This is a genomic window from Oceanobacillus damuensis, from assembly GCF_001618145.1.
Lineage (GTDB): Bacteria > Bacillota > Bacilli > Bacillales > Amphibacillaceae > Oceanobacillus > Oceanobacillus damuensis.
Map to the genome: position 1 here is coordinate 57,672 of NZ_LQNF01000006.1, position 57,671 is coordinate 115,342.

The following is a 57,671-nucleotide window of genomic DNA, read 5'->3' on the forward strand; positions in this document are numbered from 1 at the left end:
AACCCTTATGATTAAAGGCCATAACGCGTACGGCTATTTAAAAGCTGAGAAGGGTGTACACCGACTTGTACGTATTTCACCATTTGATTCATCAGGTCGCAGGCATACATCATTTGTATCCTGTGACGTAACACCGGAAATGACGGATGATGTTGATATTGAAGTGAAGACAGAAGATATAAAAGTGGATACTTACCGTGCAAGTGGTGCAGGAGGTCAGCATGTCAATACGACAGATTCTGCTGTCCGAATTACACATATACCGACAAACACGGTTGTTACTTGTCAAAATGAACGATCACAAATCAAAAATAGAGAAGCTGCAATGAAAATGCTAAAGTCTAAACTTTATCAATTTGAGATTGAGCGTCAGCAAAGCGAACTGGATGAAATTCGAGGAGAACAAAAGGAGATTGGCTGGGGCAGTCAAATCCGTTCCTATGTTTTCCATCCTTATTCCATGGTTAAAGATCATCGGACAAACACTGAAACCGGAAATACACAGTCAGTGATGGATGGTGACATCAATTTATTTATTGATGCCTACCTTAGATCACAAATCAAATAACTTTAACTAAGGGAGGGCTTCTATATGGATGGGAGCCCCTTTTTAGTGTAACTGAGGATATCACACTAATTTCATAAATTTGCCATAATTCACCAAAGGCGTTGATGGGTCTGTGTTTTGCCATCCTTTGTATAGTGTATCCGCTTAACGGCAAAGTTTTAATATTTTTTTAAAAGGTTATAATATAACCAGTAACCTTTATTAAAATCGACGTTTAGGAATGGGGGATTTATTAATGAAGAAATGGTTAATTGCGGTATTATTCGGTACAGTATTAACACTTGGAGCTTGTGGTGGCGATACTGACGAAGGTGGAACAGATGAAACGGGCACGGGTGACACAGGAACAGAAGAATCAACGGATGGTGGTGCAGTTGATACTGCAGAAGCCGAAGAAGTATATCAGGCAAACTGTGCTGCATGTCATGGGGCAGACCTTTCAGGTGGAGCTGGTCCAGAATTGGCACAGATAGGATCCAAATATTCTGCAGACGAAATTGCAGACATCATTACTAATGGGATAGGAAGTATGCCAGCACAGGATGTAACCGGAGAAGACCTTGATACATTATCGAACTGGCTGGCGGAACAACAATAATAAAAAAAGGCGAACACAGCTCTTATGCAGATCGATTTTCTGCATAGAGCTTTTTTTATGTCTTTTTTACGAATGATTTACGCTCTGCAATACAACTGTAATAATTTTATGTCTAAATTTGGTGTAGAAAAATGTTATAATAAGTTAGTATTCTTGGAAGCGTGACGGTAACGTTGTTGTATTGCGCTTTTAAGACAGATTATGCAACTGGAAAGTCAACAAAAAACTAAAAAGGTGATACAACTATGATATTAATGAAAGATATATATAAAACGTACGCCAATGGAGTTACAGCCCTCAATGGTGTCAATGTTGACATAAAGCAAGGTGAATTTGTATATATTATTGGTCCCAGCGGCGCCGGTAAGTCGACCTTTATCAAACTAATGTACCGTGAGGTCAAACCGACAAAGGGAAAAATACTCATTGGTGATATGGATTTAAGCGAAATTAAAGAGCGGAAAGTTCCATATTTGCGAAGAAATATTGGCGTGGTTTTCCAGGACTTTAAACTGCTGCCAAAACTATCTGTCTATGAAAATATCGCTTTCGCACTAGAAGTTATTGAAGAATCTCCGAAAAACATCCGCAAACAGGTGATGGATGTACTTGAAATGGTTGGCTTAAAAAACAAAGCCCGTTTTCTTCCAAATGAATTGTCCGGAGGGGAACAGCAAAGAGTATCCATTGCTCGTGCCATCGTTAACCACCCAAAAATAGTAATTGCTGATGAGCCTACAGGAAACCTTGACCCGGAAACCTCGTGGGAAATCATGAAAACATTCGAAGAAATAAATGCCAAAGGGACGACAATTATCATGGCCACTCATAGTAAGGAAATTGTTAACACAATCAAAAAACGTGTTATTGCTATTGAAGACGGGGTAATTTTCAGAGATGAGCACAGAGGTGATTACGGCTATGAAATTTAGAACATTTTCACGCCACCTGCGGGAAGGGTCAAAAAATATAGTCCGTAACGGGTGGATGACGATTGCATCGGTTGGCGCTGTCACAACCACATTAATACTTGTCGCGGTATTTCTGGCATTGGTACTTAATCTAAACGAGATGGCAAAAAACATTGAAAATGATGTTCAGATAAACACAATGATTGATATAACAGCTACAGAAGATGAAATAATTGACCTTGGCAATGAAATAGAACAGATTGACGGAGTGGAATCTGTTGCATTTTCATCCAATGATGATGAATTGCAGAAGTTAATCGAGAGTATGGGTGAAGAAGGGGAATCTTGGAAGCTTTTTGAACAGGATAATCCATTAAATCACGTATATATCGTCAGAGCCGCCGTACCTGAAGATACTGAACGTATCGCATCCGAGGTCGCAGCTCTAAATAGCGTTGAAAGTGTCGTTTTCGGTCAGGATGTGGTCGAGCAGCTATTCGAATTTAACACATACGCTCGAACAATTGGACTGGGCTTAATCATTGCCCTGGTTTTTACTGCAATATTCCTGATTTCCAACACGATAAAAATTACAATTATGGCGCGCAGCACCGAAATCGGGATACAGAAACTGGTTGGAGCAACGAATGGGTTCATCCGATGGCCGTTCTTCATCGAAGGATTGCTGCTCGGAGTTCTCGGTTCAATTATTCCAATATCCGTAATTTTGGGTGGATATTATTACCTGGATACGAACTTCAGTGAAACCATATCATTCAGTTTCGTTGAACTTCTGCCATTTAACCCATTTGCATGGCAGTTGTCTCTCATGGTACTGGCAACCGGAGCAATTATCGGTGTTTGGGGCAGTGTGATGAGTGTCCGTAAATTCCTGAAAGTCTAAATAGATAGACAACAAAGAAAAGCAACAGAAAATTTTAATTTAGTGAAAAGGGGAAATACGATTGAAAAAGCTAGCATCGGTTATTTTAATTGCTGTTTTAATATTGACAACCTTACCTGCTGGAATGGGCTCCGTTTCAGCTCAATCAATTAGTGATCTTGAAAAGAAGATTCAAGAGCAGGAAGAAGAGAGAAGAAAAGTAGAAAACGAGAAAAACAAACTTGAAGATTCAAAAAAAGATACTGACAGCAAACTAGGGGAAAACGAAAAACAGCAGAGTACCGTTGAGTCGGAAATAAACTCAATTGACGAGGAACTCTCAAAAACCACAAATGATATCAGTGCAAAAGAAAATGCAATTACGGAAACAAATAATGAAATTGATGAATTGACAAATAAAATAAACGAGTTAAATGATAGAATTGAAGAATTGAAAGAAGAAATCGAAATCCTCGAAGATAGAATCGCAAAGCGAGATGAATTGCTTAAAGAGAGACTTCGTGCAATACAGCAAAGTGGCGGAGACATGAAATATATCGAGGTAATCTTTGGTGCAAACAGCTTTGGTGATTTTATCAGCAGAACCACTGCAGTAAACACGATTATGGATCAGGATAAAACAATCATGGAAGCACAGACTGCAGATAAGATAGCTCTGGAAGGAAACAAAGAAGAAGTAGAGGCAAGCAAAACAGAAGTTGAAACTAAAAAGGTTGCAGTGGAAGATAAGAAGAGATCACTGGAAAACCAAAAACAAGAGCTTCTTGCACTGAAAGATAAACTGGATGAGCAGATGGCTCAGAAAGAAACGTTAATGGCTCAGCTGGAAGTAGAACATGGTGAGCTGGAGGAATACAAACTGAGTGTGGAAGAAGAACAGCAAGTTTTAAGCGATCAGGAAGCAGCGATTAAAGTTGCCATGCAGCAATATGAAGCTAAAAAAGGTAATCTGGAGCAGTTAGCAAGGGAAGAAGCGGCTCGGGAAAAGGCAGCACAAGAAAAAGCTGCGAGAGAAGCAGCAGAAAAAGAAGCTGCAGCAGCTTCAAGCTCAAGCTCCAATTCAACTGCAAGTGCAGGAAGTACTGCTTCTGCACCAGCCGGGAACGCAAAGTTTATCAGACCTACAAGTGGTCCAACAACATCTTCTTTCAATCCGAACCGTCTGCATCCAGTACATAATGTGGTAAAACCGCATAATGGAATGGATTTTGGGACAAGAGGTCCTGCTGATTCAGTAATTAAAGCATCAGCAAGTGGAGTGGTTTCTACTGCGACTACAATGAGTGGTTTCGGTAAAACAGTAATGATCACGCATGTGATTGATGGAAAGACATATACGACTTTATACGCACACCTTAACAGCATTTCGGTTTCATCTGGACAGACTGTAAGCCAGGGACAGCAGATTGGAATCATGGGATCTACTGGTACGTCGACAGCAACCCATCTGCATTTCGAAATACACCCGGGCGGTTATAAAAATCCGGTTAACCCAGCGAATTATATAAACTAATTATAATAAAGGCATTACCCATCGCGGTATGCCTTTTCTTTTATCTATTCTTTCACCTAATAAATCGCATAGGATAAAACCATGGTCATTGCTAAAATATAATGTTATCCTTTTGTTATAAGTTTTTTTCAAAAAGCAGAAAAGATAATGAGTCGATATGCTTGCTTACTATTCGTAAACTTTTTGATTGGATCATATACTCATACATAGCATCAGAAAATAGAGGTGGAAAAATGAATCTAAAAAAGTCACAAATTATATTAATCCTGGTCGCTTCCCTGTTTTTGGGGTTTATCGGAGCATATTCCGGAATACAAATTGCTCAACCAGATCAGCCGAATACAGTACAGAAGCCGGAATCGTTACAGAGTAATGCAGATACCAGTGGCGGAGAAGAAGTTTCCGACCTTTCTGGTGACTTGAATAAAGTCTCTCAAGCATACGGTTTAATTAAACAAAATTATCTGGAAGAAGTCGACGATAGTCAACTAATAGAAGGAGCCATTGAAGGGATGCTTTCTACACTGGAAGATCCGCATACTTCCTATATGGATCTTGAAACCGTAGACCAGTTCAATGACCAGATTGAATCGTCTTTTGAAGGCATTGGTGCTGAAGTGAGCATGGTTAATGGTTTGGTAACCATTGTTACACCGATCAAAGATTCACCTGCAGAAAAGGCGGGATTACGTCCAAATGACCAAGTATTGTCAGTTGACGGGGAAAGTTTGGAAGGATTGAATCTAAATGAAGCAGTTGCCAAGATTCGCGGAGAAAAAGGATCGGAAGTAGTACTGCAAATTCAGCGTTCAGGGGTAAGCGGTCCATTTGATGTGACGATTGTTCGTGATGAAATACCGGTAGAAACGGTATATAGCAGGACGGAAACGGTAGATGGCAAATCAACAGGAATTCTGGAAGTCACTAATTTTTCCGAGAATACGTTCAATGAATTCAATGAACAGCTAACAAAAATGGAAAGTGAAGGCATTGAAGGACTTGTAATAGATGTCAGAGGTAATCCTGGTGGACTGCTGAATGTTGCAGAGGAAATACTTTCATTGTTTGTTCCGGAAAATATTCCATATATCCAAATTGAAGACGGTAATGGAGAGAAGGTCGAATATTACTCAGAGTTACCTGAGGAAAAGGATTATCCAGTAAGTGTTCTGATTAATGAAGGCAGTGCATCAGCTTCCGAGATACTCGCGGTTGCCCTTAAGGAACTTGGTTATGATATTGTAGGCGAAACAAGCTATGGAAAGGGTACCGTTCAGCAGGCCGTCCCACTTGGTGATGGCAGTTCGATTAAGCTGACAACCTATAGATGGCTTTCTCCGAGTGGTGAGTGGATCAATGAGACAGGTGTCGAGCCAACCGTTGAAGTAAAGCAACCGGAGTATTATTACACATATCCGATTCAGGCTGAAGAACCTTTCGCTTACGATCAGACTGGTGAGGATATTGCAAACATGCAAATAATGCTTTCAGGTTTAGGTTATGACACAGGACGCACAGACGGTTACTTCAGTGATAAGACGGAAGAAGCAGTAAAATCATTCCAATCGGATAATGATTTGTCTGCTACCGGTGAAGTGGATCAGGAAACTGCTGGGTTAATTGAAACGCAATTAATTGAAAAAATCCGTAACGGGGATGATGATCGGCAGATGGATAAAGCTTTGGAAGAGCTATATCAATAACAGCAACAAGCTTTGAAATGTATGCAAAGCTCATATACTAGAATCCACGGGTACTGCCCGTGGATTTTGATTTAGTTTTTTGGCGGTTGAAAGTAAAGATTTAGAAAGTGGAAATCAAGGCTAGGCGATAAGACAAATCTTCTAATAGAAAAAGCAGGAAAATAACAGATAACTATCGAATATTATACTGGATGGTCATCAGATAACAAAGAAGGTGAATGGTTTGGCAGAAGCGTGGCTAATCGAACTTGCAAAAGGGATAGGAAGATTCTTTTTAAACCCTTTAGTGTATTGGACAATCCTGCTAGTAGTCATAGCAGGCTACAGACGGATAAAGCTGGAAAGGCTTGATTTCGGATCCAAAGTATTTGATTTATTTTCAGAATGGAAAAACACATGGGGCATATCGTTGATTTCAGGGCTGATCATTTCGATTGTCAGTATAGCGGCAGGAATGGTCTTCACTTATGAAATGATAGCTATGCTGGCTATCATTATGTTTCTTTTGAGCATTACATTTCGCTTTACCTTGCTCTCCCCAAGCTATACGGTAGGAATAACTTTTCTACTGCTTTTCTTCTTACCGTTTCTTTTGGAAAATCAAACGATTATCGATATAAATCTTACTTTGAACTTTGATTTTAACGTACTGGCGAGTTTGTCCATATTCGTTGGTTTTATGCTCATTGTGGAATCAATCCTGATCGGCAGCGTGAAACGGAATGAAACATATCCAGGAATTGCACGAAGTGACCGTGGGATTTGGGTAGGTCAGCACCGAATCAGGAAGTTAAGCATGATTCCAATCTTCGTCCTTGTTCCAGGCGGATTAATTACATCGTTTGCACCTTGGTGGCCCTATTTTTCAATAGGGGAATCTTCGTTTAGCATCGTACTCGTTCCTTTTTTGATTGGCTTTGATTACTTGGCAAAAGGGCATTCCCCAATGCAGGCAACCCGAAAGATTTCAAAGTTTAATGGTCTGTTGGGGGCTGGAATCATTCTTATAGCTGCCGGTAGCATATATCTTCCCATTCTATCCGTTGTAGCAATTGTTTTGGCGGTTATAGGGAAAGAGTACCTGAATTATAAATACCGTGTCGGGGACAGGCTGCGCAGACCCTTTTTCCAACCGTTGGGAGTGGGTATAAAAGTGATAGGGATACTTCCAGCATCGCCTGCTGCAAGATTGGAGATTTTCCCTGGAGAAACGATTACTAAGGTGAATGGCAAAAAGGTTTCGTCAGAGGCAGAATTCTATCGAGCGCTGCAGGGCAGTGGAGCTTTCTTTAAGCTGGAAGTACTCGATGATCAACAAGAAGTCCGTTTTGTCCAAGGAGCTTTTTATGAGGGAGATCATCATGAATTGGGGCTATTATTCTCAAGACCTCCTTACCGACAGAAAAAATCCAAAAGAGAAACAGGCTGAGCAACCATATCGATGGTTGCTTTTGGCTTTTTACCTGGGGACTCTATGAAAAGGGGATATGATTTTCTCTGGTGATTTATGGGTATTATAGGAAAGAGATATTAGAAAACTTAGTTGTCACCAAGCCTTTCGGTGATAGCCTTAGTTCAAACCTATGCAGGGTGGGAAGTTTATACATTCCTGTCTGTCAAAACATAAAAACGAATACTTGTTCGTTTTTATGTTAACATATATAATTAGAGATAGTAGAATCACGATTGAAAGGAACGGAGGCAGTTTCTGTGAAAAATAAATTTGAATTGGTTTCACAATATGAACCTGCAGGCGATCAGCCTAATGCGATAAAGGACATTACAGAAAAGGTTCTTGCAGGTCAGCGGCACCAGACATTGCTGGGAGCAACTGGTACAGGAAAAACATTTACGATGTCCAATGTTATTAAAGAGATCAACCGTCCGACATTGGTCATTGCCCACAATAAAACATTGGCAGGTCAGTTGTATAGTGAGTTTAAAGAGTTTTTCCCGAATAATGCTGTCGAGTATTTTGTCAGCTATTATGATTACTACCAGCCGGAAGCATATGTGCCGTCAACGGATACGTTTATCGAAAAGGATGCAAGCATCAACGATGAAATCGATAAACTGCGTCACTCGGCAACATCTGCACTATTCGAAAGGAATGATGTTTTAATCGTTGCGAGTGTTTCCTGTATATATGGTTTGGGTAATCCGGAAGAATATCGCAATCAGGTGCTTTCACTTCGGATGGGTATGGAAAAGGACCGGGATCAATTGCTACGCGACCTTGTGGACATCCAATATGCAAGAAATGATATTAACTTTCAACGGGGTACCTTTCGCGTTCGGGGAGATTCTGTAGAAATCATACCTGCTTCAAGGGAAGAACGCTGTATTCGGGTGGAGTTTTTTGGAGATGAGATTGACCGAATACGGGAAGTTGATGCTTTGACCGGTGAAATCATCGGCGATCGTGAGCATGTTGCTATTTTCCCTGCATCCCACTTCGTAACCGGTGAGGAAAAGATGAAAATAGCGATTAACAACATAGAGAAGGAACTGGAGGAAAGATTGAAGGAATTACGTGGGAATAATAAGCTTTTGGAAGCACAACGTCTGGAACAGCGTACAAACTATGATTTGGAAATGATGCGTGAAATGGGATTTTGTTCAGGCATTGAAAATTACTCCAGACATTTGACGCTTCGGGAAGCAGGAGCGACGCCCTATACTTTGATTGATTTCTTTCCGGAGGATTTTCTTGTCGTGATCGATGAATCCCATGTTACGCTTCCACAAATCAGGGGAATGTACAATGGAGACCAGGCAAGAAAACAAGTTCTCGTGGATCATGGCTTTAGACTTCCTTCAGCGATGGACAACCGTCCATTGAAATTTGCGGAATTTGAAGAGAAAACGAAGCAGCTTGTTTATGTGTCAGCAACTCCGGGACCATATGAGCTGGAACATAATCCGGAAATGACGGAGCAGATCATCAGGCCTACCGGATTGCTTGATCCCGAAATTGAAGTTCGTCCGATTGATGGTCAGATTGATAATCTAATAGAAGAAATCAATAAACGTACTGATCGGAATGAGCGGGTGCTGGTGACGACGCTGACGAAGAAAATGTCTGAAGATCTTACCGATTACCTGAAGGAAATTGGCATAAAGGTTGCTTATTTGCATTCAGAAATAAAAACACTGGAGCGTATTGAAGTAATTCGCGATCTCCGTGTCGGAAAATTCGACGTGCTGATTGGAATTAACCTGCTTCGTGAAGGTCTGGACATTCCGGAAGTGTCGCTTGTTGCAATCCTTGATGCAGATAAAGAAGGGTTCTTAAGGTCTGAACGTTCCTTGATCCAAACAATGGGCAGGGCAGCAAGGAATGAAAATGGAAGAGTTATCATGTATGCAGATAAAATCACCAACTCGATGCAGTTGGCAATAGATGAGACATTAAGGAGAAGATCCATTCAAAAGGCTTACAATGAAAAGCATGGCATTACCCCGAAAACGATTCGTAAAGAAGTCCGAGATGTCATCAAAGCAACCATTGCAGCGGAAGAAGAGGAAAAGTATGAAGGTAAATCAAAGAGTCTGAAGAAGATGACGAAGAAGGAAAAGGAAAAATTAATCGAACAGATGGAGAAAGAAATGAAGGGTGCTGCAAAGTCGCTTGATTTTGAAAAAGCAGCAGAACTTCGCGATGTCATATTTGAATTAAAAGCGGAAGGATGAACTTTGTATGCCCAGTAAATCAATCAGTATAAAGGGTGCGCGAGCCCATAATCTCAAAAATGTAGATATTGAAATACCGAAAAACAAGCTTGTCGTGCTTACAGGCTTATCTGGTTCCGGAAAATCCTCCCTTGCATTTGATACGATTTATGCAGAAGGGCAGCGCCGCTATGTGGAGTCTCTTTCCGCCTATGCAAGGCAGTTTCTTGGTCAGATGGACAAACCGGATGTAGATGTGATTGAAGGTCTGTCGCCAGCTATTTCAATTGATCAGAAAACGACGAGTAAAAATCCGCGGTCAACAGTGGGAACAGTTACGGAAATATATGATTACCTCCGTTTATTATATGCACGAATTGGACATCCCACATGTCCGAAGCATGGGATCGAAATCAGTTCCCAAACCGTTCAGCAAATGGTTGACCGTATACTTGAATATCCGGAAAGAACAAAGCTGCAGATTCTTGCACCTGTTATTTCTGGTAAAAAAGGCGAGCATGTTAAACTAATTGAGAAATTGAGACAGGAAGGCTATATTCGTATTCGCGTTGACAATGAAATGCGTGAGGTATCCGAAGAAATTAAGCTTGAGAAGAACAAAAAGCATTCAATTGAGGTTGTCATTGATCGTGTCGTCGTCAAGGAAGGTATTGCCGGACGGTTGAGTGACTCAATGGAAACAGCACTGCAATTAGGAAAGGGAAAAATCATTGTAGATATCATTGGTCAGGAAGAGCTGACTTTCAGTGAAAATCATGCGTGTCCGATATGCGGTTTCTCCATTGGCGAGATGGAACCGCGGCTTTTTTCCTTCAACAGTCCGTTTGGGGCATGTCCAAGCTGTGATGGTCTCGGAACAAAATTGGAAGTGGACCTTGATCTGGTTATCCCTGACTGGGACAAGACATTGAAAAAAAATGCGATCGCTGCCTGGGAGCCGATCAGTTCACAATATTACCCTCAATTGCTAAAGAGTGTTTGTGAGCATTATGATATTGATATGAATATACCGGTTAAAGATATACCAGAAGATAAAATGAATAAAATTTTGTATGGAAGCGGGAAGGAAAAAATTCACTTTCATTATGTCAATGATTTCGGCAGACCACATAGCAGTGACATACTTTTCGAGGGTGTGCTCAATAATATAGCACGTCGCCATAAGGAAACTTCCTCTGATTTCACTCGTGAAACATTAGGGAAATATATGGCAGAAAAAGCTTGCCCAACATGTAAAGGCCATCGTCTAAAAGAAGAAGCACGTGCAGTATTGATTGATGGATTACATGTAAGCAATGTAACCGATTTTTCTGTTACAGAGGCCGTTGCATTCTTCAAAAATTTAAAGCTAACTGAAAAGGAACAACAGATTGCCAAAATGATTTTGAAGGAAATTGCTAATCGTTTGGAATTCCTTGATAATGTTGGACTGGATTACCTCACGTTATCCCGCTCAGCAGGAACGCTTTCAGGTGGGGAAGCCCAGCGAATCAGGTTGGCAACCCAAATTGGGTCGGCATTAACGGGTGTCTTGTACGTATTGGATGAACCATCAATTGGACTGCATCAGCGTGATAACGATCGACTGATCGAAACATTAAAAAGGATGCGTGATTTCGATAATACTTTAATTGTTGTGGAGCATGACGAAGACACAATGCTTGCAGCAGATTGGCTTATTGATATTGGACCTGGAGCTGGAGAACACGGTGGAGAGATCATTGCAAATGATCCGCCAGATGTAGTCATGCAAAACCAAAATTCATTAACTGGAAGGTATCTATCAGGTAAGGATTTTATTCCTGTCCCAACCACTCGCCGAAAAGCAGACAAAAGGAAAATTGAGATTTTGGGAGCGGCGGAAAATAACCTGAAAAATGTTTCGGTTAAAATCCCCATTGGTTTAATGACAGTGGTGACAGGTGTGTCCGGTTCTGGCAAAAGTACACTCATAAATGAGATACTTTATAAATATTTATCCAAAACATTGAATCGAGCAGGACACAAGCCAGGTAAGCATAAAAAGATAAAGGGAATTGAACATATCGAAAAGGTCATCGATATTGATCAGTCCCCGATTGGACGAACGCCAAGGTCAAACCCTGCCACCTATACTGGTGTATTTGATGATATTCGCGATCTGTTCTCCCAAACGAATGAGGCAAAGATAAGGGGTTACAAAAAAGGGCGCTTCAGTTTTAATGTTAAGGGTGGACGCTGTGAAGCATGCCGTGGTGACGGTATTATTAAGATTGAGATGCATTTTCTGCCGGATGTCTATGTTCCATGCGAAGTGTGCCACGGTAAACGCTATAATCGTGAGACATTGGAAGTGAAATACAAAGGGAAAAGTGTTGCGGATATACTCGATATGCGGGTTGAGGAGGCAGTGGACTTTTTTGCATCTATTCCTAAGATAAAGCGCAAGGTGCAAACCCTCTTTGATGTAGGTCTAGGCTATGTTAAGCTGGGCCAGCCGGCTACAACGCTGTCAGGTGGAGAGGCACAGCGAGTTAAACTGGCAAGTGAGCTTCATAAACGATCTACCGGTAAATCATTTTATATTTTGGATGAACCGACGACAGGACTTCATGCAGATGACATAAAACGGCTGCTTATCGTCTTGCAGCGTCTTGTAGACAATGGGGATTCTGTATTGATTATCGAACATAATCTGGACGTAATCAAAAGTGCAGACCACATCATTGACCTTGGGCCAGAGGGCGGAGATAAAGGTGGAGAGATTGTCGCAACCGGAACACCTGAACAGATTGCACAAAAAGCGGATATTTCCTATACAGGTAAATATTTAAAATCCATTCTTGAGCGTGACCGTAAGCGAATGGAAAAAAGGTTGGCAGAAAAAGAAAAAGTCAGCACCAAATAAATTAGAGTATTTGCCTAGGTTTTTGTTTGCTCTTATGCAGATAAGGGAGTACTATCCTGCCTTATCTGCAAATGAAAAGACAGGAAGCATACAACGCCTCCTGTCTTTTCATATAAAATTCGACAAAATTCGGGGAGTGACAGGCACCTTGACGAGTGCCTTGCCATTAGGTACATTTAAATAAGCAGTTTAGTGGGAGGAACATATACATGAAACCAATCGAATCAGAAAAAGTCCAGCAGGTTTTGGACGATTTTACAAATAAAAACGTTTATGTTCATTTGGAAACAACGAACGGTGCGTATGCGAGTCATTTTAATGAGAAGGCATATAATGTGGGAGCTTACATACGAAATGCGAATGTAGTTTTCAATCAGGCTAAGTTGGTTGGCGATGGGAAGGTTTACCGTGCAGGTCTGAAAATGGAAATGGGCTGGATTTACGCGGAGGGTCTGACTGACTGGGAAATGTATGAAGGTACGAAGCTATTGCTTGCGGGACACGATCGTGAAGGAAGATTGATGGTTTCTTTGGAAATCAGTGAAACTCCTTTTAACTATTAAATTAAAGAATGAAAATAGGTGAAGATATAATGGAAAAGCATGTTGTAGTAATTTACCCACATCCAGATGATGAATCGTTTGGTGCAGCGGGTTCAGTTTCCAAATTCCGTGAACAGGGTGTACCTGTAACATATTTATGCGGAACTTTGGGGGAAATGGGAAGAAATATGGGCAGCCCGGCTTTTGCGAACAGGGAATCATTGCCGGAAATAAGAAAAAAGGAACTAATCAATGCGTGCAATGTACTTGATATGGACTTAAAAATGCTTGGATACCGAGATAAAACTTTGGAATTTGAAGACCGTGGGGAAGTTGCGGAGCATTTAAAACAGATTCTTGAAGAAATTCAGCCGAGTCTCGTAATTACACATTATCCTGACCATGCAGTACACCCGGATCATAATGCGCTCGGAGCAGCTGCAATCGAGGCTGTTCGCTTGATGGATTCAGAAAAGCGCCCGGTCGTTTGGACACAGGCAATTTCGAACAACTATTTGGAAGTGCTTGGCAAACCGGATATCATCAATGATATAACCGATTATTTTGAAAAGAAAATGGAAGCGATCTTTTGCCACGCATCACAGGCAGCAGGGGTTTTAGGCCAATTTAAACAGGCAGATAAGCTGGAAAGTGAAGTCCAGGAGGAAATCAAAAGACGCTTCAGTACGGAACATTTTTACACATGGAATTTTGAAGAATAATCTGATTCCCCTGCAGAAAAATCTGCAGGGGAATTTTAAGATTAAAGAAACTTTTTTACAATCTTAAACGTATATATGTTTATAGCGTAGGAGAATTAGGGAAAAACAAAAAGAGTAAGGAGGATGGTAGGATGAAACGGTTATATCGTTCAACTTCAAATAAAATGGTTTCAGGAGTGCTTGGTGGTCTTGGGGAGTATTTTAATGTGGATGCAACCATTTTAAGGCTGATTTTTGTGATATTGCTGATCCCCAGCTTTATGTCCTTTGCACTGGTGTATTTAGTAGCTGCTGTAATTATTCCTAAGGATGAGGAGATTTACTGATGCTATTGAGGTGGATTGTATCACTCGTTTTAAACGCCGTTGCTTTGATCGCTGTAGCGCAGTTATTTGACTCCTTTCAATTGAAGGGCTTTGGAACCGCCTTGCTTGCCAGCTTTATTTTAGCCATATTGAATATACTGGTTAAGCCAATCCTGATTATATTGACATTGCCAATTACGATTCTCACACTTGGGTTGTTTTTGATTGTAATCAATGCCATTACATTAATGATAGCCCAGGCGCTGATAGGATCTTCTTTTGTAATCGATGGTTTTGGTATGGCAATTATCGCATCAATTGTCATTTCCTTAATAAGCATGCTTTTGAACAGCTTGATAAAAGATTCATTAAAAGGCTAAAAACGTGGGCTCATGCCTACGTTTTTTTCTTGGCGTGTGCTAAAATGTATATCAGATATGTTTCCAGTTCGATGAATTAGGAGGAAGTTAATATGGCAGGAATAGTCCGGACAAAAGATTTACTGGAAAATTTTAATCTGACCCTGGTATCTGGTGAAGACGGAATTAACAGAGAAATCATAACTAGTGATATTTCACGGCCTGGTATTGAAATGACAGGTTATTTTAAATATTATCCGAAAGAACGACTGCAACTAATCGGTAAGACCGAAATGACATACTTCCTTGATTTAACCGATGAACAGAAAAGAGATCGTGCGAAAAATCTTTGTACAGATATCACACCTGGCATTGTTGTTTCAAGAGGGATGGATATCCCTGAAGTATTGAAGGAAGAGTCGAATAAGTCTGGTGTTCCGATACTGCACTCTCCAAGAAAAACAACTCGCGTAATCAGCAGGCTAACCAATTATCTGGAAGCCAAATTTGCACCATTTACAGCAATCCATGGTGTATTGGTCGATATTTACGGTGTCGGTGTACTAATTATTGGGCAAAGCGGTGTTGGTAAAAGTGAAACAGCCCTGGAGCTTGTCAAACGAGGACATCGTCTAGTCGCTGATGATAGTGTTGAGATTCGCCAGGAAGATTACGATAGCCTGATTGGTAATTCGCCTCCATTGATTGAACACTTACTGGAAATCCGTGGCTTGGGTATTATTAATGTAATGACACTATTTGGGGCCGGATCAGTAAGAAGCAAGAAAAGAATCTCTCTTGTAATCAATTTGGAGAACTGGGACGAGAAAAAACAATATGACCGTCTCGGTTTGGATGAAGATACAATGAAGATTATGGATGTATACCTGCCGAAAGCAACCATTCCTGTGCGACCCGGAAGAAACCTTGCTGTCATCATTGAAGTAGCAGCGATGAATTTCCGTCTGAAACGAATGGGTGTCAATGCAGCAGAGGAATTTTCGGAACGGTTAACAACCATGATCGAACATGAACAAAAAGACGAATATTAGGAGGGATTATTTTTGTTATACAGTGCACCGGCTTTAGACAGGGTATTTCTTGAATTAGGACCTTTTACAATTTACTGGTATGGTGTCATTATAGCCTTCGGAGCTTTCCTTGGGGTTTATCTGGCGACAAAGGAAGCCGATCGGTTAGGTCTGCAGAAGGACTTGCTGATTGACTTCATCGTATTTGCCGTTCCAATTGCAATTATATTTGCGCGGATATACTATGTCACTTTTGAATGGGAGCGATATGCAGACGGGCCTTGGTGGAGTATTTTTGCGATTTGGGAAGGCGGGATTGCAATACACGGAGCCATTATCGGTGGTGTATTGACAGCGATTGTGTTTTCCAAAGTAAGGGATGTGCCGTTCTGGCTGCTTGCTGATATTGTCGCTCCAAGCCTGATTCTGGCGCAGGCTATTGGGCGCTGGGGTAATTTTATGAACCAGGAAGCACATGGTGGTCCGATTTCTCAATCTACATATGAAAGTTTTCATCAATATTTACCTGACTTTATTATGAACCAGATGACAATTGATGGTGTCATGTATCATCCGACATTTTTATATGAATCTACCTGGAACATCATTGTGTTCATACTGCTTATTTTGCTTAGAAAATATAACCCGCTGCGTGGAGAAATATTCTTAAGCTATGCTATCCTATACTCCATTGGCCGTTTCTATATAGAGGGGCTCCGTACAGACAGTCTTTATGTGTTTGGAGAAATCAGGACAGCACAGTTAATTTCCGTATTGTCTATAGTAGCGTCTGTGATTTTTATCATTTACCGTCGTAGGACGACTGCAGTACGGTATAATGAAGTTCCTGTTCCTGAAAAACAGAAGTCCAATAACGCTAAGAAAAAGAAAAAGAGGAAAAAGAAGAAAAAATAGTAACCTCTTTATTTTAAGTGTGAAGTGGATTTGAAAGCGAGGTATAAAAATGTCCGAAATTTTAAACCGGGGTCTGCAGCAGGGTTTAAAAACAACCTGGACCTTGGGAAAAGTTATTTTTCCAATTACCCTGATTGTTACGATTTTACAATTCACACCATTATTGCCATGGGTAATTGATCTATTGGCTCCTATCATGGGACTGATTGGTTTGCCGGGAGAAGCGGCAGTCCCTTTGGTTCTCGGAAATACACTTAATTTATATGCAGGAATTGCAGCAATCATATCATTCGAATTTACAGTGAAGGAAGTATTCATTCTGGCAATCATGCTTTCCTTTTCACATAATCTGTTTGTAGAGTCAGCTGTGGCAACGAAGGTCGGTGTTAAGTGGTGGGTTATTATCGGTGTTCGGATCGGACTGGCATTGATAGCGGCTTCCATCATTAATCTTGTATGGAACGGCGGGGCTGAAATGGCCCAATACGGCTTCGTTTCATCTACGGAAGTTGTGTTGACTGGCTGGGTGGAAATAGTGTTACATGGTATGCAAACAGCCTTGCTTGCAATATTCCAGCTTGCATTGATTGTTATCCCTTTGATGATCGTAATGCAATACATGCGCGAGCTCGGCTGGCTGTCAGCTATGTCCAATAAGCTTGCACCGTTTCTTAGAGTCCTTGGTATGGATAAAAATGCATCCATGACAATGGTTGCCGGATTAACGATCGGACTGGCCTATGGTGCAGGCTTAATGATTCAGGCGGTGAAAGAAGACGGTGTATCGAAGAAGGATATGTATCTTGCAATGATTTTCCTTGTAGCCTGTCACGCAGTTGTCGAGGATACACTTGTATTCATACCACTGGGTATACCGGTATTGCCATTGCTTATTATACGTTTATTAACAGCTATTCTCCTGACAATGATTATCGCATATGTCTGGAACAGAAAAGAAAGTAAGAAAAGAAAGGAAGCCCGACATGAGCATTCGTACAATACTCTTTGATCTGGACGGTACATTAATCGATACAAACGAATTGATCAATGCATCTTTTCAGCATACATTTGACCATTATAATTTGACGTTTACACAAGAAGAAATTCTTGAGTTCAATGGCCCGCCACTAGTTGAAACCTTTCAGAAGATCGATCCATTAAAAGCTGATCGCATGATATCCACTTACAGAGAACACAACTTGGCCGAGCATGATAATTATGTCACAGCATTTCCTGACGTTGTGGAAACGGTAAAACAATTACAAACAAACCATATAAAGCTTGGAATTGTAACGACTAAAATGTCACCGACTGTAAAAATGGGGTTAAAGCTGACAGGTCTGGAAAGCTACTTTGATACGATTGTCGCCCTGGATGATGTAACACATCCAAAGCCGCATCCGGAACCTGTGCTAAAAGCGATGCTGGCATTGGATGCTGATCCAAAGACAACATTGATGGTAGGAGATAATTATCATGACATCGAATCGGGAAAAAATGCCGGTATTCAAACAGCAGGAGTAGCATGGTCCCTCAAAGGAAAAGAAAGATTATTGAAATACAATCCCACTTACATGCTTGAAAAAATGTCAGACCTTCTAAAAATTGCAGGTGTATAACAATGCGGCGAACGGAAAGATATAAGGTGAGTAGAGCTAATTCATTATGGCAGATATATAAGACTGTTCCGTTTTGGAAGGTTGTCAAAAACTTCATTGTAATTCAGCTTGCCAGGTACACCCCATTTTTAAGTGCGAAAAACTGGTTATACCGTACCTTTTTGAAAATGCAGGTTGGAGATGAGACATCATTCGCATTAATGGTTATGCCAGATATTATGTTTCCTGAAAAAATTACCGTAGGCCGAAATTGTGTTATTGGCTATAACACAACAATTTTGGCCCACGAATATTTAATAAAAGAATATCGTATTGGTGAAGTTATCATTGGTGACGAAGTAATGATTGGAGCAAATTCAACCATATTGCCTGGTATAACGGTTGGTGATCATGCAATTATTTCGGCTGGAACACTTGTACATAAAGATGTTCCTCCTGGTGCGTTCGTTGGCGGCAATCCAATGCGATTGATCTATACGAAGGAAGAAATGGAAAAGCGGGATTTAGATTGAGTGAAAAGGTAGGTGATATAAATGGATATACCTTCCGGGATATTGCCCGCAATAAGGAAAATGAAAGACTTTGACAAAGCATTGGAAACTAGCCATGACACGATTATAATTCTCGAATCGAGGCTTGTTCAGATAAAAAGTCTGGTGGAATATACCAGGAAAGCCAATAAGAAGGTTTTGATTCACTTTGACTTAATACAAGGGTTAAAATCGGACGAATTTGGGGTAGAGTTTTTAATCCGTGAAGTTAAACCCGACGGTATATTATCTACTAGAGGTAATGTTATTAATCTGGCAAAAAAACATAAGCTTTTAGCCATTCAGCGTATCTTTCTTCTGGATAGCCTAGCTCTTGATCACAATTTAAAGCTGATAGAAAAGATAAAACCAGATTGTATAGAGGTATTGCCAGGCCTCATGCCTACAATTATCGAACAAATCAGTCAGGAAACAAGTATTCCAATAATAGCAGGCGGACTGATAAAAAGTGATGCAGAATTGCAAGCAGCAATGCAAGCTGGTGCTGTAGCGGTTTCCACATCGAATAAGAGCCTTTGGAAGTTCTAGACTTTATCTGAAGGTGGAGGGTTATAAATTAGGCTTGAGGAAAGCAATTGTTGGATTGAATGAAATAGCTAAAGATAGAAATATAAAAGATGATTAAATCTTTATTGACAACGCTTTCATACTAAGGTAAAATAAGGAATAAGTTAATCAGTGGTGGAGACATGGAGACCCACATTTCAATCGTCCTCTTATGAGAGTGTACGTTATTGAGGTGTGGGTCTTTTCTTATTCACCAAGATTGATAAAAAATCAGGGGAGGTTTTTTTGATGTCTGAGTTTTTAGCTGAGTTGATTGGGACGATGATACTTATAATTTTTGGGAGTGGGGTAGTCGGAGGAGTCGTATTAAAAAATACGAAAGCAGAAGGTGCTGGTTGGGTCGTTATCACCATTGGATGGGGGCTTGCAGTTACAATGGGGGTCTATGCAGTAGGTAAATTTTCAGGAGCACATATCAACCCTGCTGTAACATTAGGTTTTGCTTCTGTCGGTGAATTTCCTTGGGGAAAAGTTCCACTTTATATTAGCGCTCAAATGATTGGTGCTTTTATTGGAGGAGTGATTGTATTTTTAAATTATTTACCACATTGGAAGGAAACCAAGGATCAAGGTGCAAAATTGGCAGTATTTTCAACGGACCCAGCTATAAGAAGTCCTTTTTCCAATTTAATTAGTGAAATAATTGGTACATTTATCCTTGTAATGGGGCTCTTGTTCATCGGTGCCAATGAATTCACAGAGGGTTTAAATCCCTTGATTGTTGGTGCTTTAATTGTTGCCATTGGAATGTCTCTGGGAGGAGCAACAGGGTATGCCATTAATCCGGCACGTGACCTTGGTCCAAGAATTGCACACGCCCTTCTTCCAATACCGGGAAAGGGAGCTTCGGATTGGGGATATGCATGGATTCCTATTGTTGGTCCAATTATTGGTGGTATATATGGAGCTGTATTTTATCAGGCAATCTTTTTAGGAAATATTTCGGTACTGTTTTGGGTATTAAGTGCATTAATTATCATACTTTTAATTGGAGCAGTAAATGTGGAGCTTAAAAAAGGTGAAACAACTGCAGACAAAGTAAACAAAAAAATCGTATAGGAGGAATTTTAAAATGACAGAAAAATTTATTTTATCCTTAGATCAAGGTACAACAAGTTCACGGGCAATTTTATTTAATCACGATGGGAAAATCGTGGAGACTGCACAAAAGGAATTTGAACAATTCTTCCCTAAGCCTGGCTGGGTAGAACATGATGCAAATGAAATATGGACTTCTGTTTTGGCTTGCATAGCTGATGTATTACGCAAGGCTGATATTGATCCAAGTCAGATTGCTGGGATTGGTATTACGAACCAACGCGAGACGACGGTGGTTTGGGATAAAAATACTGGTAAACCAATCTATAAGGCAATTGTCTGGCAATCACGTCAAACGGAAGAGATTTGTAAAAAGCTAAATGAAGAAGGCCATCAGAACTTAATAAGAAAAAAAACAGGTTTGTTGATTGATCCATACTTTTCTGGGACGAAGGTTAAATGGATTCTTGATAATGTGGAAGGAGCAAGAGAAAAGGCTGAGAATGGTAATCTATTATTCGGCACAATTGATAGCTGGCTAGTTTACAAGCTTTCGGGAGGGACGACACATGTGACCGATTATTCCAACGCTTCCAGGACATTGCTGTTTAATATCTATGATTTAGAGTGGGATGAAGAATTATTAGAGTTGTTAACAGTTCCCAAGAGCATGCTGCCTGAGGTTCGACAATCCTCTGAAGTATATGCGAGAACGGTAGGATACCATTTTTACGGACATGAGATTCCAATTGCAGGTATTGCCGGAGATCAACAAGCGGCACTGTTTGGTCAAGCTTGTTTTGAAAAAGGGATGGCTAAAAATACGTATGGCACTGGATGTTTCATGCTAATGAATACCGGTGAAAAAGCTGTCCAGTCTAATCATGGTTTATTAACTACATTAGCATGGGGAGTAGATGGTAAGGTAGAATACGCATTGGAAGGCAGTACTTTTGTGGCAGGATCTGCTATTCAGTGGCTGCGCGATGGACTGAAGCTAATTGAAACAAGTCCACAAAGCGAAGATTTTGCAACAAAGGTAGACTCTACAGATGGTGTGTATATGGTACCTGCGTTTGTGGGACTGGGCACTCCTTACTGGGATAGTGATGCAAGGGGAGCAATTTTTGGATTAACGAGAGGTACAACAAAAGACCACTTTATCCGTGCGACGTTGGAGTCACTTGCATATCAGACAAAAGATGTTTTGGATGCAATGATTGCTGATTCTGGCATCGATTTAAAAACATTGCGAGTAGATGGCGGTGCTGTAAAAAATAATTTTCTAATGCAGTTCCAGAGTGATATTCTCGGTGTTCCTGTCGATCGACCGGTAGTGCAGGAAACAACGGCATTAGGTGCAGCATATCTTGCAGGATTAGCTGTTGGTTATTGGGCAGATAAAGACGAAATTGCGAAACAATGGTTGAACGAACGGACATTTACGAACGAAATGGACAATGAGCAAAGTAAAGAATTATATGCAGGGTGGCAAAAAGCGGTAGCTTCAACAAGGTCGTTTAAATAGTTTCATATAGAATTAGATATGATTTTGCCTATTCTAATAGGTAAATTAATTACTGGAGGCGTGATTGTCGTGAAAAAGATTATTAATGATCCAAACAATGTAGTAAATGACATGATAAATGGAATGATTGCTGCCTATCCCCATGATTTAAGACAGATTCCAAATACAGCAGTAATTGTAAGAAGTGATGCACCGGTTGTAAACAAAGTAGCATTGATTAGCGGCGGGGGTAGTGGTCATGAACCTGCGCATGCAGGGTATATAGGGAGAGGAATGCTTGATGCTGCAGTAACTGGTGAAGTATTTACCTCACCTACGCCAGATCAAATTTTTGAAGCAATTAAAGCAGTAAACAGTGGTAATGGTGTATTTCTGATTATAAAAAATTATACAGGCGATGTTCTCAATTTTGAAATGGCGGCAGAATTAGCCGAAGCTGAAGATATTAAAGTTGAAAAAGTAATAGTCAATGATGATGTTGCCGTGGAAGATAGTTCATATACAATCGGAAGAAGAGGAATCGCTGGAACGGTGTTTGTTCATAAGATAGCAGGAGCTAAAGCGGAGAAGGGTGCTTCACTGGAAGAAGTGAAAAGCGTAGCTGAAAAAGTAGTAAAGAATGTTCGTTCCATGGGAATGGCTCTATCGCCATGTACTGTACCGGCAGCCGGAAAACCAAGTTTCAAGCTTGCTGAGGATGAAATGGAAATAGGTATTGGTATTCATGGTGAAGCCGGTATTGAAAGAAAGTCGATAACTTCAGCTGATAAGATTGCCGGAGAATTGACGGATAGGATTCTGGGTGATATAAACATAAATGAAGAGGACGAGGTTGCTGTAATGATTAATGGATTAGGTTCAACTCCGGAAATGGAACTATATATTATTAATAATAAAGTGAATGAAATTCTTACAGAAAAAGGAATACGTATTTATAAAACGTATGTTGGGGAATTTATGACAGCTCTCGAGATGACAGGTTGTTCAGTAAGCATATTAAAGCTGGATGATGAACTTAAACAATTACTCGACGCTCCCTCAGAGGCAGTAGCTTTTCGTTCCTAAGATAGGAGGTTAATTGTGGAAATTAAAGTAGAAGATGCTATTAAATGGTTTGAAAAAATAAATGAAAAAATAAAATTAAATAAAGAATATTTAACTTCATTGGACCAAGTAATAGGGGATAGTGATCATGGCATTAATATGGCCAGGGGATTTGAAGAAGTAGTAAACAAACTTTCTGCAAAAGAGTACGGTACAGTTTCCGAGGTGCTAAAAGATGCTGCCATGACATTAATGTCCAAAGTGGGTGGTGCTTCTGGACCGTTATTCGGTACAGCATTTTTGAGATTCTCAACGGCTGTCAAAGTTAAAGAATCAGTCGATTTTGAAACGTTCACACTTGGTCTAGAGAGTGCACTGGAAGGTGTCAAACATCGGGGGAAATCAACGGCTGGCGAGAAGACAATGATAGATGTATGGTCGCCTGTTGTAGATTTCTTTAAAAGAGAGAATGATTTTCAGCCGGATGAGCTATTATATGAATCCCGGACAGCCATGGAAAACACGAAGGAAATCATGGCAACTAAGGGAAGAGCCTCCTATTTTAAGGAGAATTCCATTGGCCATATCGATCCAGGGGCTGCATCTTCTTATTATATTTTCGAAGCTTTAGCGGAAGTATTGCAGGAAGGTGAAAAGTAATGGGACGAGTGGGAATTGTCTTAATATCGCATAGTACAAAAATAGTTGAAGGTATTAAAGAACTTATTCGCGAGGTTATAGCGGATGTTCCAATTGAATTAGCAGGTGGTACGGAAGAGGGTGAAATTGGAACAAGTATTGATAAAATTGTAAATGCAATCAAAACTGCAGATGAAGGAAAAGGCGTTGTTCTTTTTTATGACATTGGAAGCGCAAAGATGAATGCTGAAATCGCAATTGAAATGGACGAAAAAAGTACAACAAAGATAGTGGACGCCCCATTGGTAGAGGGCTCTTATGTGGCAGCGGTAGAATCAGGAATGGGTAAAAATTTGTTGGAGGTCTATGAAGCAGTGAAAAAATCGTTTTAACCAACCGCTATTCTGAGAAATTAGTTACTGTACGTATAAATATAGATATGCTATAATTAATTTAAGTTAATAATTTTTGGACGGAGAAATGGAGTAACCGCAAACCACTAGTGCAATTGTGTACTGGTATGTTTGCGGTTTTTTGTTTCTCCCATTACATGATTGTGCTTGAAACAGGGTAAATATACTTAAAAGTATGTGAAAGACAAAAGATAAGGGAGTTGTATGAAATTGACTTTATTCTCAAGCCGTAAACGAAATGATATATTGGAAAAGTTGAAAGGCGAAACATTGGATGTGTTAGTGATTGGGGGAGGTATTACTGGAGCGGGAATTTCATTGGATGCTGCGACCAGAGGTTTGAAAACAGGCTTAGTGGAAATGCAGGATTTTGCTGCCGGTACATCAAGTCGGTCGACGAAACTCGTGCACGGAGGATTGCGTTACCTCAAGCAATTTGAAGTGAAAATGGTTGCTGAAGTTGGGAAGGAACGTGCGATTGTATATGAAAATGGTCCCCACGTCACAACACCTGAATGGATGCTTCTTCCATTTTACAAAGGGAGTACCCTTGGTCCATTCACATCGAATATTGGTCTGCGTGTCTATGATTTTCTGGCTGGCGTAAAAAAGGATGAGCGCCGGTTAATGTTCAAGCCTGAAGAGGTGATGCAAAGGGAACCGCTCCTGAGAAAAGATAATCTGCGGGGTGCTGGATTCTATGTGGAATACAAAACGGACGATGCGAGACTAACTATCGAAGTATTGAAGAAAGCAGTGGAGCATGGTGTACATGCGGTTAATTATGCAAGGGCAAACGAACTTCTATATGATGAATCAAATAAAGTTTGTGGAGTAATTATTGAGGATGCGATAAGTGGTGAGAAACACGAAATCAGGGCAAAAAAAATTATTAATGCATGTGGCCCATGGGTGGATCAGGTTAGGGAGATGGACGGTTCCAATTACGGAAAAACATTACATTTAACAAAAGGTGTACATTTGGTTTTTAAACAAGATGTATTTCCTTTACAGCAGGCAATCTACTTTGATGCACCGGATGGCAGGATGATATTTGCCATTCCACGTGATGATAAAACGTATGTCGGTACAACTGATACAACCTATGATGGTGATATAGCCAACCCAGTGATGACTGAAAAGGACAGGGATTATCTGCTCAATGCCATTCATTATATGTTTCCCACACTTGAACTCACAGCTGAACATATAGATTCAAGCTGGGCTGGACTGCGCCCGCTTATTGCTGAGGAAAGCGCAGCAAGCCCGAGTGAGATTTCACGAAAAGATGAAATATTCATTTCAGATACAGGTCTGTTATCCATGGCTGGCGGGAAGCTTACCGGATATCGGAAAATGGCAGAACAGGCAGTGGATACGATTGCAGATCAATTAAAAGCAGAAAAGGGAATTCTGTATTCCAAAAGCGAAACAAAGCAGCTTCCCATTTCCGGTGGTGCTGTTGGTGGCTCACAAGGGTTTAAAAAATACAAAGATCAAAAAATAAAAGAAGGCATTCGCTTGGGAATGGATTCCGAAAAGGCTGCTCAAATTGTCCAGCGCTACGGTTCCAATACGGCGATAGTGTTTGGGATATTTCAAGCGATAAAAGATGAGGCCAATAAGGAAATGATTGATCCATACGTGCTGACTGAATTAAACTATGCGATTGATTATGAGCTTGCATATAAACCCGCCGATTTCTTTATAAGAAGAACAGGGGCATTATTTTTCGACATAGACTGGGTTAAAAAGCACCAACAGCAGGTGATTGACTATATGGCGAAAACCCTGAAATGGACGAATAAACAAAAGGAAGATTATTCAGCTGAGCTGACGCAACTAATGCACGAGGCTGTAACGCCAATCAAATAAGTTTAATACGATAAAGAAAAGCCAATCCCTATCGGTTGGCTTTTTTTGATGTGTTATTCGTGTTCTGGACCGAAAGTAAATAAGGAACATGACGCTTGCATAAAGTTTTCTTACTTTTACAAGTTCATTTCAAATTTCTTCCAATCCTATATTAATAGGTATAAATATATGGTATACTTTTGACGAATGTTGCGAATTTAGGGGGATATTTATGCACTTAAAAGATAAGGAAGTCAAAACAAATAACATTATCCCTTTTATTCCTGAAGGTGATTTTTACTTTACTAAAGGTGTAGAAGCTTTTCAAAAACGAAAATTTGATATAGCAATAAAATGGATGAAAAAAGCGACTGAAATGAAGCCTGAAGACCCATTGTATAAATGCCAAATGTCGATCATATATACTGAAATCGGGGCGTATCATGCTGCAAATCAGCTCTTGACAAGTGTTTTGCAGTCAAGTGATTATATTGATTGTTATTACCTGATAGCAAATAATTACGCGCATCTAGGTTTATTGAGTGATGCCAAAAAATATGCAGATTCATATCTTGAAAAAGAACCTGACGGGGATTTCAGTGAAGAAGCAAAAAGTCTGCTGGAAATGATAGATATTGATGAAGAAGACGATGAGGACTGGAATCTGGATGATGAAGATGAACTATTGATTTATCAGGAAACAGCCTTTTATCACCTGGAAAATATGGAATGGGAAAAAGCAATTCCTATAATAGAAGAAATGATGACGATTTTCCCGGAGCATCGTATGGCGAAACACGATTATACACAAGCGCTTTTCTTTACCGGACGTGAGAAGGAAGCAATTGATATGGAAGAGGAAATATTAGAGGAAGATCCAAGTTCTCTTTACAGCCATATTAATTTGGCGCTGTATTATTATGAAAAGGGTATGAAACAGGAATATGAAAATCATAGTCAGGCATTACTAAATATATATCCTATTCTTGACCAGCAAAAACTGCGTATTGCCATTACATTGGCAAGAACTGGCATCTATAAGGAAGCCTATTCGCGCTTTCGTATGATTCCGAAAGAAAAAGTGTCCAGTCATCTATCGTATTTTAAATGGTACAGTATTGCGGCCTTTCAGAACGGTGATCCAGGAAAAGCACTTGCTTTATGGGAAGAAGGGTGCAAAAGACATCCGAAGCTATCCAAAGAGGAAGGGCCATGGGTATAGCTTCTGAGCAGAAAGATAGACGTAAGCTAAAGGATTTTATAAACTGAGTGTAGTTTAAAAATAATTAGATTTAAAGGGGCGGTTTAAATGTCCGAAGAACGTATGTATGATGTAATTATAGCAGGGGCCGGACCTGCAGGAATGACGGCAGCCGTTTATGCATCCCGGGCAAGTCTGGATACACTTATGCTGGAACGTGGTATCCCGGGTGGACAAATGGCAAATACAGAAGATGTGGAGAACTATCCAGGATTCGACAATATTTTAGGACCGGACCTTTCCAATAAAATGTTTGACCATGCCAAAAAATTTGGCGCTGAGTACGCATATGGAGATATAAAAGAGGTTATTGACCATGGAGATTACAAAACAATTATTGCTGGCAGTAAAGAGTATAAAACGAAATCTCTAATCATTACAACTGGTGCACAGTACAAAAAGCTTGGAATCGAAGGTGAGGAAGAGCTTGGAGGCCGTGGTGTTTCTTACTGTGCTGTCTGTGATGGGGCTTTCTTCAAACAGAAGAACCTTGTCGTCATCGGCGGAGGGGACTCAGCGGTTGAGGAAGGAATCTATCTAACCCGTTTTGCTGATAAAGTAACGATTGTTCACCGACGTGATGAACTTCGTGCCCAAAAAATCATTCAGCAACGCGCTTTTGATAATGAAAAGATCGAGTTTATCTGGGACACAGTGATCAATAAGATCAATGGACCTGAAGGAAAAGTGAGCAGTGTGACCCTTCAAAATAAAAATACGGGTGAGGTATATGATTTTGCAGCGGATGGTGTCTTTATTTACATTGGCATGGTTCCACTAAGCGAACCTTTCAAATCACTCGGTATTACCAATGAAGAAGGATATATTCCGACAAACGAGCATATGGAAACAAGCATCCCAGGGGTTTTCGCTGCAGGAGATATACGAGAGAAGACACTTCGACAAATTGTGACAGCAACCGGTGACGGAAGCATTGCAGCCGAGGCCGCAATAAAATATGTGGAAGACCTGGCTGAAGAACAGAAGGCAGCAAAAAAATAATAAAAAATGTGTAAAAAAATTTACTATTAGTAATTGCTTTTTAACGGCACTGTAATACGCTCGAAATATAAATGGGGTACACTATAACTAACTAATTGACCCCCTTTTAATAGATAAATTAGTTTATTGCACAGGTGCATGTCACCTGTGCCTTTTTTTTGCAACTGTTATTGTCAAGTTTGCGAATGGAAATGGCTTGTCTGCTTTTGTCGATTTTGCAATTTCCTTATATCCTTGTTGGATGGCATTCGTTCATAGTATAATGGGGAGGAATCAGAAATTCATAAACAACAGAAATTATGAATGCAGGCTGGATGGGTTTGCATAGTTATAAAGAGAAGAAGGCACTGCCTAGTTTAACTTTCGTAATGTTTTAGAAGGGGAGAGAAACAATATGAGTAATGAAAAGGAAACAAAATTGGTTATCATAACAGGTATGTCAGGTGCCGGAAAAACGGTTGCCATTCAAAGCTTTGAAGATCTGGGCTACTATTGTGTGGATAACCTCCCCCCTGCGTTATTGCCAAAATTTCTGGATTTGATGAAGGATTCCACCAATAATATTCGTAAAGTGGCGTTAGTAATGGATTTGCGTGGCAGAGAATTTTTTGATTCTTTGTTTGAAGCATTGGATATTTTGGGACATGAGGAGTGGCTTGAGGAACACATTCTTTTTCTGGATGCGAAGGATGAATCCCTCGTTACGCGCTACAAAGAAACCCGGCGTTCCCATCCGCTTTCCACTGGTGGCCTTCCACTAAATGGCATTACAAAGGAACGGGAGATTCTTGATGAATTAAGAGGCAGGGCACAGCGAATTATTGACACCACAGCTTTGAAGCCACGTGAATTGCGGGAGAAGATACTTAAAATCTATTCTGAAGAGAAACAAGAAATTTTTTCCGTTCACTTTCTTTCCTTTGGTTATAAATATGGCTTGCCTATCGATGCAGATCTGGCATTCGATGTTCGTTTTCTGCCAAACCCTCATTACGTTGCAAACCTTCAACCGCTAACCGGATTGAATCAGGATGTTTCATCCTATGTTTTTAAATGGTCCGATACACAAAAGTTTAATGAAAAAGTGATGGACCTACTGAAATTTATGCTCCCCCAGTATAAAAAAGAAGGTAAATCCCAGCTTGTTGTAGCTATAGGATGTACAGGAGGGCAGCATCGCTCCGTGGCAATAGCAGAGTATTTTGCAAGAGAGCTATCTTCTGCCTACATTACTCATGTAAGTCATCGGGATATTGATAAAAGAAAGGGACATTAATATGAGTAAGCAAAAATTGCCCCGGGTGGTTGTGATTGGTGGAGGAACTGGCATGCCAGTTCTATTGAGAGGTCTTAAAAATCTGCCGATTGACCTCACAGCACTTGTAACGGTCGCCGATGATGGCGGAAGCACCGGGAGAATAAGAAATGAAATGGCAATTCCTGCACCAGGTGATATACGAAATGTGATTGCAGCATTATCCGATGCGGAGCCAATGCTGCTTGAATTATTTCAGCACCGATTTTCTGAAGGCAACGGACTTTCCGGCCATTCCATGGGAAACCTGCTGCTTGCGGCCATGACGTCGGTGACTGGAAATTTTAATACGGGAATTAAAGAAATATCACGCGTACTAAACGTTAAAGGAAAGATCTATCCGATTTCCAATGAGAACATGTCACTTCATGCCGAAATGGAAGATGGAACAATCATATCGGGTGAATCGAGTATACCTCTATCCAACAAGCGGATTAAGCGTGTTTTTTTAAGGCCCCAGCCAGTAAAGCCACTTCCTAATGCTGTTCGGGCGATTGATGCAGCCGACCTCGTCGTCATTTCACCAGGCAGCCTGTATACGAGCATTATGCCGAATCTGATTATTCCACAGGTTAAAGAGGCGCTAAGGGATACAAAAGCGAAAGTCGTTTACGTTTGTAATGTTATGACGCAGGCTGGAGAGACTACAGGGTATACTGCTTCTGATCATGTGAAAGCTATCAGCGATCATATTGGTCAAGGATGCATAGATGCTATTGTCGTGCATAATGAAGTGATAGATCAATCCATACGTGCTATTTATGCAGAAGAGAATGCTTCTCCTGTCGAATATGATATGGAGCGACTGTTTGATATGGGTCTGGAAATTATAGAAGGTGATATCATCGATCATTCTCAATCTACACTGCGTCATGATAATCATAAAATTGCTAAATTATTATATTCCATTATGGAAATAAAATAGATCATTTGTAGAAAAATGGTAAAGGAGGGGTCAACATGTCCTTTGCTTCCGAGATAAAAAAGGAATTAACAACGATGGAAATAGATGAATGCTGTAAATTCGCAGAACTTGCAGCTTTAATTCGGATGAATGGGGCAGTTTCACTTTCCAGACAGGAATATGCGCTTGATGTACAGACTGAAAATGCTGCAATAGCGAGAAGAATCTATACATTGATTAAATCCAGCTATTCCTTGCCAGTGGAACTGCTCGTTCGCAAGAAGATGAAGCTGAAAAAGAATAATGTATATATTGTTCGAATGAAAGAAGATGTACAGCAATTTCTTGAAGATCTAGACATTATCCGCGACCAATATACAGTGGTAAGGACGATTTCAAAAAAATATGGGGATAAATCATGCTGTAAAAGATCTTATCTGCGTGGTGCATTTCTTGCAGGTGGCTCCATCAATAATCCTGAAACTTCCTCATATCACCTTGAAATCTTTAACTACTATCAGGAGCATAATGATGCATTATGTGAGCTGATCAATTCTTTCGATTTACGTGCACGGACACTTGAACGTAAGAATGGTTATATCGTATACATTAAAGAGGCTGAGAAAATTACGGAGTTTTTAAGCATTATAGGTGCACATAAAGCTTTATTCAAGTTTGAAGATGTACGAATTGTCAGGGATATGCGTAATTCGGTCAATAGACTGGTGAATTGTGAAACAGCTAATCTCAATAAGACAATCGGTGCTGCCTTCCGTCAGATTGAGAATATCAGGCTGATTGAAAATACAGTAGGTCTGGACCAGCTTCCGGACAAATTGCAGGAAATAGCAAAATTACGTGTGCAGCATGAAGATGTTTCATTAAAGGAATTAGGGGAACTAGTTACAGGTGGCAAAATCTCCAAGTCGGGTGTAAACCATCGATTGAAAAAAATTGATGACTTTGCAGATCGGATTAAGCGCGGAGAAAAAACTATCACAAATAAATAAACCTAACAGAAAATTAATACTTCTGGTACTCAATACATGTTATAATACGGATAATTTAAAGGAAACAGGTTAATAAAAATATATATGGACAGTAAGCTCAGATTTTGAGCTGCTGTGTAATTTGGATTGTTAGCGTTTACGATTTGGGGAGGATGAGATACTTGGTAAAGAAGTCGGTAAAAGTTGAATTAGAAACAGGTTTGCAGGCAAGACCTGCAGCCCAGTTTGTCCAGGAAGCCAACCGCTATTCTGCACATTTGTTTCTTGAAAAAGATGGAAAAAAGGTAAATGCGAAAAGTATCATGGGTCTGATGAGTCTGGCAATCACCAAAGGTGAAATGATCACACTGGTTGCAGAAGGCCCCGATGAACAGGAAGCTCTGAACCATTTGGCTTCATTTGTAGAGGAACAATAATTTAAGTTATGGCAAATGTCTAAGTCTTAGGGCTGGTGCTTTCGTTATACGTTTGCAGGTAGGAAAGCTTTAGGTGCTATTCTATTGACCAAAAAAAATCCCTTTCATATGGAAAGGGATTTTCTGATTGCATATTATTTTTCTTCTTTGCGTTCAAGAATCTTATCGATTAAACCATACTCAACAGATGCTTGTGCTGTCATGAAGTTATCACGTTCTGTATCGCGCTCGATGACTTCAAGTGGCTGACCGGTTTTCTGGGCCATAATTTCATTCATTCTGCGTTTAATTTCAATGATTCGTTTTGCATGGATTTCAATGTCGGTAGCTTGTCCTTGTGTACCACCTAATGGCTGGTGAATCATAATTTCACTGTTTGGCAACGCGTAACGCTTTCCTTTTTCACCGGCAGTAAGGAGAAATGCACCCATTGATGCTGCCATACCGATGCAGATAGTTGATACGTCTGGTTTAATGAAATTCATCGTATCGTAGATTGCCATTCCAGCTGTAATGGAGCCACCTGGTGAGTTAATGTATAAAGAAATATCTTTGTCCGGATCCTCTGCCTCCAAGAATAATAATTGGGCTACGATAGAGTTTGCTACATTGTCATCAATGCCGCTCCCCAATAAAATGATGCGGTCTTTAAGCAAGCGTGAATAAATATCATATGCACGTTCTCCACGGTTGGTTTGTTCAATAACTGTAGGCACTAAATTCATTTTAAAATCCTCCCTTAGTCTGTAACGTGTTACATTAGTTATATTTTCATAATAGCTTAATGGTCAATAAAGGTCAAACGAAAACATTCAGCTTTGAATAAAAAATATACTTCTCCATGTTTCCCTTTTTTTTCCTTTATAAACCTGCTTCGATGAATTGGCAGTCCTTCATTTGTTTGACTCGTAATTTAGACTTGTTTATATAGGCAATAGGCGTTATAATATTCTATGTGTCAATTTTATACGATATGCGCCCGTAGCTCAGTTGGATAGAGCACTGGTTTCCGGTACCAGGTTTGCCGGGGGTTCGAATCCCTCCGGGCGCGCTTATCACATCAGGGGCAAGAGAATTCAATATTTCTCTTGTCCTTTTCATAACGATTTTACATAATTGCTGAATCAGCCGTATACCGCAAATAAAAAGTTCACGGAGGGATAGATATGTTGTTGGACAGCCCATACAGAGAAGAAATTATCGAAACCGTTTTCGAGAAATCAAACTTTTGCTTTGTCGTTGTGGATGATCAGGGATTGGTTACATATCTGAATGATAATTACTGTCAGTTTATTGATGTTAAATTGGAAGAAGCGATTGGAAAACATGTAGAAGATGTTATTGAAAATACACGAATGCACACGGTAGTAAAGACCGGAAAAGAGGAAATTGCCGATATTCAGTACATTCGGGGAAATTACATGATAGCCAATAGGGTGCCATTATACTCAGAGGGTAAAATCGTTGGCGCAGTTGGGACGGTTTTATACCGCGACACGAAAGAATGGATGAAGATGAACGCCCATATTAGGGATCTTCTGATGGAAATTGAACATTACCGGAAAAAACTGATGGACCAAAGTGGTGCAACCTACACCCTTAGTGATATTGTTGGCAGCTCCGAACAGTTGAATAAAGTAAAGGAAAAAGTAAAGAAAGTTTCTGCAGGTGATGTTTCCGTCTTGCTTAAAGGGGAAAGCGGGACAGGGAAAGAACTTTTTGCCCATAGTATCCATCATTTAAGTGAGCGGAGCAGCAAGCCTTTTATAAAAATTAATTGTGCAGCGATTCCGGAAGAATTACTTGAATCCGAACTGTTTGGGTATGTGGAAGGTGCATTTACCGGAGCGAGAAAAGACGGAAAACTAGGAAAGTTTCAGCTTGCTGACGGTGGTACACTTTTTTTGGACGAGATTGGCGATATGCCATTAAATGCCCAGGTTAAAATTCTTCGTGTACTGCAGGAAGGCGAGGTGGAATCGATAGGGTCAGAGAAGACCCAAAAAGTTGACGTGCGAATTATCGCTGCTACGAATCAGCCATTGGAAAAATTGATAGAAGAAAATCGTTTTCGGGAGGATTTATTTTATCGCATCAATGTTGTTCAAATTAAAATTCCTCCACTTCGGGAAAGACCTGAAGACATTAGGGTAATTGCCAATTACTTGCTAGGGAAAATTACAAGGAATTCCGGTAAAAGGGTGATGGGGTTAGAAGATGCTGTAAAAGACCTCTTCATGAATTATCGGTGGCCCGGCAATGTGCGGGAACTCGAGAACGTCATTGAGTCTGCCGTCCATCTTACCCAATCTGACGTGATCAGGTTGGAGGACCTTCCGGAACAGATGAAGGCTAATCCCTTTGCTGTAAAGCAGGGGACGAGCTTAAAGGACATTTTGAGCCATACGGAAAAGCATGCAATTGAGCAGGCATTAAAAAAAGTGAATGGAGATAAAGTGAAAGCAGCCAAATCATTAGGCATTGGTAAATCAAGTTTTTATGAAAAATTGAAAAAGCATGGAATAGCTTAGTCCGGATTTCAGGAAAATATTCCGGTAAAATGGAAAACGATAAAAAGCGTAGATGAAGAAAGGGCTTTCATTCAATTGGTTATTGTTGGAACCCTCTTTTCCGAAATTCCGGAAAAATGCATTTTTTACTATCCTGCTTAAGCCTGTTAAAATAGTATTTACTTAAAAATAACATTTGGCATGGTTTTTGCTGAAAGATAAGTGGAAGGGAGTGTAATTTTATGAAAACAATACACACATCATTTAGCGAAGCGGTGAATGATATTAAAGATGGTTCAACAATTATGGTTGGTGGTTTCGGACTGGTGGGGATTCCGGAGAATCTCATTCTTGCTTTGGTAGATTCACAGGTCAAGCATTTGACAGTTATTTCCAATAACTGTGGTGTTGATGACTGGGGGCTTGGTTTATTGCTTAAAAATAAGCAGATTGACAAAATGATAGGGTCATATGTTGGTGAAAATAAGGAATTTGAACGTCAGGTCCTTTCCGGTGAACTGGAAGTTGAATTGACTCCCCAAGGTACTTTGGCTGAGAGGATTCGTGCAGGCGGGGCTGGCATTCCGGCTTTTTACACGCCAGCTGGAGTAGGAACCCCCATCGCTGAAGGCGGAGAAGTAAGAACGTTCGGGGATAAAGAATATTTGCTCCAAACGGCTTTAAAAGCTGATTTCAGTCTTGTCAGAGCGGCTGTCGGCGATAAAGATGGAAATCTAGTATATAACAAAACAGCTCAGAATTTTAACCCAATGATGGCAGCAGCGGGAAATGTCACAATCGCTGAGGTCGAGCAGCTTGTTGAAACAGGTTCCATTGACCCTGATCATGTACACACACCTGGTATCTATGTCCAACGTTTAATAGAAGGTAAGCAGGAGAAAAAAATTGAACGTATGACGGTAAGACAGGAAGCATAATCGTTAATAGGAGGTAAGCATGTTATGGCTAAACAAGTGGATAAGGCAGCAATTAGAGAAAGAATCGCAAGAAGAGCGGAGAGGGAAATTGTAAGCGGTTCCTATGTAAATCTAGGGATAGGTATGCCCACAATGGTTGCCAATTATATTCAGGATGGAAAGCAAGTAGTCCTGCAATCGGAGAACGGCTTACTCGGGATCGGAAAGTATCCATTAAAAGAAGAAGTCGACCCAGATTTGATCAATGCGGGAAAAGAAACTGTAACAGCCCAAAAAGGGGCGTCATTCTTCAGTAATGCAGAGTCTTTTGCCATGATTCGCGGAGAGCATCTCGACCTTGCCATACTTGGTGGCATGGAAGTCTCCGAAAAGGGAGATTTGGCCAATTGGATGATACCAGGCAAAATGATTAAAGGCATGGGCGGGGCGATGGATATCGTTCACGGCGCTAAAAAAATTGTTATTATCATGGATCATGTTAACAAACAGGGGGAGCCGAAAATATTAAAGCAATGCAGTCTTCCGCTGACAGGTAAAAATGTGGTTGACCGTATCATTACAGACCGTGCTGTCATTGACGTGAAAGAAGATGGTCTTGAACTGGTGGAAGTTGCAGAAGGCTGGACAGCAGATCAAATAATCGATTCCACAGAAGCTGAACTGAAAATAAGTGAAAACTTGCAGACAGATACTTATTAAAGATAGAGAATAATGATGTTACGGAGGGGATTTTGATGGAAAACAAAGTGGTCTTCATTACTGGTGCAGCGAGTGGGATAGGTTATGAAATTGGTGTTGCCTTCGCAAAAAATGGCGCCAAAGTTGTCCTGTCTGATATCAATGCTGGAAAGGTGAAAGAGGTATCCGAAAGTTTGCACGATGACGGTTTTGAATGCATCGGTTTAAAATGTGATGTGACAAAAGAGGATGAGCTTCAAAAGGCTTTGGATCATACGGTGGAAAAATACGGGAGAATTGACGTCTTGATTAATAATGCGGGATTGCAGCATGTAGCTTCATTGGAGGAGTTTCCGACAGAGAAGTATGAGTTTATGTTAAAAGTAATGCTTGTGGCCCCGTTTATGGCGACGAAACATGTATTTCCAATTATGAAGAAACAGGGTTTTGGTCGTGTTATTAACATGTCTTCCATTAATGGCCTTATCGGTTTTGCAGGGAAAGCTGCCTACAATAGTGCCAAACATGGAGTAATTGGATTGACAAAGGTTGCTGCTTTGGAAGGTGCTGCTGATGGAATTACTGTCAATGCGATTTGCCCTGGTTATGTGGACACACCTCTTGTAAGAGGACAGTTTGAAGATCTTGCAAAAAACCGCGATGTACCATTGGAAAATGTTCTGGAGGAAGTACTTTACCCGTTGGTGCCTCAGAAGAGACTATTGGACGTTCAGGAAATAGCGGATTATGCAATGTTCCTTGCAAGTGACAAAGCAAAAGGTGTCACAGGCCAGGCAGTTGTACTCGATGGCGGATATACAGCACAATAAATACTAAATCAAGGAGGAGCAGAAAATGGAAAACGTTTATATCTTGGAAGGTGCCCGGACAGCTTTTGGGACTTTTGGCGGAAGTCTTAAAGATGCAGATCCAACTGATCTCGGTGTGACAGTTAGTAAAGAAGCGATTCGCCGCAGTGGGATTGACGCAGGCGACATTGATTTTTCTGTTTTGGGCAATGTTATCCATTCCGCAAAAAATGCACCATATTTATCTCGGCATATTGCATTGAAATCAGGCCTTCCGCTGGGGAGTCCTGCATTGACAGTCAACCGTTTATGCGGATCAGGGCTCCAGTCGGTAGTCTCAGCAGCACAATCGATCATGCTGGGTGATGGGCAATTGGCTTTGGCCGGAGGGGTAGAGAATATGAGTCTGTCTCCGTATGCAATGAGGGGAAGCAGATTTGGCACAAAGCTCAAGACGCCTCAAGTAGATGATATGTTATGGGCAGCATTGACAGATGAATATATTGGTTCCGGCATGGGTCTTACTGCTGAAAACCTTGCTGATAAGTACGACATTACCCGGGAGGAACAGGATGAGTACGCCTACCTCAGCCATAAACGCGCCTCTGCAGCAAGAAATGAAGGGAAATTTGAAGAGGAAATAGTCCCTTTTGAAATAAAAACAAGAAAAGGAACTGTTCTTGTTGATACGGATGAACATATACGTGAGGACACGACGATGGAGAAACTTGCTAAACTGAGACCATCTTTCAGACAGGATGGCACCGTAACGGGTGGGAATGCAAGTGGAATTAATGATGGTGCCGGTGCAGTAGTTTTGGCCGGAGAAGAGTATGTTCAGAAGAAAAGTCTGCAGCCATTAGCCAGAATAGTTTCTTATGGTATTGCTGGTGTCGATCCATCACATATGGGAATCGGTCCTGTACCGGCAATTAGGCAAGCATTGGAAAAAGCGACACTTACCTTAAATGACATCGACCTGATCGAAGTGAATGAGGCCTTTGCATCACAATATTTGGCAGTGGAGAAAGAACTTGGATTGGACAGGGAGAAAGTCAATGTCAACGGGGGAGCGATTGCTTTAGGGCATCCAATCGGGGCAAGTGGTACAAGAGTGTTGTATGGCGTTATAAGGGAGCTTAAAAGAAGAAACCAGAAATTTGGAATCGCCTCCCTTTGTATTGGGGGAGGGCAAGGGATTGCCATGATTGTTGAAGTTATTTAAATAAAAAGATAAACGAGGAGGGGTATGATGTTTGGTATTATTTTAGGCCTTATCGTGTTGATGGGATTGGCTTATTTAGGATGGTCCATCATTTGGGTCGCACCAATCGCTGCTGGGGTAGTGGCGCTGACTGGTGGGCTCGATTTGCTGGATGCATATACAAATACGTATATGAGCGGGTTTGTAAACTTTGCTAAAAGCTGGTTCCCAGTATTTATGCTCGGGGCAATATTTGGGAAGTTAATGGAAGATACGGGGATGGCAAAATCAGTTGCTGTTGCATTAACGAAGGTAATTGGGACAAAAAGAGCAATTTTAGGGGTTTTAGTATCATGTGCGGTACTTACTTATGGCGGGGTTAGTCTGTTTGTGGTTGTATTTGCGGTTTACCCGCTTGCATTGACTCTTTTCCGTGAAGCGAACATCAGCAGACGTCTGATTCCTGGAACGGTTGCACTTGGGGCATTTACATTTACGATGACTGCAATTCCGGGAACACCGCAGATCCAAAACCTTATTCCGACCGAACATTTTGAAACAAATGCTATGGCAGCCCCGGTTATGGGAATCGTGGCAGCCGCGATTATGGCGGTAGGTGGATATTTCTATCTTCGCTGGCGTGAAAAGCAGATAACTGCCAGTGGGGAAACATATACAGAGCCAAAAGATAATAAAATTATTGATGTAGAAGGGGATACACCAAATTTTATTCTTTCAATTCTTCCATTGCTGACAGTGCTGATTACATTGAACTTACTGAATTGGGATATTGTAGTTGCATTACTTTCAGGTATTATTTTATTGATGATTCTTAATATAACCAAATTTAAAGGGTTTGTTAAAGCGATCAATGGTGGTGCAATAGGATCTGTTACAGCAATTATCAATACGAGTGCAGCGGTCGGTTTTGGTACAGTGGTTCAGGCTGTTCCAGGCTTTAACCGGTTGACTGAATTGCTGATGGGTATTAAAGGTAATCCGTTGATTTCTGAAGCGGTGGCGGTAAACCTTCTAGCTGGTGCCACTGGCTCGGCTTCTGGTGGAATGGGGATTGCACTTGAGGCACTCGGTTCCAAATACTATGAGATAGCATTGAATACGGGTATCGATCCGGAAGCATTTCACCGGGTTGCATCCCTATCATCAGGTGGATTGGATACACTACCACATAATGGTGCTGTCTTAACACTCCTGACAATTACTGGTATGACACATAAAGAAAGTTATAAAGATATTTTTGTAGTAGGGGTGCTTATTCCAATCGTATCTACTGTTGCAGCTATTTTGCTTGCTTCAATAGGAGTCTACTAAAATAGATTTGGAGCAGTTCCTGAAATAACCTAGCTCGTTTGGAAGGTGAAATGGATGATCAATAATATAACTGTACTCGGTTCCGGGGTAATGGGCCACGGTATTGCTCAAAATTATGCCTTGGCTGGCTATGCCGTACATCTCTATGATTTAAAAAGCTCTTACTTGGAGAAGGCTATGAAATTGATTGATGGAAATTTGTCATTAATGGTTAAGGAAAAAATTATTGTACCTGCCGATAAGGAAAAAGCATTGGAAAGAATAATCACAACAACAGACCTTCAAATAGCAGTTAAGGACAGTGACTTTATTACAGAGGCTGTCCCGGAAGTGATTGAAATAAAACATAGTCTGTACAAACAGCTTGAGACGATCATTCGGCAAGATACGATCATTGCATCCAATACTTCCACATTTCCAATTTCGCAGCTTACAAAAGATATAAAGGATCCGGAGCGTTTTATTGTCACACACTTCTTTAATCCGGCACAGTTGGTACCCCTAGTGGAGATTGTAAAAGGCAGGGATACATCCAATCAAGTCGTGGAAACTACATTGAATCTTATGAAAGACATCGGTAAATCACCAGTAGTTCTTAATAAAGATATTCCTGGGTTCATTGCAAACCGTCTTCAAGCGGCTCTGGTCAGAGAGGCGTTCCATTTAATGGAGATGGGAATAGCATCTCCTGAAGATATCGATTTGGCAATAACGGATGGTCCAGGGGTTCGTTGGGCATTTTCCGGTCCGCTTGAAACAGCCGATTTTGGAGGTCTGGATATTTGGAAAAGTGTTGTTGAAAATCTTGCACCGGAATTATCAAAAGCAGATAAGGTACCCGATCTTATAAATGAAAAAGTGAAAAACGGGGGACTTGGGGCAAAAACGGGCGAAGGAATATACAAGTATTCCAACGAAATCATCGAAGGAAAACTTGTACAAAGGGATGAAAGATTAGTCAAGCTAAACAAGATTAAACATGGGGATATATAAACAATAATAACAAAGACAAGGGCGAGCATTTACTGCAAACCCTTGTCTTTGTTATTTCCCATTCGGTTCATAAATATCCCATGCAGTTTTGAGTGAGTCGGTAATATAATCGGCTACTTCCTCCTCAACCAGGTGGTCCGTAATGACTCTTGAATGGTGTCCTTCATAAATCGGTTGCCTATCATAAAATAACTGTTGTATTTCCTCAATGGTTTTACCTTGCAGTACAGGACGGCTGTCAATAAGCAAGCTTATTCTTTCCTTCCAAGAATCCCAAGATAGATCCAGGAAAAAGATGATACAATCCGCTAAACAGGCATCCCTGATTTCTTCCTGCAAAAATGCACCACCGCCAACAGAAATGATTTTCAATTTCTGTTTGCACGCATGGATAATGATCTCTTTTTCCGTCTCACGAAATGTTTTTTCTCCATATTTCTCAAATATCTCTGACGTAGGCATGTGAAATTTCTTTTCGATTTCTTCATCTATATCGATAAAATCTCTGTAAAGTTTTTTGGCCACAGCTCTGCCGATCGTCGTTTTTCCAACTCCCATAAAACCAATCAGCACAATGCTTTGTTCCCGAAGTGAAACGTCGTTCATGCGTATCCCCCTAGTATTCTAATCTGTAAAACTAGTATATGCTATCTCGTTTGTTTTTGCACGGGGAGAAATAATGAAGTTATTGGAAAAATTCCCCGGAATATTATGTTTTCTGCTGTTGTATTGCTTTTCTTGCCAAAAAATCTGCATGATTGTTTTGCTTTTCAGGTATCCATTTTATAAAGAAATAGGGGAAGTCATTTGCCTTTTCCTGAATGCTTTCCAGCAAGGGAAGAAATGATTTGTTCTTTGTAAATGCTTTTTCGATAGCATCCACAGCTGCCTTCGAATCTGAACGAAAAGATAATATTTCATTCGGAAATGTTTCCTGGCATATTTCCAAAGCCTTGATAATCGCATGAAATTCGGCTTCGTGGTTTGTTAATGTTCCCAATGGCAGGGAATATTCATAGCTCTTGCCATTGGTTTTTATATAAATACCGGCACCACTTAACCCAGGGTTTCCATTAGCCGCACCATCTGTATAGACTTCAATCATAAACGTACACTCCAAACATTGGCTAGTTGTTAATTACTAATTTTTCCCTAAGTATATACCATCTTTATTGAGATTAAAAATAGGACGAGACATGATTAGACATAATATTCGTTATATTAATTAACTTGCAAAATTAATTACTATTCAGTATATTATAAAGAAACATAACCGTTTTCATTTATCCTCCATTAATAGACAGTAAGAGCTGCTACTTCAAGAATTGTGGAGAAGCAAAGAATTGTAAATGGGGGATTAACTGTCTGTATAATCCCGTTTCTGTTCAGGGGCCTTTGGATCATACCTTTGTGGTGCTGACACTCAGTGTAGGATAAAAAACTGCCACTGAGTAAAGTTTCAATTTATCAATGAAGTGATGTAAAGGGGGAAATCATTTGTCGGAGATCGTTCTTGAAATAAAGGATCTGAGCACTCATTTTTTCACCGATAGAGGAGAAGTGCCAGCAATAGAGCAAGTCAGCATTCGAGTACATAAAGGTGAAGTAGTAGGAATTGTCGGGGAATCAGGTTGCGGAAAAAGTGTTACTTCCTTATCCATCATGCAGCTGGTGCCGAGTCCCCCAGGGAAAATTGTTTCCGGAGAAATAAACTTTAAAGGAGAAGACCTTGCGCCAGCCTCAGAAAAGCGTATGAAAAAAATCCGGGGAAATGAAATATCAATGATATTTCAGGAACCGATGACGTCCTTAAACCCATTGTTTACCATAGGAAACCAAATGATAGAAGCACTTCGGATACATCAAAAAGTAAGCAAAAAGGAAGCAAGGGAAAAATCAATCGAAATGCTGAAACTCGTCGGTATACCGAGAGCAGAATCAATTATCGATGAGTACCCACATCAACTTTCCGGTGGAATGCGGCAACGGGTTATGATTGCCATGTCCATGTCCTGTAATCCTGAACTTCTTATTGCTGATGAACCTACAACTGCACTCGATGTTACGATTCAGGCCCAAATACTTGAGTTAATGCGCAAATTAAATAAGGAGAAAGATACGGCGATTTTATTAATAACACATGATCTTGGTGTAGTGGCGGACATATGTGATCGGGTAATTGTGATGTACTCGGGACAAGTGGTAGAAGAAGGAACGAAAAGAGAGGTACTTAAAGATCCAAAACATCCGTATTCCAAAGGATTAATCCGATCCATACCTAAACTTCATGGGAGGGAAGAGAAACTCTATTCCATACCGGGAACTGTACCTAAACCGAAAATGGATAGGATAGGCTGTCGATTCGCTCCAAGGTGTGAATTTGCCTTTGAACGTTGTTTTAAGGAAAATCCCGGTTTATATCCAACGGGAGATGGAAGATCCAGCCGCTGCTTTTTATACGACAAGTCGGAAGGGGACAAGAAAATCAATGCAGCAACAAATAAAGAAGCCACTATTGGAGGTTAAGGGCCTAAAGAAGTATTTTCCTATAAAAGGCGGGGTGTTTGGGCGCACAGTTGGAGAAGTCAAGGCAGTTGATGGCCTATCATTCAATGTCTACGAGGGAGAGATACTTGGCATAGTTGGTGAATCAGGATGTGGCAAGTCAACAGCGGGAAAAGCCATTTTAAGGCTTATCGAACCATCGGAAGGCAGTGTGAGATTTGAAGATGAAGAAATAACGAGTTTAGGTGCGGAAGAGATGCGAAGGCTGTGGCGGGATATGCAGATTATTTTCCAGGACCCGTATGCATCGTTAAACCCAAGGCATACAGTCGAAAAAATTATCGGGGAACCATTATTGATTCACGGTAACACTTCGAAAAAGGAACGTAAAGACCGTATAAAGCAATTACTTGAAGTAGTTGGATTAAATGCTTATCATGCCTCTCGCTATCCTCATCAGTTCAGTGGAGGACAAAGACAGCGAATTGGCATTGCAAGAGCACTGGCAAATAATCCGAAACTGATTATTTGTGATGAGCCTGTCTCGGCGCTCGATGTTTCTGTGCAAGCACAGGTTTTAAATTTAATGGAAGAATTACGCGACGAGTTTAATCTCACGTATGTATTCATAGCACATGATCTAAGTGTCGTGAAGCATATCAGTGACCGTGTCGGGGTGATGTACTTAGGGAGAATGGTTGAATTAACGGATAAAGATGAATTGTATGATAATCCGAAACATCCTTATACACAGGCACTCTTATCGGCAGTTCCGGATCCGGACCCTGATATTGAAAAAGAAAGGATCATTCTTAAGGGAGATGTTCCAAGCCCGGCAGATCCGCCATCTGGCTGTACTTTTCACACGAGATGTCCCGTTGCGATGGATATCTGCAAGCAGGTTAAACCGGATTTTTTACCTATTGAAGATAATCATTTTGTTGCTTGTCATCTTTATCATGAAGAGCAGCAGAATATATCAAATAATAACTTAGTAAAAGAGGGGGCACGATGATGAAGTCAAAAAGATTATTCTTATTTACCCTGTTGTTTGCATTCCTTTTGGTGCTTGCAGCCTGTACCGGTGATGGAGGGGCAGATACCGATGCAACGACTGAGGATGGGGAAGCAGACGCAGCGGAGAAAGCTGAAGCAAATGATGGTGAAGATAATGAAGCAGCAGCCGGGGATCAAGTTCTGGTATTTGCCCGTGGAGGGGATTCTGAAAGTTTGGATCCGGGCAGCACAACAGATGGCGAATCATCCCGTGTGACGAAACAGGTACTTGAAGGCTTGTTGGATTTCGATAAAGATTCATTTGAACTTATACCGGGTCTGGCCCATGACTGGGAAGTATCGGAAGACGGACTGACCTATACATTCCATTTGGAGGAAGGGGTCACATTCCATGATGGTACAGATTTTAATGCGGAAGCTGTAAAAATCAACTTTGAGCGCTGGGCAGATCCTGAACATGAGTATGCTTTTACTGATGATGGGTACGTATACTCTATGTACGGAACAATGTTTGGTGGCTATAAAGGTGATGATGGACATGTGATAGAAGCGATTAATGTCATTGATGATCATCAGATTGAATTTGTATTAAATCAGCCATTAGGATTTTTCCTGCAAAATTTAGGAATGAGTTATTTTGGAATTACTTCTCCGACAGCACTTGAAGAATATGGTTCTGAAATCAATGAGAATCCAGTAGGAACAGGTCCATTTGAGTTTGTGAGCTGGAATAAGGACGATTCGATTATACTCGATAAATTCGATGGCTATCGCAAAGATGGCTTGCCAAAACTGGACCGGGTCATTTTTGAAGTTATCCCGGATAACGCTGCTCGCTTAATTGCATTGCGTGCTGGAGAGATAGACATTATGGATGGGTTGAATCCGGATGATGCTGCAGGTATCGAGGCGGAAGCTGGGTTAGAATTGTTGACACGTGCTGAAAATAATTTTGGTTATGTCGGGTTTAATGCACAAAAAGCGCCTGTTGAAAGCAAAGAGGTTCGCCAGGCAATCAGTTATGCAATAGACAACCAGGCAATCGCCGATGCTTTATATGCAGGTTATGCCACTTCCGCGAAAAATCCATTACCACCAGGATATTTAGGTTACAACGATGAGGTTGAAGGCTATCCATATGACCCAGAGAAAGCAAAGGATTTACTTGCTGAAGCGGGGTATGATAGTGGGTTGGAAATTGAACTGATGATGTCACCAACAGCAAGGCCTTATATGCCAGATCCGGAAACAGTTGCTCAAATTGTACAAAGCAACTTAGCCGATGTTGGTATTGATGTGACAATTACAAGTCACGAATGGGCACCATACTTGGAGCAGACAATAAAAGGTGATCATCAAATGTTCATTCTGGGCTGGTCTGGAACCAATGGAGATCCAGACTACTTCTTAAGCAGCCTTCTCCATGGATCAAATGTCGGAAGCAGTAACCGTACATTCTATCAAAACGATGAAGTTGATGAACTGCTGGATGGTGCAAAAAGAGCAGTAGATCAAGCTGAGCGTGCCGAACTCTATATGCAGGCACAGGAATTGATTTCAGAAGATGCACCTATGGTTACATTAGTGCATTCAACACCTGTTATGGCCATTTCTGAACGTGTACTGAATTATGTGCCTCATCCATCAACTAGCGAATCATTAGAAGAAGTGGAATTAGCGGAATAAAGCTATGAAGAGGTAGTAGTCAACTTGCTGCTACCTTTTTTAATTAGAACATAAGATTTATAAATGGGTGGAAGATTGGGGTGATGTGATGTTTGCCTATATTATGCGTCGTTTGTTAATGCTCATACCAGTTCTTTTGGGCATGACTTTAATTACTTTTTCTATTGTACATCTTATACCAGGTAACCCTGCCCAGGTGATTTTAGGTGAAACTGCTTCGGCACAAGCTATTGCAGATTTGGAAGAGAATATGGGATTGACGGAGCCGTATTTTGTTCAGTATGGCATTTATCTTACGGATCTGCTTCAAGGGGATCTGGGCACTTCATTACGTTCAAAGTCAGCTATTTCCAGTGAAATCTGGCCTTACATAGCAGCTACCTTTGAACTGACTGTATTTGCCATGCTGTTTGCCATTTTTATCGGGGTGAATGCTGGAATCATAAGTGCTTGGAAGCAGAACACCTGGTTCGATTATTTGGCCATGCTGATTGCTCTAATCGGTGTTTCCATGCCTGTGTTCTGGCTTGCATTGATGGAGCAATGGGTCTTTGCGCAGGAACTTGGATGGCTGCCGGCATATGGGAGACAGGAAAGCAGAGATCCGATCGCGGCAATTACTCATTTTTATGTGCTGGATTCATTAATACACTTAGACTTTGACCGGACAGTCACTATTTTAAAGCATTTGGTTTTACCAAGTATCGCTTTAGGGACCATTCCAATGGCGATCATTGCGAGAATGACGCGGTCCAGCATGCTTGAAGTCATGAAATCTGACTATATCAGAACGGTTCGTGCCAAAGGTTCTGGTCAGTTTTTGATAATTTACAAACATGCATTAAAGAATGCAATGATCCCTGTTCTGACGGTAATTGGACTGCAGGCTGGCGTACTTCTGGGCGGTGCAATTTTGACGGAAACGATTTTCAGTTGGCCGGGTATAGGAAGGTATGTGTATGAAGCGATAAGCTACAGGGATTATCCTGTTATTCAGTCTGGCATTCTGGTGATTGCGTTTATTTTTGTCATGATCAATTTAATTGTTGATATCCTTTATAAAAAAATTGATCCACGGATTAAATATTAAGGGGGATTGCAAATGTTATTAAAAGACAAGGATGAACATACTGAACAGCAAATAGCAAACCCTGCAAAAGTGGGACAACAGTTTGATCCAGAGGAAATTGATGCAATCTCCCCGTGGAAGGATACGCTCAGACAATTAACGAGAAATCGTTTTGCTGTCATTGGATTTATGATTATTGTGCTGTTTGTTTTGCTTGGAATAGCTGCACCATTACTGACACCTTATGCTTATCAGGAGCAAAATCTTGTTAACCGACTGCAACCACCATCGGCAGAATATTGGTTTGGCACAGACCATATTGGCAGGGATGTATTTACAAGATTGGCGTTTGGTGCGAGGGTGTCACTTCAGGTGGGATTCTTTGCAGTCTCTGGTGCATTGATTTTTGGTACGTCGCTGGGAATTATAGCAGGGTATTTCGGTCGCTGGATCGATATGATTATATCACGGATATTCGATATATTATTGGCATTTCCGAGTATCCTGCTGGCAATTGCCATCGTTGCCATTTTAGGACCTTCGCTTGAAAATGCGTTAATTGCAATAGCCATTATTAATATTCCAATATTTGGTCGGCTTGTACGTTCAAGGGTGATCAGCTTACGGGAAGAAGAGTATATTATGGCTGCAAAAGCCCAGGGGATGAAAAATGGACGGATCATTCTTCATCATATTTTACCAAACAGCACCGCTCCGATAATTGTGCAAGCAACATTAAGTTTTGGTACAGCAATACTTGAAGCGGCTGCACTTGGCTTCCTTGGTTTGGGTGTTCAGCCGCCAACTCCCGAGTGGGGTCAAATGCTGGCGGATGCACGTGATTTCATTCAGCTTGCACCCTGGACTTTAATTGCGCCGGGCGTTTCGATCATGCTTGTTGTGCTGGGATTTAATTTAATTGGGGATGGATTAAGAGATGCACTCGATCCCAAAATGAAGAATTGAATGAAATTGAAGGTGTATACTATGTATGGTAAAGGGAATCTCAGTTGGGATTCCCTAGAAATATGAAAATTAACGTAAACCGTAATTTGTTAATGTTGATGGCTCTCTTCTTCTTCCTCTTCTTCATCGGCAGCTTCCTCGTAGTCATCTGGTGAAGCATTACCTACGATCACTTCCTTAAGTGGCATTGTATGGAGATCTCTTGCAGTTGTGTGAGCATGTATTTCATATATGCCATCTTTTTCAAATGTTGCTTCAGCTGTATAGGAACCATCCTTATTATTATCGGACTCTATCATGATGTTGTCATCTCTTTGGCCTTTTTCCCATACCTCGAAGACTACTTCATCAGCATCTGTTACAGGTTCATTGTCATAGGTCACAATCGCTGTTAAATCAATTGATTCATTAACTTCTGCCGTTACTGGAACCTCAAAATCCACCTCAAGTATCGGCAATTCCTCTGATTCCTTTTCATCTGCAGATTCTTCATTCCCATTGCATGCCGCTAAAGTAACTATTACAAGCAATAGCAGCCATTGTTTTCTTAGCATTGTCAGTCCTCCGATTCTATAGTAATAACAATAATCCGTAGTTGAATCAGCTACAGTATATCATGGAAGACTCATTTAATTAATTGAACGTTTGGTGAAATGAAGCAGCACCTTGTGAATAGAACCATAGCTTATAAATATATTGACACTATTAAAAAATTCAAATAATATGTAATATGTAAGCGGTTTATGATAAACTTTTACAAATCTTACGGTAATACAACAATTAAAGGGGGTAATTTATATGAACAAGACAAAATTAGGCTATTTATTAGCTGTAATCCTATTAACTGGAATTATTCTGGCGGCCTGTGGAAACGACGATGATGCTGATTCATCTGAAGATGGAGATGGTGAAGGATTAGATACGAATATAGTGACCATTGCTACTGGAGGGGCTTCAGGACCTTATAATATAATTGCAACAACATTGGCTGAAAAATATAGCTCGGAGTATGGTGTTAACTCCAGGACGCAGACAACTGGTGCTTCTGTTGAAAATGTTAACTTAATTGAACAGGATAAAGTTGAAATGGCATTTACGATGAGTGATGTTGTCAGCCAGGCGATTAATGGTGAGGTTAGTTTCGAGGAGCCTGCAGAAAAATTAAATCAAATCGCTGCCATGTATCCGAACTATGTTCAAATCGTAACGACTGCAAACTCAGGAATCGAAACATTTGAAGATTTAAAAGGAAAGCGAATAGCGGTGGGAGATCAAAACTCCGGGGTTGAGGTAAATGCCCGTACGCTTCTGAACGGCCATGGTATTACATACGATGACATTGAAGTTGATTACCTGGGTTATGCCGAAGCAGCCGATGGACTACGTGCAGGTCAATTGGACGCAGCATTCCTGACAAGTGGCCTTCCGAATGCTTCCTTACTGGAATTATCGGAAACATTGGATATCCGACTGGTTACTATTGACCCGGCAGATGTGGAAGAGATTGCTCAGGATGAATCCTATTTTGTAGCTATGGAAATCCCTGCTGGCACATATGGCAATGATGAGCCCATTCCGACAGCAGCAATTATGAATGCATTAGTGGTACATGCCGATATGAGTGAAGATGATGTTTATGAACTGACCAAAACTTTCTTTGACAGTCTTGATAGTCTGGTAAACTCACATCAGGCAGCTGCAGACATTTCACTTGAAGCAGCACAGGAAGGGCTTGTAGCACCTATACACCCAGGGGCAGAACGCTACTACAATGAACAGTAAAAGGTTTTTATGGAGCGCATGTATACTTGTGCTCCTCTTTTCTCTTTTTTTCAAAATACCTGTTATTAAACTTGATTTCGGACATGCCATCTATTATTTGGAGAAGGATGAATTCGAATTAAGGTGGATTCATTCCGTTGAAAAGGAAGAATGGGTGGAAAAATATATACGGGACAGTGATGAACTGATCCTTACAGAAACCTATTTCAAGACATTTGGTGCAGGTGTTCCATCAGATGGGGAAATTATGGGTTTGCATGATGGTTATATCCATATGAAGATAGACCAGCGATTTCGGGAGTTGAATCTGACTGTCTCGGAAAATGTAAAAACAACCATAATCAGTGACAATGCCGAGCTACCCTTATACGAAATAATTAGTGACTACGAAAGTGTAATTATCTCCATAGAATATTTACATATTTGGGAGTACATTGGAGGCGAATTTTTATGACAGAAAAAAACGATCATCCTGTAATGGATAAAACTACTCCCGAAGTAGTTGATACTAAAAAGACGCAGGAAGTATTGGAAAAGTATGACGCCGAATCAAGAGTAAGAAATGTAAAAAACAGAAATATCGCGATTTTTATTTCACTGATTGCAATTTTATATTCTATCTATCATCTCTATGTTACATATAACCCAATTCCCGCCCTCTTACAAAGGTCAATCCATATGTCTGTGGGTATGGCACTTGTATTCCTTATCTTTCCTACATTCAAAAAGCAAAACAGAGCAGCCATCCCTGTATATGACTGGGTGCTGTTTCTATTAAGTATCGCTTCTTCTTTATATTTAATTGTTGAGTATAACGCCATAGTAACCACACGTGGCGGAATTCCAAATACAGTTGATATTTTGTTTGCAATCATGACTGTACTGTTGGTGCTTGAGGCTGCAAGGAGGGTTACCGGTCTTATTTTACCGATATTGGCTTTGATCTTTCTCTCATATCCTTTCTTCAGCCATATGGATTGGCTTCCAAATATGCTGATAACAAGAGCCTTTGATTTAGGAGACATCTTCGGTCAATTGTACTTGAAAACGGAAGGTCTATTTTCCACGGCAATTGGTGCTTCCGTGCAATTTATATTCCTGTTTATCTTGTTTGGAGCTTTCCTGACAAAATCAGGAATGGGTCAGTTGTTTAATGATCTGGCAATGGCGCTGGCGGGGAGTAAGCAAGGCGGACCAGCGAAAGTTGCAGTGATTTCCAGTGGATTTATGGGAAGCATCAATGGAGCTGCAGTAGCCAATGTAGTAGGTACCGGGTCCTTTACGATACCTTTAATGAAAAAAATCGGATATTCCAAAAACTTTTCCGGAGCTGTTGAAGCCAGTGCTTCAATTGGGGGCCAGATTTTGCCGCCGATCATGGGTGCGAGTGCATTCATTATGGCAGAGACGACTGGGATAGCGTATGGAACAATTGCCCTGGCAGCATTGATTCCAGCGGTACTCTATTTTCTTGCAGTTATTATGCAAGTCCATTTTCGGGCCGGCAGAAGAAATTTAAAGGGCATTCCAAAAGCTGATTTGCCGCGGGCGAAGGATGTATTAAAAGAGAGAGGTCACCTGCTTCTCCCCATCGCCGGGCTTATTTTGATGCTTTATATGGGGATACCTGTAAGCTTCTCAGCGTTTTACACAATCATTCTTACAGTAATCATAGCTTCTCTCCGGAAAGTCAGCCGGATGGGGATAAAAGAGATTTTAGGAGCTTTGGAAGATGGTGCAAGACAATCCTTATCCGTAATGATTGCCTGTGCGGTAGTGGGAATTATCATCGGTGTAGTTAACCTGACCAGCTTTGGTTCAGTGATGACATCAGCGATCACAAGTATCGGAGCAGGTTCGCTATTCCTGACACTATTCCTTACCATGATTGCGTCTATTATCCTTGGAATGGGATTACCTTCCATCCCGGCTTATATCATCACTGCGACAATGACAGCACCTGCGCTTGCTGAATTTGGTATTCCGATTTTGGTTGCACATTTATTCGTATTTTACTTCGGTATATTTGCAAATATTACACCACCTGTAGCACTTGCAGCGTTTGCCGGAGCTGGTATTTCCGGCGGAGATCCGATGCGGACAGGATTCACAGCTTTACGCTTGGCGTTAGCAGGTTTCATCATTCCATATCTGTTCGTCTATAATCCTGCTATGCTGCTTGTTGATGTTACAGGGTTGCCTGTAAATGCTACAGAGTTTCCGCTTCCGCCAATGATGGAAGTGATATTGATTACAATCACGGCGGTTATTGGAATAGTAGGTCTTGGAGCGGCATTGGAAGGCTATTTCCAAACATATGTAAATGTATTTCTCAGAATTATATTAGGTGCAGGCTCACTCATGATGATTATCCCGGAAACAGTTACCGATATAATTGGATTCATCGTGGTCGCAGTTGTATTTGCTGTGAATATCATAAAAAGCAATAGAGATGCAAGCGTACCAAAATCAGCAAGCTGAGACTGTTATACGAGTAACTAGATTCCCAAAAAGAGGTGTAAGAAATGAAATTATTAAGCTATCAAACAAAAGGTGCCGACTCCTGGAAGATGGGCTTTATGTTGGAGGATAAAGTGATTGATTTGCATACTGCATACCAACGCATGCTTATTTCCAAGTCAGAGACGGGTGCTTCACCTGCAAGTGAACAGGATATCCCAAATGATCCCGCTGCGTTCTTCGCTGGTGGCGATCATTTAATAGAGAAAGCGAAAGAAGCCTATAATCATCTATTGCATACAGATAATAGAGAAGGTTTTTGTTTTGATAGAGAGGAAGTTACCCTAGGAGCTCCAGTACCCTCTCCGTCAAAAATTATTTGCATCGGGAAAAATTATGCAGACCATGTTGCTGAAATGCAAAGTGAAATACCGAATTATCCAGTACTTTTTGCCAAGTTTGCGAATGCCTTGATTGGACCGGAAGATGCAATTGAAAAAACAGCCTCTACCGAGAAACTGGATTACGAAGTGGAGCTCACAATTGTAATTGGGAAAAAAGCTTCCAAAGTGAATAAAGAGGATGCTTTAGATTATATTGCAGGATACTCGATTGGCAATGACACATCAGCCCGTGATCTTCAAAAAAGAACTCCACAATGGCTGCAGGGTAAAACATTGGACCGCACAACACCAATCGGTCCATGGGTAGTAACAGCAGACGAAGTAGGGGATCCTTCCAATTTATCCATTAAATCATATGTTAACGGGGAAGAAAGACAATCATCGAATACAAGTCATCTGATTTTTGGCGTTCCTTTTCTGATAGAGTTCATCTCTGATTTAATTACATTAAACCCAGGAGACATTATCATGACAGGTACACCAGACGGAGTAGGTTTTGCAATGAACCCACCCCAATTTTTAAAGGATGGAGATACTGTGACATTGGAAATTGAAAAGGTAGGCACAATGGAGAATGTGGTAAAAGAAGTTTAAGGATAATAATAAGAGAAGTTCCGACTATAGGAGCTTCTCTTTTTTACAGGTGGGAAAGTATAAAATTACCAGAATAAGTACAACTAAGGCTGTCACCGAAGGGCTTGGTACAGTGATAGCTTACGTTTAACAATATCTTCCTGAATTAACTGTATAAATATTTTTAAAATTTATACATAGGAATGACATTTACTTGGAATAATGGCAAAATAGAAGGAGAGTGATTTGATTGAAGGAGTGTGATGATCTTGAAACAAAAACTAGTCTTGAAACAATCATTACAATGGAAGATGAATCAATCACTAATGCAGTCGATCAATATTCTTCAGCTTACGAGCAATGATCTGATAGAGTATTTAAAGGAAGTTGCAAAAGAGAATCCGTTAATTGAAGAAGTGGATTCGGATATGGATTGGGAGCAGTTCCGCCCTGTTCACTCCAATGTAGAATCAATCGGTGAGTTCAATCAATCGGTACAGACGATGTATGAGCAATTGAAAGGGCAATTATTCATGCTGCGGATGGACAATGATTTAAGACCTATCGTTGAATTTGGTATTGATTCTTTAAATGAGGATGGATATTTGGATATCGAATTGGAGGAATGGGGGAGTACATGTGACACGACAATCGAAACTGTTGAAGAAGCATTAATAAAAATTCAGTCATTGGAACCAGCAGGAATCGGTGCAAGAAATCTTCAGGAATGTATTTTGCTGCAGTTGAAACAATTTAACAATTACGATCCTTTTATGGAAAATTTACTATTAGAACACCTGGAGTTGATTGCAGATGCAGATTTGGATTCAATCTGTGAAATATATGGCATTTCAATCGAAGAGGCAAAAAGTGTAATCGACAATATAAGATTGTGCAATCCGAAGCCAGGTCGACAGTTATCAACAGCAGAACCAGAATATATCATTCCGGAAGCGACCATTTATAGAGAAGAAGGGCAGTGGAAGTTATCTTTTTATAAATGGGCAACACCAAAAATAAATCTTAATCCCCAATATGAAAACTTAAAAGACCCAGCGAATGAAGCTACCGATTATTTAAAGCAAAAGTACAAGGAAATTGATACACTTAAACAGGCTATCTATTACCGTGGAAATACATTGGAACGTGTGATACGCGTGATCATGGAGAAACAGCTGGATTTTTTCGAAAGTGGGCCAAATGGGATCCAGCCACTTACTTTAAGAGAAATAGCGGGAGAATTAAACCTCCACACTTCAACTGTCAGCAGGGCAATCAGTCAGAAATATGTGCAAACCACACAAGGCGTACTGCCGCTAAAATTCTTTCTGCAAAGTGGCATTAGAAAAGGAGATGGCAATTTTACAGCTGCGTTTGCTATTAAGCGGCATATTAATGAGATGATAAAAATGGAGGATAAAAAAAAGCCATTATCGGACGAAGCTATAAAAAAGAAACTAAAGAACGAGTACGGCATCGATGTAGCGAGACGTACAGTGATGAAATATCGTGACCAGCTACATATACCACCTTCCACGAAAAGAAAACAGGGGGAATAGAATTGCAGCAAGTTATATTATATACAAAAGCCACTTGTACCTTATGTGATGAAGCAGAAGCATTGCTTTCTTCCTTTAAAAAGGATTACCCGCATCAATTAATAAAACGGGATATTTATTCAAATGAAAAATGGCTTGAAAGGTACCAACTGGAAATTCCAGTCATCGAAATCGATGGAAAACAATTGAATGCTGAGGAAATTAATTATAATTCCCTCAAACTGCTATTAACTGCAGGTTACAAAGGGGAGCTCGAGCAATAAAGAGCTCCTCTTTTTGATGGAGCAGACAACATTACTGCTACGATCGTTGGAGTGATTCCAGTTCACGGGCATGCCTGCGCCAACTGCTTTCCGCTGTTATAGCCGCTTTTCGTTTTATGTGCAATGTTTACGATGGATAAAAGGAGGAATGATTTATGTAAGAACATTCCGGCGGAATAAAATTAATACAAAATTTACTTAGTTATTATTTGTATAACTTATTGATTATGTTATAATGAAATCGTAATCGGGACATAATTTAACCTAGAGGGACCTATTTTGACCCGGTGAAGAGGGGCAATAAACGTGAAATCACTGATAGATTTGCAAAAAAAGCTTGTTCCGGAAGTACTTGATACAATGACTCAAAGGTATTCCTTACTGCAAACTGTCAAACTTTTCCAACCAATAGGAAGAAGAGGGCTGGCAGAGAATACTAAATTTACAGAGAGACACGTCAGAGGAGAAGTAGATTTCCTGCATGAACAAGGATTGATTCAAATCACTTCCAAAGGTATGTTCATTACAAATGAGGGGAAATTAATTCTCGAGAATATGGCTAGCTTTATTGGTGAAATATCCGGGCTGCACGTTTTAGAACAGCAGATAATGGAAAGATTATCTGTGGGGAAAGTAATTATTGTCCAAGGAAATAGTGACGAAAATGAATGGGTTAAGCTTGAGATGGGAAAAGTATGTGTTGCTTATCTTAAAACGATCCTTAAAAAGGAAAATACGATTGCAGTAACCGGTGGAAGTACAATGGCCGCTGTCGCGGAGGTAATGTCGCCCTTAAGCAAGGAAAGTGATCTTATGTTTGTCCCTGCACGTGGAGGGATCGGAGAAAAGGCTGAGAACCAGGCTTCCGGCATTGTGGCTAAAATGGCCAGGCAGGCACACGGGGAATATCGTATGCTCTATGTTCCAGACCCTATAAGTGATTCCACCTATGAGACCCTCATCACAGAACCTGCCATAATGGAAATTTTAGAAATGATCAAAGGCTCCGATATTGTTATACATGGAGTTGGAGATGCATTGAAAATGGCAGAAAGACGCAAAACATCGGAACAGATTATTGCACTTTTAAAAGAAAGAAAAGCAATCAGCGAGGCCTTTGGTTATTATTTTGACCGCTCAGGTAATGTTGTTCATAAAGTGAAAACAGTCGGTATTCAACTGGAAGACCTGAAAGCTGTTGAAAATGTAATAACCGTAGCTGGCGGCAAGTCAAAAGGTGAAGCAATTGCCTCATACTTTAAGCAAGGAAAAAGCGACCTTCTCATCACAGATCAGGCCGCAGCAGAACAGATATTGAGAGGTAATCCTCTTTAAATATATCATTAAAAAGAACACTAGGAGGAAAAGTAAATGACAGTTAAAGTTGGTATTAATGGTTTTGGTAGAATAGGACGTAACGTATTCCGTCAGTCATTATTGAATGATGAAGTGGAAATCGTTGCAGTAAATGATTTAACTGATGCAAATATGCTTGCTCACCTATTGAAATATGATTCTGTACATGGTCAATTGGAGCAGGAAATTTCGGTTAATGGATCAGACCTTGTTGTAGGTGGCAGAGAAATCAAAGTATTATCAGAACGTGATCCAGCTAATCTAGGCTGGGGCGACTTGGGAGTAGAAGTTGTCATTGAATCAACAGGACGTTTCACAAAAGGTGAAGACGCTCAGAAACACATCGATGCCGGAGCTAAAAAAGTTATTATCTCTGCACCAGCAAACGGGGAAGATTTAACAATGGTTATGGGTGTTAATGATGATCATTACGATCCATCCAAGCATCATATCATTTCCAATGCGTCTTGTACGACAAACTGTTTAGCTCCATTTGCTAAAGTACTCCATGACACTTTTGGAATTAAACGTGGATTAATGACAACAATCCATTCTTATACGAATGATCAGCAAATTCTTGACTTGCCGCACAAAGACTATCGCCGGGCACGTGCTGCAGCACAAAACATTATCCCGACAACAACTGGTGCAGCAAAAGCTGTTGGATTGGTTTTACCTGAAATCAACGGTAAATTGAATGGTATGGCAGTACGTGTGCCAACTCCAGATGGTTCATTGGTTGATTTAGTGGCCGAACTTGATAAAAACGTTACTGCTGAAGATGTTAATAATGCATTAAAAGAAGCGGCAGAAGGCCCATTGAAAGGTGTACTTCAATACAGTGAAGAACCACTTGTTTCTACAGATATTATTGGAAACCCACATTCGTCTGTAGTGGATGGCTTATCTACAATGGTCATGGAAGACAATATGGTAAAAGTTGTTTCTTGGTATGACAACGAAATGGGCTACTCTTCTCGTTGTGTAGACTTGGCAGCATTCTTGAAAAAACAAGGACTGTAATATAAAAAGCACTGGCGGCCTTTTTTAGAGCTTGCAGATGCTGACTTTAACAATAATGACGGAGGAGGATTCCATTCCTCCTCCGTTTTTTGATTTTTATTCTCGTGCTGTAACAAGCGCTTAGATGTCTGATAGTATATAATGGTTACGAACGATGTAATCAGGGAAGACCTATAACAGTCAATATGTTACATAGGCCAAATTAGGAGGGTTTATCATGAACAAAAAAACACTTCAAGACCTTGATGTAAAAGGGAAAAAAGTATTTTGCCGTGTAGATTTTAATGTTCCGTTGAAGAATGGGGCCATTACGGATGATACTCGAATCAGAGCGGCATTGCCGACGATTAACCATTTAACAGAGCAAGGAGCAATTGTTATTTTGGCCAGCCATCTTGGGCGTCCAAAAGGAATGGTGGTTGAAGACTTGCGTTTGGATCCAGTTGCCAAACAGTTAAGTGATTTGATTGGAAAAGAAATAGTCAAAACGGATTCTGTTTATGGAGACGAAGTAAATGAAGCAATTTCCCAACTGAACGAGGGAGACGTTTTATTAATCGAAAATGTGCGTTTTGAAGCTGGAGAAGAAAAAAATGATCCTGAATTGGTGCAGGCTTTTGCAGATATGGCTGATGTCTATGTTAATGATGCATTCGGTGCGGCACACCGGGCCCATGCTTCAACAACAGGCGTTGCTGAGAAACTTCCGGCAGCGGCAGGCTATCTGATGGA

General features: G+C 40.6%; 56 protein-coding genes and 1 tRNA gene (2 of these 57 cut by a window edge). 53 read left to right on the top strand and 4 right to left on the bottom strand.

The window, feature by feature from the left end; translation table 11 throughout:
- The 31 genes from prfB to A4245_RS07655 all read left to right on the top strand — a co-directional run.
- Positions 1-568, top strand: a protein-coding gene (prfB, locus tag A4245_RS07505) for a peptide chain release factor 2 (protein ID WP_157087679.1); it begins 534 nt to the left of the window's first position. Within the gene, positions 1-568 belong to an annotated coding region that runs on past the window's edge; the region does not span the whole gene.
- 235 nt (positions 569-803) lie between these two features.
- Positions 804-1,166 carry a cytochrome c551 gene (cccB, locus tag A4245_RS07510; RefSeq protein WP_067727103.1) on the top strand — a complete coding sequence of 121 codons (363 nt, stop codon included), beginning with the start codon at positions 804-806 and terminating at the stop codon, positions 1,164-1,166.
- A 245-nt stretch (positions 1,167-1,411) separates the two neighbouring features.
- Positions 1,412-2,098, top strand: a complete 687-nt coding sequence (gene ftsE, locus A4245_RS07515; RefSeq protein ID WP_067727104.1) for a cell division ATP-binding protein FtsE — start codon at positions 1,412-1,414, stop codon at positions 2,096-2,098.
- Positions 2,088-2,981 carry a permease-like cell division protein FtsX gene (gene ftsX, locus A4245_RS07520; RefSeq protein ID WP_067727105.1) on the top strand — a complete coding sequence of 298 codons (894 nt, stop codon included), beginning with the start codon at positions 2,088-2,090 and terminating at the stop codon, positions 2,979-2,981. The genes ftsE and ftsX overlap by 11 nt, the downstream gene beginning before the upstream one ends.
- Before the next feature lie 61 nt (positions 2,982-3,042).
- Positions 3,043-4,494: a murein hydrolase activator EnvC family protein gene (locus tag A4245_RS07525; protein ID WP_067727106.1), complete on the top strand. Its 1,452-nt coding sequence runs from the start codon at positions 3,043-3,045 to the stop codon at positions 4,492-4,494.
- 233 nt (positions 4,495-4,727) lie between these two features.
- A complete protein-coding gene (locus A4245_RS07530) occupies positions 4,728-6,197 on the top strand; it encodes a S41 family peptidase (protein ID WP_067727107.1) in 1,470 nt (489 codons plus the stop codon).
- A 214-nt stretch (positions 6,198-6,411) separates the two neighbouring features.
- Entirely contained in the window at positions 6,412-7,626 is a 1,215-nt protein-coding gene (locus tag A4245_RS07535) for a PDZ domain-containing protein (RefSeq protein ID WP_234402374.1), read from the top strand.
- Positions 7,627-7,907: 281 nt separating this feature from the next.
- Positions 7,908-9,890 carry an excinuclease ABC subunit UvrB gene (uvrB, locus tag A4245_RS07540; protein ID WP_067727109.1) on the top strand — a complete coding sequence of 661 codons (1,983 nt, stop codon included), beginning with the start codon at positions 7,908-7,910 and terminating at the stop codon, positions 9,888-9,890.
- Positions 9,891-9,897: 7 nt separating this feature from the next.
- On the top strand, positions 9,898-12,777 hold the full coding sequence (gene uvrA / locus A4245_RS07545) for an excinuclease ABC subunit UvrA (RefSeq protein ID WP_067727110.1): 2,880 nt from the start codon (positions 9,898-9,900) through the stop codon (positions 12,775-12,777).
- Between the two features lie 209 nt (positions 12,778-12,986).
- Positions 12,987-13,340, top strand: a complete 354-nt coding sequence (locus A4245_RS07550) for a YojF family protein (protein WP_067727111.1) — start codon at positions 12,987-12,989, stop codon at positions 13,338-13,340.
- Positions 13,341-13,369: 29 nt separating this feature from the next.
- Positions 13,370-14,041: a bacillithiol biosynthesis deacetylase BshB2 gene (gene bshB2 / locus A4245_RS07555; RefSeq protein ID WP_067727112.1), complete on the top strand. Its 672-nt coding sequence runs from the start codon at positions 13,370-13,372 to the stop codon at positions 14,039-14,041.
- A 131-nt stretch (positions 14,042-14,172) separates the two neighbouring features.
- A complete protein-coding gene (locus tag A4245_RS07560) occupies positions 14,173-14,367 on the top strand; it encodes a PspC domain-containing protein (RefSeq protein WP_067727113.1) in 195 nt (64 codons plus the stop codon).
- Positions 14,367-14,726, top strand: coding sequence for a phage holin family protein (locus A4245_RS07565; RefSeq protein ID WP_067727114.1), 360 nt, complete (start codon positions 14,367-14,369; stop codon positions 14,724-14,726). The genes A4245_RS07560 and A4245_RS07565 overlap by 1 nt, the downstream gene beginning before the upstream one ends.
- A 92-nt stretch (positions 14,727-14,818) precedes the next feature.
- The gene (gene hprK / locus A4245_RS07570) at positions 14,819-15,757 is read left to right on the top strand and encodes an HPr(Ser) kinase/phosphatase (protein WP_067727115.1); all 939 of its coding nucleotides are present in this window, start codon (positions 14,819-14,821) and stop codon (positions 15,755-15,757) included.
- A 12-nt stretch (positions 15,758-15,769) separates the two neighbouring features.
- Positions 15,770-16,651 (top strand): prolipoprotein diacylglyceryl transferase, encoded by an 882-nt coding sequence (gene lgt, locus A4245_RS07575; RefSeq protein WP_067727116.1) that lies wholly within the window; start codon positions 15,770-15,772, stop codon positions 16,649-16,651.
- Between the two features lie 49 nt (positions 16,652-16,700).
- The gene (locus A4245_RS07580; RefSeq protein ID WP_067727117.1) at positions 16,701-17,660 is read left to right on the top strand and encodes a nucleoside recognition domain-containing protein; all 960 of its coding nucleotides are present in this window, start codon (positions 16,701-16,703) and stop codon (positions 17,658-17,660) included.
- Entirely contained in the window at positions 17,635-18,270 is a 636-nt protein-coding gene (gene ppaX / locus A4245_RS07585) for a pyrophosphatase PpaX (RefSeq protein WP_067727118.1), read from the top strand. The genes A4245_RS07580 and ppaX overlap by 26 nt, the downstream gene beginning before the upstream one ends.
- Positions 18,271-18,272: 2 nt before the next feature.
- Entirely contained in the window at positions 18,273-18,782 is a 510-nt protein-coding gene (locus A4245_RS07590) for an acyltransferase (RefSeq protein ID WP_067727119.1), read from the top strand.
- A 21-nt stretch (positions 18,783-18,803) separates the two neighbouring features.
- On the top strand, positions 18,804-19,349 hold the full coding sequence (locus A4245_RS07595; protein WP_067727120.1) for a glycerol-3-phosphate responsive antiterminator: 546 nt from the start codon (positions 18,804-18,806) through the stop codon (positions 19,347-19,349).
- 267 nt (positions 19,350-19,616) lie between these two features.
- A complete protein-coding gene (locus A4245_RS07600; RefSeq protein ID WP_067727121.1) occupies positions 19,617-20,447 on the top strand; it encodes an MIP/aquaporin family protein in 831 nt (276 codons plus the stop codon).
- 13 nt (positions 20,448-20,460) lie between these two features.
- Complete coding sequence (gene glpK, locus A4245_RS07605; protein WP_067727122.1) at positions 20,461-21,954, top strand: glycerol kinase GlpK; 1,494 nt, start codon at positions 20,461-20,463, stop codon at positions 21,952-21,954.
- A 69-nt stretch (positions 21,955-22,023) separates the two neighbouring features.
- Positions 22,024-23,019 (top strand): dihydroxyacetone kinase subunit DhaK, encoded by a 996-nt coding sequence (gene dhaK / locus A4245_RS07610; protein WP_067727123.1) that lies wholly within the window; start codon positions 22,024-22,026, stop codon positions 23,017-23,019.
- A 15-nt stretch (positions 23,020-23,034) separates the two neighbouring features.
- Complete coding sequence (gene dhaL, locus A4245_RS07615; RefSeq protein ID WP_067727124.1) at positions 23,035-23,658, top strand: dihydroxyacetone kinase subunit DhaL; 624 nt, start codon at positions 23,035-23,037, stop codon at positions 23,656-23,658.
- Positions 23,658-24,029 carry a dihydroxyacetone kinase phosphoryl donor subunit DhaM gene (gene dhaM, locus A4245_RS07620; protein WP_067727125.1) on the top strand — a complete coding sequence of 124 codons (372 nt, stop codon included), beginning with the start codon at positions 23,658-23,660 and terminating at the stop codon, positions 24,027-24,029. Before dhaL ends, dhaM begins: the two co-directional genes overlap by 1 nt.
- 231 nt (positions 24,030-24,260) lie before the next feature.
- Entirely contained in the window at positions 24,261-25,925 is a 1,665-nt protein-coding gene (locus A4245_RS07625; RefSeq protein ID WP_324609848.1) for a glycerol-3-phosphate dehydrogenase/oxidase, read from the top strand.
- Positions 25,926-26,136: 211 nt separating this feature from the next.
- Complete coding sequence (locus A4245_RS07630; RefSeq protein ID WP_067727127.1) at positions 26,137-27,126, top strand: tetratricopeptide repeat protein; 990 nt, start codon at positions 26,137-26,139, stop codon at positions 27,124-27,126.
- Positions 27,127-27,213: 87 nt separating this feature from the next.
- Positions 27,214-28,167, top strand: coding sequence for a thioredoxin-disulfide reductase (gene trxB, locus A4245_RS07635; protein ID WP_067727128.1), 954 nt, complete (start codon positions 27,214-27,216; stop codon positions 28,165-28,167).
- Between the two features lie 394 nt (positions 28,168-28,561).
- Positions 28,562-29,443, top strand: a complete 882-nt coding sequence (rapZ, locus tag A4245_RS07640) for an RNase adapter RapZ (protein WP_067727129.1) — start codon at positions 28,562-28,564, stop codon at positions 29,441-29,443.
- Between the two features lies 1 nt (position 29,444).
- A complete protein-coding gene (locus tag A4245_RS07645; protein ID WP_067727130.1) occupies positions 29,445-30,407 on the top strand; it encodes a gluconeogenesis factor YvcK family protein in 963 nt (320 codons plus the stop codon).
- A 35-nt stretch (positions 30,408-30,442) separates the two neighbouring features.
- Positions 30,443-31,396: a DNA-binding protein WhiA gene (gene whiA / locus A4245_RS07650; RefSeq protein WP_067727131.1), complete on the top strand. Its 954-nt coding sequence runs from the start codon at positions 30,443-30,445 to the stop codon at positions 31,394-31,396.
- Positions 31,397-31,557: 161 nt separating this feature from the next.
- Entirely contained in the window at positions 31,558-31,812 is a 255-nt protein-coding gene (locus tag A4245_RS07655; protein WP_067727132.1) for an HPr family phosphocarrier protein, read from the top strand.
- Positions 31,813-31,946: 134 nt separating this feature from the next.
- On the opposite strand, the gene clpP is transcribed toward A4245_RS07655, so the two are convergent.
- Positions 31,947-32,537 carry an ATP-dependent Clp endopeptidase proteolytic subunit ClpP gene (gene clpP / locus A4245_RS07660; RefSeq protein WP_067727133.1) on the bottom strand — a complete coding sequence of 197 codons (591 nt, stop codon included), beginning with the start codon at positions 32,535-32,537 and terminating at the stop codon, positions 31,947-31,949.
- A 250-nt stretch (positions 32,538-32,787) separates the two neighbouring features.
- Between clpP and A4245_RS07665 the strand changes: the two genes are divergently transcribed.
- The 8 genes from A4245_RS07665 (at position 32,788) to A4245_RS07700 (ending at position 40,276) form a co-directional block, all read left to right on the top strand.
- A tRNA-Arg gene (locus tag A4245_RS07665) sits at positions 32,788-32,863 on the top strand.
- A gap of 115 nt (positions 32,864-32,978) precedes the next feature.
- Positions 32,979-34,343 carry a sigma-54 interaction domain-containing protein gene (locus A4245_RS07670; protein ID WP_157087680.1) on the top strand — a complete coding sequence of 455 codons (1,365 nt, stop codon included), beginning with the start codon at positions 32,979-32,981 and terminating at the stop codon, positions 34,341-34,343.
- Positions 34,344-34,564: 221 nt separating this feature from the next.
- On the top strand, positions 34,565-35,260 hold the full coding sequence (locus A4245_RS07675; protein WP_067727134.1) for a CoA transferase subunit A: 696 nt from the start codon (positions 34,565-34,567) through the stop codon (positions 35,258-35,260).
- A 24-nt stretch (positions 35,261-35,284) separates the two neighbouring features.
- Positions 35,285-35,959, top strand: a complete 675-nt coding sequence (locus A4245_RS07680; protein WP_067727135.1) for a 3-oxoacid CoA-transferase subunit B — start codon at positions 35,285-35,287, stop codon at positions 35,957-35,959.
- 32 nt (positions 35,960-35,991) lie between these two features.
- Entirely contained in the window at positions 35,992-36,768 is a 777-nt protein-coding gene (locus tag A4245_RS07685; RefSeq protein ID WP_067727136.1) for a 3-hydroxybutyrate dehydrogenase, read from the top strand.
- 25 nt (positions 36,769-36,793) lie between these two features.
- Positions 36,794-37,972: a thiolase family protein gene (locus A4245_RS07690; protein ID WP_067727137.1), complete on the top strand. Its 1,179-nt coding sequence runs from the start codon at positions 36,794-36,796 to the stop codon at positions 37,970-37,972.
- A gap of 27 nt (positions 37,973-37,999) precedes the next feature.
- The gene (locus A4245_RS07695; protein ID WP_067727138.1) at positions 38,000-39,283 is read left to right on the top strand and encodes a GntP family permease; all 1,284 of its coding nucleotides are present in this window, start codon (positions 38,000-38,002) and stop codon (positions 39,281-39,283) included.
- 54 nt (positions 39,284-39,337) lie between these two features.
- Positions 39,338-40,276, top strand: coding sequence for a 3-hydroxyacyl-CoA dehydrogenase family protein (locus tag A4245_RS07700; protein ID WP_067727139.1), 939 nt, complete (start codon positions 39,338-39,340; stop codon positions 40,274-40,276).
- A gap of 51 nt (positions 40,277-40,327) precedes the next feature.
- On the opposite strand, the gene A4245_RS07705 is transcribed toward A4245_RS07700, so the two are convergent.
- Both A4245_RS07705 and A4245_RS07710 read right to left on the bottom strand, forming a co-directional pair.
- Positions 40,328-40,882 (bottom strand): shikimate kinase, encoded by a 555-nt coding sequence (locus A4245_RS07705; protein ID WP_067727140.1) that lies wholly within the window; start codon positions 40,880-40,882, stop codon positions 40,328-40,330.
- 103 nt (positions 40,883-40,985) lie between these two features.
- Entirely contained in the window at positions 40,986-41,381 is a 396-nt protein-coding gene (locus A4245_RS07710) for a ribonuclease HI family protein (protein ID WP_067727141.1), read from the bottom strand.
- 392 nt (positions 41,382-41,773) lie between these two features.
- On the opposite strand from A4245_RS07710, the gene A4245_RS07715 reads away from it, so the two are divergent.
- The 5 genes from A4245_RS07715 to nikC all read left to right on the top strand — a co-directional run bounded on the left by A4245_RS07715 (position 41,774) and on the right by nikC (position 47,519).
- Positions 41,774-42,802, top strand: a complete 1,029-nt coding sequence (locus A4245_RS07715) for an ABC transporter ATP-binding protein (RefSeq protein ID WP_067727142.1) — start codon at positions 41,774-41,776, stop codon at positions 42,800-42,802.
- The gene (locus A4245_RS07720; protein ID WP_324609846.1) at positions 42,765-43,796 is read left to right on the top strand and encodes an ABC transporter ATP-binding protein; all 1,032 of its coding nucleotides are present in this window, start codon (positions 42,765-42,767) and stop codon (positions 43,794-43,796) included. Before A4245_RS07715 ends, A4245_RS07720 begins: the two co-directional genes overlap by 38 nt.
- Positions 43,796-45,484, top strand: coding sequence for an ABC transporter substrate-binding protein (locus A4245_RS07725; RefSeq protein ID WP_067727143.1), 1,689 nt, complete (start codon positions 43,796-43,798; stop codon positions 45,482-45,484). Before A4245_RS07720 ends, A4245_RS07725 begins: the two co-directional genes overlap by 1 nt.
- A gap of 88 nt (positions 45,485-45,572) precedes the next feature.
- Positions 45,573-46,574 carry an ABC transporter permease gene (locus tag A4245_RS07730; RefSeq protein ID WP_067727144.1) on the top strand — a complete coding sequence of 334 codons (1,002 nt, stop codon included), beginning with the start codon at positions 45,573-45,575 and terminating at the stop codon, positions 46,572-46,574.
- Positions 46,575-46,586: 12 nt separating this feature from the next.
- On the top strand, positions 46,587-47,519 hold the full coding sequence (nikC, locus tag A4245_RS07735; RefSeq protein WP_084268727.1) for a nickel transporter permease: 933 nt from the start codon (positions 46,587-46,589) through the stop codon (positions 47,517-47,519).
- A gap of 89 nt (positions 47,520-47,608) precedes the next feature.
- Here the strand turns inward: nikC and A4245_RS07740 are convergent, their stop codons facing one another.
- Positions 47,609-48,073, bottom strand: a complete 465-nt coding sequence (locus tag A4245_RS07740; RefSeq protein ID WP_067727145.1) for a FixH family protein — start codon at positions 48,071-48,073, stop codon at positions 47,609-47,611.
- A gap of 244 nt (positions 48,074-48,317) precedes the next feature.
- Between A4245_RS07740 and A4245_RS07745 the strand changes: the two genes are divergently transcribed.
- The 9 genes from A4245_RS07745 to A4245_RS07785 form a co-directional block, all read left to right on the top strand.
- Positions 48,318-49,301: a TAXI family TRAP transporter solute-binding subunit gene (locus A4245_RS07745; protein ID WP_067727146.1), complete on the top strand. Its 984-nt coding sequence runs from the start codon at positions 48,318-48,320 to the stop codon at positions 49,299-49,301.
- A complete protein-coding gene (locus tag A4245_RS07750) occupies positions 49,291-49,755 on the top strand; it encodes a DUF1850 domain-containing protein (protein WP_084268728.1) in 465 nt (154 codons plus the stop codon). Before A4245_RS07745 ends, A4245_RS07750 begins: the two co-directional genes overlap by 11 nt.
- Positions 49,756-49,778: 23 nt before the next feature.
- Positions 49,779-51,782 carry a TRAP transporter permease gene (locus A4245_RS07755; RefSeq protein ID WP_157087683.1) on the top strand — a complete coding sequence of 668 codons (2,004 nt, stop codon included), beginning with the start codon at positions 49,779-49,781 and terminating at the stop codon, positions 51,780-51,782.
- Positions 51,783-51,826: 44 nt separating this feature from the next.
- On the top strand, positions 51,827-52,759 hold the full coding sequence (locus A4245_RS07760) for a fumarylacetoacetate hydrolase family protein (protein ID WP_067727148.1): 933 nt from the start codon (positions 51,827-51,829) through the stop codon (positions 52,757-52,759).
- Between the two features lie 248 nt (positions 52,760-53,007).
- Entirely contained in the window at positions 53,008-54,297 is a 1,290-nt protein-coding gene (gene rpoN, locus A4245_RS07765; RefSeq protein WP_067727149.1) for an RNA polymerase factor sigma-54, read from the top strand.
- A gap of 2 nt (positions 54,298-54,299) precedes the next feature.
- Entirely contained in the window at positions 54,300-54,560 is a 261-nt protein-coding gene (locus tag A4245_RS07770) for a glutaredoxin family protein (protein ID WP_067727150.1), read from the top strand.
- 306 nt (positions 54,561-54,866) lie between these two features.
- On the top strand, positions 54,867-55,895 hold the full coding sequence (locus A4245_RS07775; protein ID WP_067727151.1) for a sugar-binding transcriptional regulator: 1,029 nt from the start codon (positions 54,867-54,869) through the stop codon (positions 55,893-55,895).
- A gap of 36 nt (positions 55,896-55,931) precedes the next feature.
- Positions 55,932-56,939, top strand: a complete 1,008-nt coding sequence (gene gap / locus A4245_RS07780) for a type I glyceraldehyde-3-phosphate dehydrogenase (protein WP_067727152.1) — start codon at positions 55,932-55,934, stop codon at positions 56,937-56,939.
- A gap of 217 nt (positions 56,940-57,156) precedes the next feature.
- Positions 57,157-57,671, top strand: the 5' end (the start) of a protein-coding gene (locus tag A4245_RS07785; protein WP_067727153.1) for a phosphoglycerate kinase. 667 nt of this gene lie beyond the right edge of the window; the window shows 515 of its 1,182 coding nt (coding positions 1-515); its start codon is at positions 57,157-57,159; its stop codon lies off the right edge, out of view.

What these genes read in the sequence shown, in the direction of transcription:
- cccB (WP_067727103.1), top strand. Translation starts at nt 804, where the DNA reads ATGAAGAAATGGTTAATTGCGGTATTATTCGGTACAGTATTAACACTT.
- ftsE (WP_067727104.1), top strand. Translation starts at nt 1,412, where the DNA reads ATGATATTAATGAAAGATATATATAAAACGTACGCCAATGGAGTTACA.
- ftsX (WP_067727105.1), top strand. Translation starts at nt 2,088, where the DNA reads ATGAAATTTAGAACATTTTCACGCCACCTGCGGGAAGGGTCAAAAAAT.
- A4245_RS07530 (WP_067727107.1), top strand. Translation starts at nt 4,728, where the DNA reads ATGAATCTAAAAAAGTCACAAATTATATTAATCCTGGTCGCTTCCCTG.
- uvrA (WP_067727110.1), top strand. Translation starts at nt 9,898, where the DNA reads ATGCCCAGTAAATCAATCAGTATAAAGGGTGCGCGAGCCCATAATCTC.
- A4245_RS07550 (WP_067727111.1), top strand. Translation starts at nt 12,987, where the DNA reads ATGAAACCAATCGAATCAGAAAAAGTCCAGCAGGTTTTGGACGATTTT.
- bshB2 (WP_067727112.1), top strand. Translation starts at nt 13,370, where the DNA reads ATGGAAAAGCATGTTGTAGTAATTTACCCACATCCAGATGATGAATCG.
- A4245_RS07560 (WP_067727113.1), top strand. Translation starts at nt 14,173, where the DNA reads ATGAAACGGTTATATCGTTCAACTTCAAATAAAATGGTTTCAGGAGTG.
- A4245_RS07565 (WP_067727114.1), top strand. Translation starts at nt 14,367, where the DNA reads ATGCTATTGAGGTGGATTGTATCACTCGTTTTAAACGCCGTTGCTTTG.
- hprK (WP_067727115.1), top strand. Translation starts at nt 14,819, where the DNA reads ATGGCAGGAATAGTCCGGACAAAAGATTTACTGGAAAATTTTAATCTG.
- A4245_RS07580 (WP_067727117.1), top strand. Translation starts at nt 16,701, where the DNA reads ATGTCCGAAATTTTAAACCGGGGTCTGCAGCAGGGTTTAAAAACAACC.
- ppaX (WP_067727118.1), top strand. Translation starts at nt 17,635, where the DNA reads ATGAGCATTCGTACAATACTCTTTGATCTGGACGGTACATTAATCGAT.
- A4245_RS07590 (WP_067727119.1), top strand. Translation starts at nt 18,273, where the DNA reads ATGCGGCGAACGGAAAGATATAAGGTGAGTAGAGCTAATTCATTATGG.
- A4245_RS07595 (WP_067727120.1), top strand. Translation starts at nt 18,804, where the DNA reads ATGGATATACCTTCCGGGATATTGCCCGCAATAAGGAAAATGAAAGAC.
- A4245_RS07600 (WP_067727121.1), top strand. Translation starts at nt 19,617, where the DNA reads ATGTCTGAGTTTTTAGCTGAGTTGATTGGGACGATGATACTTATAATT.
- glpK (WP_067727122.1), top strand. Translation starts at nt 20,461, where the DNA reads ATGACAGAAAAATTTATTTTATCCTTAGATCAAGGTACAACAAGTTCA.
- dhaM (WP_067727125.1), top strand. Translation starts at nt 23,658, where the DNA reads ATGGGACGAGTGGGAATTGTCTTAATATCGCATAGTACAAAAATAGTT.
- A4245_RS07630 (WP_067727127.1), top strand. Translation starts at nt 26,137, where the DNA reads ATGCACTTAAAAGATAAGGAAGTCAAAACAAATAACATTATCCCTTTT.
- trxB (WP_067727128.1), top strand. Translation starts at nt 27,214, where the DNA reads ATGTCCGAAGAACGTATGTATGATGTAATTATAGCAGGGGCCGGACCT.
- rapZ (WP_067727129.1), top strand. Translation starts at nt 28,562, where the DNA reads ATGAGTAATGAAAAGGAAACAAAATTGGTTATCATAACAGGTATGTCA.
- A4245_RS07645 (WP_067727130.1), top strand. Translation starts at nt 29,445, where the DNA reads ATGAGTAAGCAAAAATTGCCCCGGGTGGTTGTGATTGGTGGAGGAACT.
- whiA (WP_067727131.1), top strand. Translation starts at nt 30,443, where the DNA reads ATGTCCTTTGCTTCCGAGATAAAAAAGGAATTAACAACGATGGAAATA.
- clpP (WP_067727133.1), bottom strand. Translation starts at nt 32,537, where the DNA reads ATGAATTTAGTGCCTACAGTTATTGAACAAACCAACCGTGGAGAACGT.
- A4245_RS07670 (WP_157087680.1), top strand. Translation starts at nt 32,979, where the DNA reads ATGTTGTTGGACAGCCCATACAGAGAAGAAATTATCGAAACCGTTTTC.
- A4245_RS07675 (WP_067727134.1), top strand. Translation starts at nt 34,565, where the DNA reads ATGAAAACAATACACACATCATTTAGCGAAGCGGTGAATGATATTAAA.
- A4245_RS07680 (WP_067727135.1), top strand. Translation starts at nt 35,285, where the DNA reads ATGGCTAAACAAGTGGATAAGGCAGCAATTAGAGAAAGAATCGCAAGA.
- A4245_RS07690 (WP_067727137.1), top strand. Translation starts at nt 36,794, where the DNA reads ATGGAAAACGTTTATATCTTGGAAGGTGCCCGGACAGCTTTTGGGACT.
- A4245_RS07695 (WP_067727138.1), top strand. Translation starts at nt 38,000, where the DNA reads ATGTTTGGTATTATTTTAGGCCTTATCGTGTTGATGGGATTGGCTTAT.
- A4245_RS07700 (WP_067727139.1), top strand. Translation starts at nt 39,338, where the DNA reads ATGATCAATAATATAACTGTACTCGGTTCCGGGGTAATGGGCCACGGT.
- A4245_RS07705 (WP_067727140.1), bottom strand. Translation starts at nt 40,882, where the DNA reads ATGAACGACGTTTCACTTCGGGAACAAAGCATTGTGCTGATTGGTTTT.
- A4245_RS07710 (WP_067727141.1), bottom strand. Translation starts at nt 41,381, where the DNA reads ATGATTGAAGTCTATACAGATGGTGCGGCTAATGGAAACCCTGGGTTA.
- A4245_RS07720 (WP_324609846.1), top strand. Translation starts at nt 42,765, where the DNA reads ATGCAGCAACAAATAAAGAAGCCACTATTGGAGGTTAAGGGCCTAAAG.
- A4245_RS07725 (WP_067727143.1), top strand. Translation starts at nt 43,796, where the DNA reads ATGAAGTCAAAAAGATTATTCTTATTTACCCTGTTGTTTGCATTCCTT.
- A4245_RS07730 (WP_067727144.1), top strand. Translation starts at nt 45,573, where the DNA reads ATGTTTGCCTATATTATGCGTCGTTTGTTAATGCTCATACCAGTTCTT.
- nikC (WP_084268727.1), top strand. Translation starts at nt 46,587, where the DNA reads ATGTTATTAAAAGACAAGGATGAACATACTGAACAGCAAATAGCAAAC.
- A4245_RS07740 (WP_067727145.1), bottom strand. Translation starts at nt 48,073, where the DNA reads ATGCTAAGAAAACAATGGCTGCTATTGCTTGTAATAGTTACTTTAGCG.
- A4245_RS07745 (WP_067727146.1), top strand. Translation starts at nt 48,318, where the DNA reads ATGAACAAGACAAAATTAGGCTATTTATTAGCTGTAATCCTATTAACT.
- A4245_RS07750 (WP_084268728.1), top strand. Translation starts at nt 49,291, where the DNA reads ATGAACAGTAAAAGGTTTTTATGGAGCGCATGTATACTTGTGCTCCTC.
- A4245_RS07755 (WP_157087683.1), top strand. Translation starts at nt 49,779, where the DNA reads ATGGATAAAACTACTCCCGAAGTAGTTGATACTAAAAAGACGCAGGAA.
- A4245_RS07760 (WP_067727148.1), top strand. Translation starts at nt 51,827, where the DNA reads ATGAAATTATTAAGCTATCAAACAAAAGGTGCCGACTCCTGGAAGATG.
- gap (WP_067727152.1), top strand. Translation starts at nt 55,932, where the DNA reads ATGACAGTTAAAGTTGGTATTAATGGTTTTGGTAGAATAGGACGTAAC.